Origin of the sequence: Salinispora fenicalii, from assembly GCF_000514815.1 — a bacterium.
Classification (GTDB): domain Bacteria; phylum Actinomycetota; class Actinomycetes; order Mycobacteriales; family Micromonosporaceae; genus Micromonospora; species Micromonospora fenicalii.
In genome coordinates this window covers 1-56,504 of sequence record NZ_AZWQ01000031.1, presented here as the reverse complement: position 1 = coordinate 56,504, position 56,504 = coordinate 1, and the positions used below count along the sequence as shown (strand labels likewise).

At 68.7% G+C, this 56,504-nt stretch carries 56 protein-coding genes, 1 tRNA gene and 3 pseudogenes (1 of these 60 running past the window's edge); 29 read left to right on the top strand and 31 right to left on the bottom strand.

Going from position 1 to position 56,504, the window contains the following annotated elements:
• The 6 genes from B116_RS0116050 to B116_RS25185 form a co-directional block, all read right to left on the bottom strand.
• Positions 1-1,576, bottom strand: the 5' portion of a protein-coding gene (locus B116_RS0116050; RefSeq protein ID WP_027660664.1) for a DUF5682 family protein. Its footprint begins 1,253 nt before the window's first position; only the first 1,576 of its 2,829 coding nucleotides appear in the window; its start codon is at positions 1,574-1,576; its stop codon lies beyond the left edge, outside the window.
• Positions 1,573-2,685 carry an ATP-binding protein gene (locus B116_RS0116045; protein WP_018720857.1) on the bottom strand — a complete coding sequence of 371 codons (1,113 nt, stop codon included), beginning with the start codon at positions 2,683-2,685 and terminating at the stop codon, positions 1,573-1,575. Before B116_RS0116045 ends, B116_RS0116050 begins: the two co-directional genes overlap by 4 nt.
• A 15-nt stretch (positions 2,686-2,700) precedes the next feature.
• Positions 2,701-4,044 (bottom strand): VWA domain-containing protein, encoded by a 1,344-nt coding sequence (locus B116_RS0116040; protein WP_027660663.1) that lies wholly within the window; start codon positions 4,042-4,044, stop codon positions 2,701-2,703.
• Positions 4,041-5,474: a hypothetical protein gene (locus tag B116_RS0116035; protein ID WP_027660662.1), complete on the bottom strand. Its 1,434-nt coding sequence runs from the start codon at positions 5,472-5,474 to the stop codon at positions 4,041-4,043. Before B116_RS0116035 ends, B116_RS0116040 begins: the two co-directional genes overlap by 4 nt.
• Complete coding sequence (locus tag B116_RS0116030) at positions 5,474-5,941, bottom strand: hypothetical protein (RefSeq protein WP_027660661.1); 468 nt, start codon at positions 5,939-5,941, stop codon at positions 5,474-5,476. The genes B116_RS0116035 and B116_RS0116030 overlap by 1 nt, the downstream gene beginning before the upstream one ends.
• A gap of 277 nt (positions 5,942-6,218) precedes the next feature.
• Positions 6,219-7,484, bottom strand: a complete 1,266-nt coding sequence (locus B116_RS25185) for an MFS transporter (protein ID WP_050591876.1) — start codon at positions 7,482-7,484, stop codon at positions 6,219-6,221.
• Between the two features lie 387 nt (positions 7,485-7,871).
• Here B116_RS25185 and B116_RS0116020 point away from each other — a divergent pair, with 387 nt between their 5' ends.
• The 4 genes and pseudogenes from B116_RS0116020 to B116_RS0116005 all read left to right on the top strand — a co-directional run bounded on the left by B116_RS0116020 (position 7,872) and on the right by B116_RS0116005 (position 10,497).
• Positions 7,872-8,759, top strand: a complete 888-nt coding sequence (locus tag B116_RS0116020) for a fructosamine kinase family protein (protein ID WP_033667663.1) — start codon at positions 7,872-7,874, stop codon at positions 8,757-8,759.
• 127 nt (positions 8,760-8,886) lie between these two features.
• Entirely contained in the window at positions 8,887-9,426 is a 540-nt protein-coding gene (locus tag B116_RS0116015) for a hypothetical protein (RefSeq protein WP_027660659.1), read from the top strand.
• Positions 9,427-9,523: 97 nt separating this feature from the next.
• A pseudogene (locus tag B116_RS28790) lies at positions 9,524-9,974 on the top strand (hypothetical protein).
• Positions 9,975-10,128: 154 nt separating this feature from the next.
• Positions 10,129-10,497: a VOC family protein gene (locus tag B116_RS0116005; RefSeq protein ID WP_033667662.1), complete on the top strand. Its 369-nt coding sequence runs from the start codon at positions 10,129-10,131 to the stop codon at positions 10,495-10,497.
• 234 nt (positions 10,498-10,731) lie between these two features.
• Here B116_RS0116005 and B116_RS0116000 read toward each other — a convergent pair whose 3' ends face one another.
• Positions 10,732-12,390 carry a hypothetical protein gene (locus tag B116_RS0116000; RefSeq protein WP_027660657.1) on the bottom strand — a complete coding sequence of 553 codons (1,659 nt, stop codon included), beginning with the start codon at positions 12,388-12,390 and terminating at the stop codon, positions 10,732-10,734.
• A gap of 339 nt (positions 12,391-12,729) precedes the next feature.
• On the opposite strand from B116_RS0116000, the gene B116_RS0115995 reads away from it, so the two are divergent.
• Positions 12,730-13,113, top strand: a complete 384-nt coding sequence (locus tag B116_RS0115995) for a VOC family protein (protein WP_027660656.1) — start codon at positions 12,730-12,732, stop codon at positions 13,111-13,113.
• A 111-nt stretch (positions 13,114-13,224) separates the two neighbouring features.
• Entirely contained in the window at positions 13,225-13,788 is a 564-nt protein-coding gene (locus tag B116_RS0115990; protein ID WP_018720869.1) for a type 1 glutamine amidotransferase domain-containing protein, read from the top strand.
• 186 nt (positions 13,789-13,974) lie between these two features.
• On the opposite strand, the gene rsgA is transcribed toward B116_RS0115990, so the two are convergent.
• Entirely contained in the window at positions 13,975-14,967 is a 993-nt protein-coding gene (gene rsgA / locus B116_RS0115985) for a ribosome small subunit-dependent GTPase A (RefSeq protein WP_027660655.1), read from the bottom strand.
• A 589-nt stretch (positions 14,968-15,556) separates the two neighbouring features.
• On the opposite strand from rsgA, the gene B116_RS0115980 reads away from it, so the two are divergent.
• From B116_RS0115980 to B116_RS0115965, 3 genes and pseudogenes are all read left to right on the top strand, one after another.
• Positions 15,557-16,396 carry an SAM-dependent methyltransferase gene (locus tag B116_RS0115980; RefSeq protein ID WP_027660654.1) on the top strand — a complete coding sequence of 280 codons (840 nt, stop codon included), beginning with the start codon at positions 15,557-15,559 and terminating at the stop codon, positions 16,394-16,396.
• 303 nt (positions 16,397-16,699) lie between these two features.
• A pseudogene (locus B116_RS29020) lies at positions 16,700-17,032 on the top strand (DUF6545 domain-containing protein); the annotation flags it as partial.
• Positions 17,029-17,763 (top strand): oxygenase MpaB family protein, encoded by a 735-nt coding sequence (locus tag B116_RS0115965; protein WP_027660653.1) that lies wholly within the window; start codon positions 17,029-17,031, stop codon positions 17,761-17,763. The pseudogene B116_RS29020 and the gene B116_RS0115965, both read left to right, overlap by 4 nt.
• 9 nt (positions 17,764-17,772) lie before the next feature.
• Here the strand turns inward: B116_RS0115965 and B116_RS0115960 are convergent, their stop codons facing one another.
• On the bottom strand, positions 17,773-19,176 hold the full coding sequence (locus B116_RS0115960; protein ID WP_027660652.1) for a DEAD/DEAH box helicase: 1,404 nt from the start codon (positions 19,174-19,176) through the stop codon (positions 17,773-17,775).
• Positions 19,177-19,422: 246 nt separating this feature from the next.
• Between B116_RS0115960 and B116_RS0115955 the strand changes: the two genes are divergently transcribed.
• The 3 genes from B116_RS0115955 to B116_RS0115945 all read left to right on the top strand — a co-directional run bounded on the left by B116_RS0115955 (position 19,423) and on the right by B116_RS0115945 (position 22,060).
• Positions 19,423-20,271 (top strand): hypothetical protein, encoded by an 849-nt coding sequence (locus B116_RS0115955; RefSeq protein WP_027660651.1) that lies wholly within the window; start codon positions 19,423-19,425, stop codon positions 20,269-20,271.
• 299 nt (positions 20,272-20,570) lie between these two features.
• Complete coding sequence (locus B116_RS0115950) at positions 20,571-21,401, top strand: DUF4397 domain-containing protein (protein WP_027660650.1); 831 nt, start codon at positions 20,571-20,573, stop codon at positions 21,399-21,401.
• A complete protein-coding gene (locus B116_RS0115945) occupies positions 21,398-22,060 on the top strand; it encodes a class F sortase (RefSeq protein ID WP_027660649.1) in 663 nt (220 codons plus the stop codon). The genes B116_RS0115950 and B116_RS0115945 overlap by 4 nt, the downstream gene beginning before the upstream one ends.
• Here B116_RS0115945 and B116_RS0115940 read toward each other — a convergent pair.
• The 5 genes from B116_RS0115940 to B116_RS0115920 form a co-directional block, all read right to left on the bottom strand.
• Positions 22,041-22,598 carry a NifU family protein gene (locus B116_RS0115940; RefSeq protein ID WP_018720878.1) on the bottom strand — a complete coding sequence of 186 codons (558 nt, stop codon included), beginning with the start codon at positions 22,596-22,598 and terminating at the stop codon, positions 22,041-22,043. The two genes, B116_RS0115945 and B116_RS0115940, sit on opposite strands and share 20 nt — an antisense overlap.
• 5 nt (positions 22,599-22,603) lie before the next feature.
• Complete coding sequence (gene feoB / locus B116_RS0115935; protein ID WP_027660648.1) at positions 22,604-24,547, bottom strand: ferrous iron transporter B; 1,944 nt, start codon at positions 24,545-24,547, stop codon at positions 22,604-22,606.
• The gene (locus tag B116_RS0115930; protein ID WP_018720880.1) at positions 24,544-24,846 is read right to left on the bottom strand and encodes a FeoA family protein; all 303 of its coding nucleotides are present in this window, start codon (positions 24,844-24,846) and stop codon (positions 24,544-24,546) included. Before B116_RS0115930 ends, feoB begins: the two co-directional genes overlap by 4 nt.
• A 328-nt stretch (positions 24,847-25,174) precedes the next feature.
• Positions 25,175-25,363: a hypothetical protein gene (locus tag B116_RS0115925; RefSeq protein WP_027660647.1), complete on the bottom strand. Its 189-nt coding sequence runs from the start codon at positions 25,361-25,363 to the stop codon at positions 25,175-25,177.
• Positions 25,360-25,959: a biotin transporter BioY gene (locus B116_RS0115920; protein WP_018720882.1), complete on the bottom strand. Its 600-nt coding sequence runs from the start codon at positions 25,957-25,959 to the stop codon at positions 25,360-25,362. Before B116_RS0115920 ends, B116_RS0115925 begins: the two co-directional genes overlap by 4 nt.
• A 286-nt stretch (positions 25,960-26,245) precedes the next feature.
• Between B116_RS0115920 and B116_RS0115915 the strand changes: the two genes are divergently transcribed.
• Positions 26,246-26,626, top strand: a complete 381-nt coding sequence (locus B116_RS0115915) for a GNAT family N-acetyltransferase (protein ID WP_027660646.1) — start codon at positions 26,246-26,248, stop codon at positions 26,624-26,626.
• 36 nt (positions 26,627-26,662) lie between these two features.
• Here the strand turns inward: B116_RS0115915 and B116_RS0115910 are convergent, their stop codons facing one another.
• Positions 26,663-26,920 (bottom strand): DUF5999 family protein, encoded by a 258-nt coding sequence (locus B116_RS0115910; protein WP_018720884.1) that lies wholly within the window; start codon positions 26,918-26,920, stop codon positions 26,663-26,665.
• Positions 26,921-27,140: 220 nt separating this feature from the next.
• Entirely contained in the window at positions 27,141-28,148 is a 1,008-nt protein-coding gene (locus tag B116_RS0115905) for an ADP-ribosylglycohydrolase family protein (RefSeq protein ID WP_027660645.1), read from the bottom strand.
• Between the two features lie 85 nt (positions 28,149-28,233).
• On the opposite strand from B116_RS0115905, the gene B116_RS0115900 reads away from it, so the two are divergent.
• Positions 28,234-28,641, top strand: a complete 408-nt coding sequence (locus tag B116_RS0115900) for a nitroreductase family deazaflavin-dependent oxidoreductase (protein WP_018720886.1) — start codon at positions 28,234-28,236, stop codon at positions 28,639-28,641.
• 56 nt (positions 28,642-28,697) lie between these two features.
• A complete protein-coding gene (locus B116_RS0115895; protein WP_018720887.1) occupies positions 28,698-29,354 on the top strand; it encodes an MOSC domain-containing protein in 657 nt (218 codons plus the stop codon).
• A gap of 245 nt (positions 29,355-29,599) precedes the next feature.
• Here B116_RS0115895 and B116_RS0115890 read toward each other — a convergent pair whose 3' ends face one another.
• The 5 genes from B116_RS0115890 to B116_RS0115870 all read right to left on the bottom strand — a co-directional run bounded on the left by B116_RS0115890 (position 29,600) and on the right by B116_RS0115870 (position 33,084).
• A complete protein-coding gene (locus tag B116_RS0115890) occupies positions 29,600-29,902 on the bottom strand; it encodes a hypothetical protein (protein ID WP_018720888.1) in 303 nt (100 codons plus the stop codon).
• 35 nt (positions 29,903-29,937) lie between these two features.
• Positions 29,938-31,065 (bottom strand): MAB_1171c family putative transporter, encoded by a 1,128-nt coding sequence (locus B116_RS0115885; protein WP_033667657.1) that lies wholly within the window; start codon positions 31,063-31,065, stop codon positions 29,938-29,940.
• The gene (locus tag B116_RS0115880) at positions 31,065-31,589 is read right to left on the bottom strand and encodes an ImmA/IrrE family metallo-endopeptidase (RefSeq protein ID WP_026321457.1); all 525 of its coding nucleotides are present in this window, start codon (positions 31,587-31,589) and stop codon (positions 31,065-31,067) included. The genes B116_RS0115885 and B116_RS0115880 overlap by 1 nt, the downstream gene beginning before the upstream one ends.
• A gap of 201 nt (positions 31,590-31,790) precedes the next feature.
• On the bottom strand, positions 31,791-32,354 hold the full coding sequence (locus tag B116_RS0115875; protein WP_027660643.1) for a GNAT family N-acetyltransferase: 564 nt from the start codon (positions 32,352-32,354) through the stop codon (positions 31,791-31,793).
• A 37-nt stretch (positions 32,355-32,391) separates the two neighbouring features.
• Entirely contained in the window at positions 32,392-33,084 is a 693-nt protein-coding gene (locus B116_RS0115870; RefSeq protein ID WP_027660642.1) for an HAD family hydrolase, read from the bottom strand.
• Between the two features lie 158 nt (positions 33,085-33,242).
• On the opposite strand from B116_RS0115870, the gene B116_RS0115865 reads away from it, so the two are divergent.
• Positions 33,243-34,235 carry a calcium/sodium antiporter gene (locus B116_RS0115865; RefSeq protein WP_027660641.1) on the top strand — a complete coding sequence of 331 codons (993 nt, stop codon included), beginning with the start codon at positions 33,243-33,245 and terminating at the stop codon, positions 34,233-34,235.
• Positions 34,236-34,293: 58 nt separating this feature from the next.
• Here the strand turns inward: B116_RS0115865 and B116_RS0115860 are convergent, their stop codons facing one another.
• A complete protein-coding gene (locus tag B116_RS0115860) occupies positions 34,294-35,460 on the bottom strand; it encodes an RNA polymerase sigma factor (RefSeq protein ID WP_027660640.1) in 1,167 nt (388 codons plus the stop codon).
• Positions 35,461-35,543: 83 nt separating this feature from the next.
• The gene (locus B116_RS0115855) at positions 35,544-35,900 is read right to left on the bottom strand and encodes a YciI family protein (protein ID WP_027660639.1); all 357 of its coding nucleotides are present in this window, start codon (positions 35,898-35,900) and stop codon (positions 35,544-35,546) included.
• Between the two features lie 427 nt (positions 35,901-36,327).
• Between B116_RS0115855 and B116_RS0115850 the strand changes: the two genes are divergently transcribed.
• A complete protein-coding gene (locus B116_RS0115850; RefSeq protein WP_027660638.1) occupies positions 36,328-37,956 on the top strand; it encodes an RCC1 domain-containing protein in 1,629 nt (542 codons plus the stop codon).
• Between the two features lie 380 nt (positions 37,957-38,336).
• Here B116_RS0115850 and B116_RS0115845 read toward each other — a convergent pair.
• Positions 38,337-38,413: transfer RNA gene (locus B116_RS0115845), tRNA-Thr, on the bottom strand.
• A gap of 306 nt (positions 38,414-38,719) precedes the next feature.
• Between B116_RS0115845 and B116_RS0115840 the strand changes: the two genes are divergently transcribed.
• Positions 38,720-39,817 (top strand): ABC transporter ATP-binding protein, encoded by a 1,098-nt coding sequence (locus B116_RS0115840; protein WP_018720923.1) that lies wholly within the window; start codon positions 38,720-38,722, stop codon positions 39,815-39,817.
• Between the two features lie 74 nt (positions 39,818-39,891).
• On the opposite strand, the gene rlmB is transcribed toward B116_RS0115840, so the two are convergent.
• Complete coding sequence (gene rlmB, locus B116_RS0115835) at positions 39,892-41,037, bottom strand: 23S rRNA (guanosine(2251)-2'-O)-methyltransferase RlmB (RefSeq protein WP_027660637.1); 1,146 nt, start codon at positions 41,035-41,037, stop codon at positions 39,892-39,894.
• Positions 41,037-42,452, bottom strand: coding sequence for a cysteine--tRNA ligase (cysS, locus tag B116_RS0115830; RefSeq protein WP_018720925.1), 1,416 nt, complete (start codon positions 42,450-42,452; stop codon positions 41,037-41,039). Before cysS ends, rlmB begins: the two co-directional genes overlap by 1 nt.
• A 62-nt stretch (positions 42,453-42,514) precedes the next feature.
• On the opposite strand from cysS, the gene B116_RS0115825 reads away from it, so the two are divergent.
• The gene (locus B116_RS0115825) at positions 42,515-43,186 is read left to right on the top strand and encodes an IclR family transcriptional regulator (protein WP_026321466.1); all 672 of its coding nucleotides are present in this window, start codon (positions 42,515-42,517) and stop codon (positions 43,184-43,186) included.
• Between the two features lie 99 nt (positions 43,187-43,285).
• Here B116_RS0115825 and B116_RS0115820 read toward each other — a convergent pair whose 3' ends face one another.
• From B116_RS0115820 to B116_RS0115815, 4 genes and pseudogenes are all read right to left on the bottom strand, one after another.
• On the bottom strand, positions 43,286-45,004 hold the full coding sequence (locus B116_RS0115820) for a S8 family serine peptidase (protein ID WP_027660636.1): 1,719 nt from the start codon (positions 45,002-45,004) through the stop codon (positions 43,286-43,288).
• Positions 45,005-45,060: 56 nt separating this feature from the next.
• Positions 45,061-45,250, bottom strand: a pseudogene (locus B116_RS26760) (HAD family hydrolase); the annotation flags it as partial.
• Complete coding sequence (locus B116_RS27855; RefSeq protein WP_188116036.1) at positions 45,195-45,350, bottom strand: hypothetical protein; 156 nt, start codon at positions 45,348-45,350, stop codon at positions 45,195-45,197. The gene B116_RS27855 and the pseudogene B116_RS26760, both read right to left, overlap by 56 nt.
• Before the next feature lie 19 nt (positions 45,351-45,369).
• A complete protein-coding gene (locus B116_RS0115815) occupies positions 45,370-46,332 on the bottom strand; it encodes an EamA family transporter (RefSeq protein ID WP_027660635.1) in 963 nt (320 codons plus the stop codon).
• An 86-nt stretch (positions 46,333-46,418) separates the two neighbouring features.
• Between B116_RS0115815 and B116_RS0115810 the strand changes: the two genes are divergently transcribed.
• From B116_RS0115810 to B116_RS0115765, 10 genes are all read left to right on the top strand, one after another.
• A complete protein-coding gene (locus tag B116_RS0115810; protein WP_026321467.1) occupies positions 46,419-46,964 on the top strand; it encodes a CGNR zinc finger domain-containing protein in 546 nt (181 codons plus the stop codon).
• Between the two features lie 131 nt (positions 46,965-47,095).
• On the top strand, positions 47,096-48,544 hold the full coding sequence (locus tag B116_RS0115805; RefSeq protein ID WP_027660634.1) for a dihydrolipoyl dehydrogenase family protein: 1,449 nt from the start codon (positions 47,096-47,098) through the stop codon (positions 48,542-48,544).
• Positions 48,541-49,260: a TVP38/TMEM64 family protein gene (locus B116_RS0115800; protein WP_018720932.1), complete on the top strand. Its 720-nt coding sequence runs from the start codon at positions 48,541-48,543 to the stop codon at positions 49,258-49,260. The genes B116_RS0115805 and B116_RS0115800 overlap by 4 nt, the downstream gene beginning before the upstream one ends.
• Entirely contained in the window at positions 49,260-49,883 is a 624-nt protein-coding gene (locus B116_RS0115795; protein ID WP_018720933.1) for a CDP-alcohol phosphatidyltransferase family protein, read from the top strand. Before B116_RS0115800 ends, B116_RS0115795 begins: the two co-directional genes overlap by 1 nt.
• Positions 49,884-49,900: 17 nt before the next feature.
• Positions 49,901-51,112 carry an ABC transporter substrate-binding protein gene (locus B116_RS0115790; RefSeq protein WP_027660633.1) on the top strand — a complete coding sequence of 404 codons (1,212 nt, stop codon included), beginning with the start codon at positions 49,901-49,903 and terminating at the stop codon, positions 51,110-51,112.
• The gene (locus B116_RS0115785) at positions 51,109-51,966 is read left to right on the top strand and encodes an ABC transporter permease subunit (protein WP_027660632.1); all 858 of its coding nucleotides are present in this window, start codon (positions 51,109-51,111) and stop codon (positions 51,964-51,966) included. The genes B116_RS0115790 and B116_RS0115785 overlap by 4 nt, the downstream gene beginning before the upstream one ends.
• A 62-nt stretch (positions 51,967-52,028) precedes the next feature.
• Positions 52,029-52,901 carry an ABC transporter permease gene (locus B116_RS0115780; protein ID WP_397540772.1) on the top strand — a complete coding sequence of 291 codons (873 nt, stop codon included), beginning with the start codon at positions 52,029-52,031 and terminating at the stop codon, positions 52,899-52,901.
• Positions 52,898-53,935, top strand: a complete 1,038-nt coding sequence (locus tag B116_RS0115775) for an ABC transporter ATP-binding protein (RefSeq protein ID WP_018720937.1) — start codon at positions 52,898-52,900, stop codon at positions 53,933-53,935. The genes B116_RS0115780 and B116_RS0115775 overlap by 4 nt, the downstream gene beginning before the upstream one ends.
• Before the next feature lie 195 nt (positions 53,936-54,130).
• Positions 54,131-54,862 carry a DUF7873 family protein gene (locus tag B116_RS0115770; RefSeq protein ID WP_018720938.1) on the top strand — a complete coding sequence of 244 codons (732 nt, stop codon included), beginning with the start codon at positions 54,131-54,133 and terminating at the stop codon, positions 54,860-54,862.
• A 627-nt stretch (positions 54,863-55,489) separates the two neighbouring features.
• Positions 55,490-56,032, top strand: a complete 543-nt coding sequence (locus B116_RS0115765; protein WP_263404923.1) for a dihydrofolate reductase family protein — start codon at positions 55,490-55,492, stop codon at positions 56,030-56,032.
• Positions 56,033-56,106: 74 nt separating this feature from the next.
• Here the strand turns inward: B116_RS0115765 and B116_RS0115760 are convergent.
• Positions 56,107-56,504 (bottom strand): RidA family protein (locus B116_RS0115760; RefSeq protein ID WP_027660630.1); only part of this gene is annotated, 398 nt, incomplete at its 5' end.

Genomic DNA, 56,504 nt, shown 5'->3' with positions numbered 1-56,504 from the left:
CCCGCTGGACAGTCCGCTTCTCCAAGTCCAGGCCGAGTGGGCGGAGACGTTCGAGGACATCGCGGGCCAGCGGCGGAAGGGCCTCGTAGCCGACCCGGCCAACTCGGTCACCGCCGAGCAGGATCTCGCAGAGTCGTCGCACGTCCCGCCGGCCGGGGACGGCGTCCTTCTCAATGCAGGTGACCGCGGCGTCGGCAAAGTCGTACGGGGTGGGGCGGGTCCGGTTGCGTAGACCGGCGAGGAGAATGGAAGTCTCGTAGACGGCGATCGCGTCGGCGGTGCTGGCAAGGTAGCCGTTGCGTCGGGCGAGCCGGACGATCTCAACGCACCAGCCGCGGAGCTCAGCCTCGTCGAGGCCGTTGAACTCGGGTGCTGCGGCGAGAAATCCGGAGAGCCGGTCGGTGGGACCGGTGGCGGCTCCGGCGGCGCTTCGCCCGCGCCGGCCGCGAGTACGGGAACCGCGCTGCCCGTTCAGCCGGTATGGGGTGAGACCCGAGTGTTTCAACGCCTTCGTCCAGGTTGCCGCGGCGATGGAGACCGAGCCGGGGGCCAGGCCGAACTGCGCCTCAATGGCGGAATGGCTGGATGGGATCAGCCCGTACCGCCAGCGGGTGTCGGTGCGGGGGCTGATTTCGTAGCCGGGGGCATCGGGGGTGAGGCCGAACTGCTCGACCTGACTTACGGCGTGGAAGGCACCGCAAATGTAGAGGCAGTGGTCGGGATCAACACCGGAGGCGGCGATGTGTTCCCGCATCCGCGTCCACATGTACCGCTCACGGTCTTCGTCGCGGTCCAGCCGCTCGGAGCGATCCGGGCGTAGCCGGCGGAACAGGCTGCCGATGAGGAGCATCACCTGCTGGTAGGTTTCGTGGTCGGCGTCGGCGAGGGGCTGTTCGACGTACTGGTCCCACCACTCCGACCAGTGCCGCACCTTGCCGTGGTGCAGCAGGTACGCCTCCAGCTCAGCGAAGCCGGGGCGCAGGTCACCGATCTCCACCCCCACCGCGTCGCCGTGCAGGGCAGCGTCGTCACCGGGCCCGCCACCCCCCTCGCCCACCTGGAAGGCACCCTCCGACTGGACCTGCGGGGTGCGGGGCAACCACTGAAAAACATGGTCAGTGGAGCGGTCCACCAGCACCAGTTCGACCCCGGGGGTTTCGAGGGCATAGCAGATGGCCTGGTATTCAGCAGAGGCCTCAGTGATCGGTGCGACGACGCTGAGCGGACCCCACTCGTTCGGATGGCCGTCCAGCTCAGAGGCGAACGCCTGCACCGCCACCGGGAGCCGGCAGTTGCCCAGTTCGGCCAGCAGCGGTTGCAGATCCTCGCAGAGTTCCAGATAGATCACCCGGGGCTGCTTTTCGCGCAGCCGGCGTACCACGGCCAGCGCGGAGGCCGGCGAGTGGTGGCACACCGGGAAGATCTCCAGCGGCACGGCGAGGGCCCGGTCGACATCGTCAACCATGCCCTTGAGCATGTCGGCGAGTGCGTCCGGAGAGTCGGCGAAGGCAGCGGCGGCGGCGGTGAGCTGTTCGCGAAGACCAGTAAACGGGCCACCGGTAGTGGGCGCGGTCACGACAGAGCAGCGATCGCTTGACGGCCGCCGTCGAGGAAGCCCTCCCACCCGCCGCCGTCCTGCTTGGCCCGAGGCTCCACTACCCCGTGCAGGTACTTGTTCAGAATCGCCAGGTCCTCCGGGCTTCGCCGGGCCAACGACCCCATCAGCGACCTGGCCAGGGTTTCGGCATGCAGCGCCCGGTCGCCGAAGAACTGGCTGTGCAGGATGGCATCCTCCAACACACCGATCTGCTCTGCCGTGGACAGCGCCGACTCGAGCTTCTCGTCGTCACTGGTCGCCCCCGCAGCAGCCGTACGCAGGTCGGCGAAGCTCTGCAGCAGGATGTCCAGCAGGGTGGGCGGAACCTCGACCTCAATGCGGTGTCGGCGCAGCAGTTCCTCGGTGCGGAACCGGACGATCTCTGCCTCGCTGCGTTTGTTGGTCACCACCGGGATCCGGACGAAATTGAACCGTCGCTTCAGCGCGGAGGACAGATCGTTGACCCCGCGGTCGCGACTGTTCGCGGTCGCGATGATGGAGAAGCCGGGCTTGGCAAAGACGATGTTGTCGTTGTCCAGCTCCGGAATCGATACATACTTCTCCGACAGGATGGAGATGAGCGCGTCCTGTACGTCGCTGGTGGAGCGGGTCAGCTCCTCGAAACGGCCGATGACACCCTGCTCCATCGCGGTCATGATCGGTGACGGGATCATCGACTCCCGGGACTGCCCCCGGCCGATGACCATGGACACATTCCACGAGTACTTGATGTGGTCCTCGGTGGTGCCGGCGGTGCCCTGCACCACCAGCGTGGAGTTGCGGCAGATCGCGGCGGCCAACAGCTCGGCCAGCCAGCTCTTGCCGGTGCCGGGGTCACCGATGAGCAGCAGACCCCGGTCGGAGGCCAGGGTGACGATGCTGCGTTCGACGAAGCTGCGGTCGCCGAACCACTTCTGCGGGATCACCCGGTCCAGGCCGTCGGCGCGTTCGGAGCCGAGGACGAACAGCCGGACCATGCGGGGGCTGAGCCGCCAGGAAAACGGCTTCGGGTCGGTGTCGACCGACGCCAGGTAGTCGAGTTCGTCGGCGTACTTGACCTCAACGGGGGCACGCAACATCTCAGACATGAGGGGGTTGGACTCCTAGGTGAGAAAGCTCTTGAGCTCGAAGACGAGTTTGCGGAGGTGACCCGAGATCACCGGAGTGCCCAGGTCCTTGAAGCGCTGCCGAAACCAGGGATTGACGCTCTGCTGGCCGGAGCTGTTGACTGAGCCGACGGGGATGAATCGCACGCCGGAGCGGTGTACGGCCTCGATGCCGTCGAACAGGGGCTGCGACCGGTCGAACTCGTAGAAATCTGAAATCCACACCAGGACGGTGTTCCGCGGTTCGGCGATCTTGGGACGGGCCATCGCCATGGCGACCGGACCGTCGTTGCCGCCGCCCAGCTTGGTGCGCAGCAGCACCTCGAACGGATCGTGCACCCACGGGGTCAGGTCCAGCGCCTGCGTGTCGTACGCGATCAGATGCACGTCCACCTTGGGTAGCCCAGCGAAGATAGACGCCAGGATCGTGCAGTTGACCATCGAGTCGACCATCGAGCCGGACTGGTCCACCACCACGATCAGCCGAGCCGGCGTCGTACGGCGGGCGGTGTGCCGGTAGTAGAGGCGATCGACGTAGAGCCGCTGATCCTCGGGGCTCCAGTTGGTCAGGTTCTGCCAGATGGTGCGGTCCAGATCGAGGTTACGGAACACCCGCTTCGGCGGCACCGACCGGTCGATGGTTCCCACGCTGGTCTGCTCCACCTGCGTGCGCAGCACCTCGGCGACCTCGTCGACGAACCGGCGGATCAGTGCCTTGGCATTGGCCAGAGCTACCCCGGACAGGTTCGCCTTGTCCCGCAACAGCTGCTCGATCAGCGACATGCTCGGCGTGAGCCGGCTGGCCAGCACCGGATCGGCGAGCACCTCGCGCAGGTGCATTCGGCGTACCAAGTCGGCTTCCAGCCCGGCGAGAGTGCCACCCAGCCCCGTCCCGCCCTCCCGGCGTAGCTCGCCCGGCTCGGCGCCGAGCGCCTGCTCGAACCAACCGGCGTCGGACTGCCACCGGGCCAGCTCGCTGGCGTTGACCGGCCCGGTACCGGCGGCGAACACGTTGAGCAGCACCTTCGACACCAGCGCGGCCCGCCGCACTTCGGCTGGACCGGGTTCCGGTGTGGCGGCGTCGTCGGCCGCTGGTGCCTGCTCGGCAGCGGTGAGCAGGCCGCGCAGCTCCGCGGCGAGCGATGGGTAACGCTGGACCACAGAGTCCACCGAGACGGCCGGGTCCAGCAGCGCGGCGGGTAGCCCCAGGTCCTCGACCACGGCCAGGCTCGCCGTTTCCAGCGTGGGCTGCTCGTTCGGGTCGAAAAGCCTGGCCAGTAGCCGCCAGTAGAGCACCTGCCGCCGATTTTTGTCGGCGCGATCGTGATGGGGAAGGGTCATCGGCGCAGCAACCGTCCCGCCCGTTCCCGCAACACCAGCACGGCGTCGCCCGCCTTCGCATCGGCCTTCGCGGCCTTCGCGTCGGTGACCCCGCACGCCCAGTCGCCGGTGTGCACGGCGACGATCTTGCGCTTGACGGTGGCCTGCACCGCCACCGGCTGCAGCAGCCACTGGCCGGCATCCCAGCGCAGCAGCCCGAGACATGCCGTCGACGCGGCGACCAACTCCGGGGTGAGCGGACCGCAGGAGGGCAATCGGTCTACCGCCACAGCGAGCCGGTGGCCGTCCAGCTCCACCGTGAGCCCACCCTCCTGGGCACTGACGGCGTACCCCTCGATCAGGACAGGCTCGGCGATCCCGGCCGGGTGCCGGTCCACCGGATGCGGTGCTGCCGCCAAGGCCCCCGGCAGCAGGACCCGTGCCGCGGCGAACGGATCGACCGGCTCATCGAGCCGCGCCCGGTCGTCCTGCCAATACACATCCGCACCTCGGATCGGCACGTCAGACACCAGCACACCGCGCCGCTGCGCCAGCGCCGCCAGCAGGACGGACTGCGCCGGCAGCAGCCGCCACAGCGCCGGACCAACGATGCTGTCCACCTTCGCCGCGCCCACCGCCGTACGGACGAGCCGGGGCGGCCCGCCACCGGCCGGCTCGAGAAGCGCATGCACCTGGAACTGCACTGCGGTGTCGTGTTCGTGCACGTCCACCGCCAGCGGCAGCAGCCGCCCCGACACCCGTTCGGCGACGCTGAGGGCCGTATCCCCAGCGGCGGTCTCCTGGGCGAGCAGCACACCACGGGACCACAGGTCGGCCCAGCGGCGCTGCGGCAGCTGCGGCATCCTGGCAACCGGCACGCAGGCACGCAGCTCAGCGGCGAGACCGTCGAGCAGCACCGCGAGCCGCCGCAGTTCAGGTACGGCCAGCGCCGCCTCAACCGCCGACCCGGCCCCGGCCACCAACTCGTGGTTGACGCCACGCCACCCGGTCACCGCCACCTCGGACAACCAAGCGCGCGCCCCGGCCAGGGCCGGCGACATCTCGCCAGGTGCGGCGGGTGACACCTCGTCAGGTGCGGCGGGCGGGACCGGCGCCCACGGCGCACGGCTGCGCTCGAAGGCGACGTCGACCTGCCCGAGCAGGGCATCGTGCACCGCTCCGAACACCGCCGACCGTGCTCCAGCGAGCGCAGCGACATACTCGTGGGCTCCCGAACCAGCAATGATCTTGTCGACCGCCTCGGCGACCAGGTTCGCCAACGGGGTGGTCGCCAGCGCCCCGGCCAGGCCGGCCAGCGCCGCAGCGTCCTCGTCGCCGACCCGGGCCAGGCCTCGGGTCAGGGCGGCATCAAGGCCTTCCACCAGGTTGAGGGCGTCGGTTAGCCCGGCCGGATGGCCAGCGGTGAGGGCGGCGATCTGCGTTCCGCGCATCAGCTAGCCACCCTGGTTGACGGGAACCAGTGCAGCTCAGGCAGGGGCGTGGTGCTGCCCGGCACCTCCAGGTAGGACAGGTAACGCAGAAACCGACTGAATACCACCGCTGCCGAGCTCGGCTCGTGCCGGGCGTTCAGGCCGTGCAGCAGCTCGGCGCCCGTGTTCGTCGAAGCGTCGGGTTCGACTCGCAGGTAGCGGGCCACCCGCTCGAGCCCGTACTGCAGCACCGCCTCATTGGCCAGAGTCTGCAGATGCTTGCACGGAGCGCCGCCGAGGCCACCGCACGGCCGGTTGTTGTTGGTGCTGCAGTGGTAGGCGTGGGTGTTGGCCGTGATCGACGAAACGTACACCCTCCCGACATCCGACCCGCTGGACACCACGCCCTGCAGCCGCCCCTCGGCCAGCTCCACGAACGGCACCTTGGCCAGCTTGCGGGGCCGGGCAGGGGCTACCACCCTCGCCATACTTCGCCCCGCCCAACCAGCATCGTCCACATCCGCCACCCTTCGACCTCCCCGCCCACCGAACATTCCCATGGCCATGCCGACGCCAGAGTCAGCCGGCGCCGCAGCATGTCACGGCAGGGATCATGGACTGCGGGTACGACAGATCGAGCGCGAGCCCCGTGAAGAGGTGTCACCTGACGCTCGAGTACCGACGGGGTGCTTCATAGGGTGTACTCGTGAACACCTTCCGCAGTGGTGGCGAGGACCGTCAGGAGGCTGCCGCTGTAGGCGCCCCCTAGTTTTGGGGAGGTGGTGCTTCGTCGGGGACACGGAGCATCGTGGTCAACAGCAGCGCGGCGAGGCTGGTACCGGCCGCGGCGAGGATCAGCGGGATGGTTACTCCCCAACGCTCCAGCAGCGCACCGCCAACTGCGTACCCCGCCGGGCCGGCGAGTAGGTTCGCGGTCATCACGAAGGCGATCACTTTGGCCCGGATGCGGTCCGGGGAACGCGTGAGGATGATCGTGATCACCGGGGCATTGAGCATGGGGGTAGAGACGCCGGCCACAGCCAGAATGAGGACGCTCTGCCACGCCGTAAGAGGCAAGGGCAGCAGCCACAGCGGCGCGGCTACGGCCACGGCCGCCAGTGCACCCAGCTTTAGTGGCGGAATGCGTGACGCTAGCCGCATGACTACGAAGACGCCGATCAGGGCGCCGGCACCCCAGCCCCCGATCAACGCGCCAGCCACGGCCGAGTTGGCCTGAAAGCGTTCCACGGTCAGGACCGGCAGGGTCGCGATCAGGATCGGGAAGAAGGTGCCGAACGCGAGAGCAGCCGCCGCAACCCGTCGTAGCAGCGGGTGAGCGAGCACGAACCGGGCGCCTTCGAAAACGCCGCCTTGTGGCGCTGCTGCGGTAGCAGCGAGTGGTCTCCTGGATCGGGGAAGGGCGAGCATCAGGATGGCGATCGACAGTGCGTAGGTCGCCGCGTCAAACCAGAGAACGTTGATCTCGCCGATCTGAGTGATCAGCAGACCGGCGATGGCGGGGCCCAGAAGCTGTGCCGTTCGGGTACCACCCTCGATCAACGCGTTGCCCTTGGTCATCAGGGCTTGGTCGTCGCCGAAGGTCTCGGGCAGGATCAGACGCTGCGCCGAAAGGTACGGCGCGGTGCAGGAGCCGAGCGCGAAGACGACCGCCAACAGCACCGGAAACGACAGGAGCCCAAGCAGGTGCAGGATTGGGATGAGCAGGACCAATGTTCCTCGTACGGCGTCCGCCAGGAGCATCGTGGCGCGTACCCCGATGCGCTGCACCACCAGGGCTGACGGCATGCCCAGCAGGGCGATCGGGAGAAGTTCGACCGCGAAAACGAGGCCCATCCGCGACGCCGACCCGGTGGTCGAGAGCACGAACCACGGAACGGCCAGGAACGTCATCTGGGTACCGAACGCGGAGATGGTCTCCGAGGCCACGATTCCCAACATCGTCTTGTTGAGTAGCCGCTTCGGGGTGCCGTCGGATGTGGTGACCGTGTTGACGGCTTCGGCTTCGGTCACCTCTGGTCCCCCTCGTCGCTACACGGGCTGACAGCATAGGCCGGCTGCTATAGCCCTAGATCGCGGCTACCTGGCAGACATAGCGCGAAGTAGCGGGAGCATAGATGCCCTCCAACCCGAACACAAGGTAGTGGCGATGTCAGTAAATGACCAGGGTGAATTGGAGCTAGCAGAATTCCAACTCCACCCCAAGTGGGACAACATTGCGAATTATTGACATAGCTTTGCCCTGCCGGTGACGGCGGAGCAGGCGGGCCCAGGTCCAGACCGGAGCGCTACGCGCGTAGCGACTCGTACGCGGTGTGACTCCGTTCGCTAACCCTGCTACCGACCGATAGCCAGCAGGTTAGATAGTGCATCCTGCAGGTAGTTCCGCGGGAGGAGTTGATCGTGGGTTCAGGTCAGATAAGCGCGGCCGACACGCGTACCGGGACGGTCACTTCGGTACTGGACGGTGCCACCGACTGGGAACCCCTCTCCGGCGGGGTCGCCCACCACGTGCAGCGAGTCCGGCTCGCCGATGGCCGGCCGGCCGTGGTCAAGCGGACCCCGGCGTCCTCGCAAAGCCCGCCCGGCATGTTCGCTCTGGAAGCCGCGGGGCTGCGCACCCTCAGCGAGCTCGGTGGCGTCCGAACCCCCGAGGTCTACGAGGTGACCGAACACCATCTCGTCCTCGCCGCACTAGCTCCCCGCCCCGACACCGACCAGTACTGGGAAGAGGCCGGCCGTGCTATCGCCCGGCTGCACTCCGTTGTGGGCAGCACCTTCGGCTGGCCCGAGGACGGCTGGCTCGGCCTGCTCCCCCAACACAACAAGCAGACCAGCAACGGCCACGAGTTCTTCGCTACCCACCGGCTGCTGCGCTACGTGACCGAGCCGAAGGTCCAACAGGTCCTGGACCCTACCGACCTGACCCGGCTGGAACGCATCTGCGAACGGCTACCCGAACTGCTGCCATCCGCCCCCGCCGTGCTCACCCACGGCGACCTCTGGCGCAACAACCTCATCGCCACCGACGAGGGCAGCCCCGTGCTCATCGACCCTGCGGTGCACTGGAACTGGGCCGAAGCCGACCTCAGCATGATCTACAGCGTTCACCGCCCGCCGGAACCCTTCTTCGCCGCCTACGAGGAAGCCGCCGCCCCCCAAGCCGGTTGGCGTGACCGGATGGACCTACTCAACCTCCGCGAACAGCTCAGCGTCCTCGCCCACTTCGGCTCCGACCTTCCGGACTGGATCCGCGACACCAAAACCGTGCTGCGTAAATACAGCTGAACGACGGGCCGGCCTACACCGGGCACCACAGCGGACAGCCGGAACTACCTGGCACCTTCTCCGGCACCTGAGGCTGGAGGAGTCCCCCAAACTGCCGTAGCTTGTCCTCATCCGGCAGGGAGGCGCCATGTTTGCCGAGCACGTGCGTGACCCGGCAGCAACTGCCGTGATCTTCGGCTTCTTTGCTTCGAGCTGGTTCGGCTGGGCGCAAGAGGCGCCTCCTGGCAGATGGCGTGGGCTCCTCGCCGCCGGCGCGGTGACCAGCCTACTCACCGCAATCGCCGGTGGGCTGCTGACCTGGCGGCTCTGGCACAACGACACCGCCTTCGACGAGGCCATCAGCCGCGCGTTCGGCGTCGTGGTCGCCATCGAGTTCGGGGCGGCCGCCCTCGGGTCGGTCCTACTCACGATCCGCGGCCGACGGGACCTGATCTCGATGTGGGTCGCCTTCGTCGTCGGTGTCCACCTCTTCCCGGTCGCCGCGCTGATCGACTACCCCATGATCCATATGGCGGCCGCGCTCATCACGGTCGTCTCGGTCGCCGCGATCCCGGTCGCCCGGGCCCGGAAGCTGTCGGTGAGCGCCGTCGTCGGTGCGCCAACCGGACTGATCCTGCTCGCCGCTGCGCTCTTCTCTGTTGTCTCCGCAGCCATCCGCGGTTTCTGAATCCCCAACGGCGCAGCCGGGCACGGGAGAGCTGTACCGCTGGAGGCGGCGTAATCTCGCTTGCCACAGTCATCCGGTTGTCCGTTACGTTGCCCACGTGACTATCGAAGTCCCGTACCGCCCGCTTCCCCTCAACCAGTCGAATGTCCGATACGCCCATGGCCCGGATTCGGGCAGACAGCAGGGTGTACCCATAGGCGAAACGATCGAGTTCGACTGGCGCGAAAGCCTTGCCTACCCCGGGACATCTCGCAAGTTCTGGGTTCATCTTCCGGCGCAGTACAATCCCACAAAACCAGCAGCCCTGATCGTATTTCAGGATGGAAAACTATATCTGGACCCGGAGGGGGAAGTCCGGGGCGGAACCGTTCTGGGACGAACCCGAGCAGAACTGGCTGGCCAACAACCTCCGGGTCGCGGCCGCCCTGGCGGAGGCGGGCTATGACTTCCGTCTTGTGCTGGGCGATGGGGGCCACAGTCCGAATCACGGCGGCACCCTAATCCCGGACGCTCTGCGGTGGCTGTGGCGACCGGCCGCTAGACCGTGAGCGACGCGACTTCACCTTCTGCCGGATCGCCGGGTTCTCGCCATACCCTCGGAGAACAGAATTCCGACGGAACAGCGGCCAGCGTATACATTTTAGACCCGTTGCTACGACGAGTGGGGGTAGATCGGTGAGCGACCAGCGGCAGCAGGGCAACATGTTGAACGGGCTGCACCACACGCAGTTGGCCATCCCGCCGGAGTCGGAGCCGGCCGTGCGAGCGTTCTACGGTGGCGTGCTCGGCATGACCGAGATAGACAAACCGCCAGTCCTCGCCACGCGCGGTGGTTGCTGGTTTCGCTCCAACGGGCTCGAAATCCACCTGGGCGTAGAGCAGGACTTCCGGCCGGCCCGCAAGGCGCACCCGGGGATCCTGGTGAACGACATCGACACCTTGGCCAAGCACCTCGGCGAGCACGGGATCGAGGTCGACTGGGACGACAACTTCCCCGGGCATCGCCGGTTCTACGTCCACGACCCGCTGGGCAACCGGCTGGAGTTCCTGGCGCCGACGCCGCCCGCCTAGCCGGGGGCCGAAGCCGCCGGCCCAACGTGATCCGCCGACACGTGCGTGCCCGGCCGGTGATGAGCGTGAACCACGCCCGCTACCCGCTCCACCCATCAGCTCGGCGGCCCCGTCCATGCGGTAGATCGGCGCCCCGACGTCGTTGCTGGCTCCGGCCGTGAAGCTATTCAGGATGAGGGGCGAAAGGGGACACCGCCGGAGCTCCGGCGGTGTCCCCTTTCGCAAACGTTGGTGCTACTCAGTGACGATACGGCGCCGGCGCGCGAAGTGGATCAGCGCAGCGCCGATGACCACGATGCCACCACCGATGCCGCCGAGGAGGGCCGTGTTGGCTCCGGTGACCGGCAGGCCGCCACCACCACCGCCGCCGTCACCGCCGCCGTCACCGCCGCCGTCACCGCCGCCGTCACCGCCGCCGTCACCGCTGCCGTCACCGCTGCCGCCGACGGTGACGACCAGCTTGACCTCGTCATTGGCCGGGTTGGACTCAGCGGACTCAGGATACGGCCGGACCCGTAGCGTGCCGTCATCACCGGGCGTTGAGACGATCCGGAGCTTCATCGTTTCCTTGACGCCCGTGTACCCGGATGCGGCCGCCGGCCACTCGGACTCGGTGCTGCAGGTGACCTCCGGAAGTTCCTCGACCGGATTTCCGTCCTTATCAAAGAAGTAGCACCACGGCGGTGAGTTGTGATCTTCGTCGGCGACCAGCACCGTGCCGGTCGGCGCCTTAAACGTCCAGCCGGCGCCACCATCCGACGGTCCATTGTTGACCACCGTGTACGGGATCTCGACGATGTCGCCGATGGAGCCGCTCACCGGCTCCGCGGTCACCGTAAAGTCGAACATGTTCGGCTTGGTCCAGAACGAGAAGACGGCCCAGTTATTCTCGATGTTGTCTTCGCCCAAGATGCCGGCCCGCGCGGTGGGCTTCAGGTCGGCGAGAGCAGCCGCGAACGTTTTCTCCGCCGACCCATCGCGGGTCAACGACTTCGGTGACCGCGAGCCTTGCAGGTTATCGATGAGCCCGACCTCAACGGATCCGCTGTTTTCAACAGGGCCGCGTAGGTTCTTACCGAATACGGCGTGGAAGAGAGAGGTGCCCTCGGCGTCGATGAACTCGATGCCTTCGCCGGCACCAAGTGGCTCCAGCTCCGGCGGTGCCGGGCAGGTGACGGAGTTCGGTCCGTAGACGTAGCCGTCCGGGTGCTCGCCCGGCCACGAGTCCCCATACTCACAGTCCGAGTACTGCTCGACGATGCCGGCGCCGGTCGGCAACGAGATCCGGACGTACCACTCGCCGGTCGGGGTGTCGCCGTCGTTGTAGATCCCGGCGGTGATCGGACGGACGTCGCCACTACCGACCGGGTCATCCTCACCGGAGATGTCGGCGGTCGACGCGACCAGGTCGGGGCCGCTTTCCACGATCACGACATCGAGGTCACCGCCGCCGGTGTACTCGGCGCCGTCGGGGCCAAAGGCATGAATCGTGCCCTTGAGGGTGCCGGCCGGGCCGGTTTTGGCCTGCTTTCTGCTGCTCAGTTCGAACACTCTCACCAGTTCGGTGTGCTCTGCCGCGAGACCGGCGAGTTTGCAGGTCACAACCGGACCGTTCGCGTCACATTCGTCGATCCAGTCAGGCACCCTGATGTCGACATCACGTAGGTCACTGGCGTCGAACGTCATGGTCACGTCGCTGGCCGCCTGGTCGCCCCAGTTGTAGGCGTAGGCCCCGACGAGCCCGCCACTGTTATCGACCTCCCCGAGGGTGCTGTAGGAGATGTGCAGCTCAGGTCCCGCAGCCAGGGCGGGAGGGGATATCAGCGCGCCGACGGACGCGGCGACGGTAAGAGCAGCCGCGCTCGCCGCCAGGCGGAGCTTGAGATTGGACATGACCAAGCAGACTACATCACTTTCTTTCACCCGGACGCCCCGAGCTATACATTATGGCCGATGTCATCAGCATGGCGACAAGAACCCGCGCAATGCCACAAATCGTCGCAAACAAAACTATAATTGGGACCTAGCGCGCTGTGGACAGACAATCGAGAGCGAACACCGACTGTGGAGCGTGGGTGCCGAGGCGCCCCAACGACGCTGCGTCCGCTAAAACGTACTCCGACGGTCTGCGTGCCGGCCAGCCGCTTGGTCCCACCACAGATCAACTTCATTCATTACCATGTCGATAATCAAGCCCCCGGAAGGGCGTAAAGAGAAAGGACCGAACACACGATGAGCCAGAACAAGGCAGGCATGATCGCGGGCTTCGACCTGACCGTCCCGAACGCGAACGGAATCCGCGACTTCTATGCCGACGTGGTCGGCTGGAAGCCGAAGCCGCTCAGTATGGGCGACTACGACGACTACATGATGCTCGCACAGGACGGTAGCCCGGCCGCTGGTATCTGCCACGCGAGGAGCGGCAACGCCGACCTGCCGCCGCAGTGGATTACCTACATCACGGTCAATGACCTTTCCGCAAGCCTGGCGCGGGTGACCGAAAAAAGAGGCGAGGTCTTGCGGCAACCCAACGGCACCGGTCCGGGCGGCTTCGCGCTGATCAAGGACCCGGCAGGCGCGGTAGTCGCGCTGATGCAGAACCCACATCCAAGCTGAGCGGTACGGCCCAGCAGTGGGTTTCGCTGATCCGAAGAGCGGGTATCCGAGCTGCGGGGACCTGGTCCCGCCCCGGCTAGCCGGCAGCACTGAAAAGGGGGAGACAAAGCGATGGCGGCGAAGCTCGACGGCAAGCGGGTAGCGATTCTGGCGACCGACGGGGTGGAAGAGGCGGAGTACATCAAGCCCCGCGCAGCTGTGGAGGCCGCCGGCGGCAGCGTCGAACTGATCTCGTTGGGCGAGGAGCCGATTCAGTCAGTCGATCACTTGGACAAGTCCAGGACGTACGAGGTAGACGGGGTCGTCGCCGACGCAGACCCCGCCGACTACGACGCCTTGGTGCTGCCCGGCGGTGTCGCCAACCCGGACTTCCTGCGGGCCGACCCCAACGCGGTGCGCTTCGTACGGACTTTCGTTGAATCCGGCAAGCCGGTAGCCGCCATTTGTCACGGCCTTTGGACGTTGGTCGAGGCGAACGTGGTGCGGGGCCGCACCCTCACCTCCTGGCCAAGTCTGCGCACCGACTTGGCCAACGCCGGCGCTACCTGGGTTGACGAGGAGGTGTATGTCGACAACGGCCTGATCACTAGCCGCCGACCCGGTGATCTGCCGGCGTTCTGCGCCACGTTGGTCGACGAAGTCGCCGCGGGTGGGTATGCCGGTTCGGCCAGGTGACACCGGCACCACGGACCTCCCCTGCTGAAGTGCGAGTCGCGGCGTATCTCTCTAGGCACAGCGCTGATCGCGCCCGGCCCGATGACACATCGAGCCGGGCGCGGTCAGCTACGACCTGGACCGAGTACGGGGTCGCCGCCCGATCACGTAGCCCGGTCCGCCGGGGACCAGCAGCGCACCTTCGAGTCAGCGCCGCTTTGCCCGCTGGGCGTCTTTGATGACCCGGGCGAGTCGCCGGCCGGCCCGTCGCTGGGCCGCAGGATCCGCGCGAAGCTCAGCCCACGCGGCCTCACGGCACAGCTGATTCCAGGCCCGCAGTCGTTGCTCGCTCAGCCTCCCGTCGCCGACGGCCGCGAGCACCGCGCAGCCGGGCTCGTTGGCGTGACCGCAGTCGCCGAATCGACAGCCAGCCGACAACTCCGCAATGTCGTCGAAACCCGCGTCAACGGTGGCAACATCGGCATGGACGCCGACCTCGCGCATGCCGGGGGTGTCGATCAGGCAGCAGCCGCCCTCCAGCGCGAAGAGCTGCCGGGCGGTGGTGGTGTGCCGGCCCTTCGCGTCCGAGCTGCGGACCTTTCCGGTGGCCCCCAACTCCCGACCCGCGAGAGCGTTCAGGAGCGTCGACTTACCTGCTCCGGATTCGCCGACGAGCACCAGCGTGCGCTGCGCGCACCGGTCGAGGAGAGCGGATATCCCGGTGGCTGTCGCCGCGGCGACGGAGATGATATCGACGCCGGGATGCTGCTGGAGCAGACCATTTTCGATCTGCGCGGTGGAGCTCACGAGGTCGGCTTTGGAGAGGATCACCAACGGTGCCGCTCCGGCGTCCCAGGCGAGCGAGGTGAAGCGTTGTAGCCGGCCGTGGACGACCGGCCGGTCCAGGCCACAGACAATGCCCACCACGTCCACGTTCGCGGCGATGAGCTGGCTCCCTCCGGTGGAGGGGTCGCGACGACGCAGCAGTGAAGCCCGCGGCAACAGGTCGAGGACGCGGCTGTCGTCAACGACGACCCAGTCACCGACTGCGAGCGCGTGCGCCGAGGGCCGTACGGGGAAGTGTTGGGTGTCGCCTTCGGTGCTGATCAGAACGGCTGAGCCGTCGTGGCGGACGACGCGCCCCGGACGGCCAGCATCGTGCGCGGCAAGCGCCGCCTGCCATCGATTCGACCAGCCCAAGGCGGCAAGAGACAAGGATGATGTTTCTGGGGTCTCCGACGGACCCCTACGGGGAGAAGACAACTGAGGAACCCTCTGCGTGAAGGAGTGAAATCCGATCGGGTGAACCGATCGTCACCTGATGTCGCTCAGGCGCACGAAGCGTGGCGGTTTTCAGCAGTCACATGCATGAAAACGCCACCTCCTCCTTCAGATTCCCGCAGCCTCACTGCGAGGCCCGATGACACACTACGCCATCCATCACCACGTGTCATGAATGACGGGCTACCCTCCCCTGGAATCGAGAGGCCGCGGGTCAACGGTCGCCGCAGAGTTTGCGGCCCGAATCAGGCGGCTCCGTCGGTGGCGGAAGTTCGACGACGGGGAAGCACCCGGCCAACGGGTCGTCGTAGTGACGATCTTGGCCAGACGTAGCCGGGCCGGAGGCAGAGCCGGCGAGCAGGTTTCCCCCGATGTAGTGCGGCTTCACCTGCACACAAACGGTGAAACCTGACCTCATTCATCCACAATGGATGCTCAGTGGAACCTTTCGGCTCCCCTGCTACCGTGTGGGAGAAGTCACCCGCCGCGAGTCGAGAAGAGATTCCCAGTGACAGACACCCCTGCGGAAACCATGCCCTCGGCCGCCGAACGGAACGGGTCACTCTCCTCGGAGATCGACACTACGATCGCGCACCCGGCCCGGGTCTGGAACTACTGGCTGGGCGGCAAGGACAACTTCGAGGTAGATCGCGAGGTCGGCGACCACACGATCGCCGCCTACCCACACATCATCGAACTGGCCCGCAACCAGCGATCCTTCCTGGTACGCGCGGTCACCCATCTGGCCAAAGAGACCGGCGTTCGACAGTTCCTGGACATCGGCACCGGCCTGCCCACAGCCAACAACACCCACGAGGTCGCTCAGTCGATCGCTCCCGAGTCGCGCATCGTCTACGCCGATAACGACCCGCTGGTCCTGGTCCATGCGCGGGCACTTCTGACCAGCCACCCCAAGGGCACGACCGACTACATAGACGCCGACCTACGAGACCCGGACAAGATTCTCGCTGCGGCGGCCAAGACACTCGACTTCACCAAGCCGATCGCCATCACCATGCTCGGCATCGTGATCTTCCTGGCCGACGACGACGAGGCCTACGGAGCAGTCGACCGCCTGGTTGAGGCGCTCCCATCGGGGAGCTACCTGGCGATGACACATACCACCAATGCCGTTCACGGCGCTGCGACCGACGAGGCAGTCCGGATCTGGAACGAGGGCGGCTCCGACCCGATGGTGGTGCGTAGCCTCGACGGCATCGGCCGATTCTTCCGCGGCCTTGAGCTGGTCGAGCCGGGCATCGTCTCACTGACCCGGTGGCGACCCGACGCCGACACCGCTGCCGGGCCCGAGGTGGACGAGTTCTGCGGAGTGGGCTACAGGCCCTGATCGGCAGGAAGGGCCGTAGGCATCATAGATTACGGTCACGTGTCGACACCTGCCGTGCCGGGCATCGGCGACGTGACACTGCTGTGGATCGGTCACGGGGAGGGTACGAACCAATGGTTGCGGAGCACCAAGGCCGGCCGGAACTACCACCCTTCGACACACTCACCGCCCGCTTGGAGTATCTGCTTCTACGAGCAGGACACCTCGCCGATACACCAAATGCTGATCATCGGGCACGAGCTGGGTCACCTGCTCGCTGGGCACCGACCCGCCGCCGTACTGGATCCCGATGTGTCCAAGCTGCTTCTGCCAGACCTCGACGCCCGGGTCGCCCAGACCGCTGACGGCCTCGCCGAGCAGGCGGGCCTCGCCGACGACGACCGGCTTGCCACCATCGAGGCCGCCCAGCTGGCCTTCGGCCTGCGGGCGCACCGCGCCGGCGTCCCCGCCACCCAGCCGCAGCCAGCCGATACCCCACCCCGACCGGCTGACGGCTACGCCGGCGAGGTCACCTGGCTCACCCGCGTCGCGATCGCGTACCACCAGTCCCCGGTGGTGGCCGCCACCCTCGACGCCACCGGGCACCTCACCGCCACCGACACCCGGTCGCAGCCCATCGGAGACCCACGCCAGTGAGAGACCGCCTCGTTCACCTGCACCGGATCCGCTCGCTCGACCCCGACGACGACCACCTGACGATCTACCAGATCATGCTGCGGTACGAGTTCCCGTGGGACATGAAGCTCGGACTCAACCTCGCCTTCAACCGCTCGTTCTCGATCCCGGAGATCGCCGCGGTGCACGCCGCCACCGGCGAACTCACTAAACGCACCCAGCAGCGGATCGACGACACCGGCCTACTCATGTATGAGATCGTGCTCAACGGCTTCGAGCAGCCCCGCGGGCGCGATGCCCTCCGGCGGTTCTACCTGGAGTTAGGCCGTCGGATGGGGATCACCGACATCCCCGACTCTTACCAGGCGGTCGAGGCCTGGTTCGACGGGTACGACCGGGCCCAGCTGCGCCCCAACGATGATGCGGCCGCGATCGAGCGGGCCACCCGGATGCTGATGCTGAACCGGCTACCCGCCGCCCTCGCCCCGATGGGCAACGCACTGGTCAGCGCCATCTACGACCCACCCTTACGCGCTGCGACCCGGGTGGCGAATCCACCCTGGCCGGCGCGCGTCGGACTGCACCTGGCCCTCCGCGCCCGCGCACACACGCAACGCTGGCTTGGGCGACCACCAGCGGTCCCCCTGTTCGCCGACGGCATCAAGACCAAGACCTACCCCAATGGGTACGACATCACCCAGCTCGGACCCAGCCCACCCGCCGCGGCCGGCGACACCCCGGCCCCGGACTGAGCCCGGCGGCTAGCGTCCGCTGCGGCGAGTGCCCGGACGGGACCGGCTGGAGAAGGCGGCCGCCCCGGATCGGGTCGATGCGGACCGGGTCGAAGTCGACGCCGGTTTGCCGCCGCGCTGCCTCCGGCCACCGTGGGCGGGCCGCACCTCCGGCTGTGGGCCACCAGAGGGTGGTACGGGCTGGGGTACCAGCCGCCGTTCGCCCGGGGCGATTTCGCGGAGCAGTTCGTCCCCGGGGCGCAGTCGGCTCGTGGTCGCGGTGATGCCCGCCTTGCGGGTCAAGGCCCGCACCTCGGTCACCTGCGCGTCAGTCATCAGGGTCACGACGGTCCCGTCCGCACCAGCCCGAGCGGTACGGCCCGAGCGGTGCAGGTACGCCTTGTGCTCCACCGGCGGGTCGGCGTGTACGACCAGCGCCACGTCGTCGATGTGGATGCCCCGGGCGGCGATGTCGGTGGCGACCAGCGTGTGCGCCTCCCCGGTGGCGAAGGCCCGCAGATTCCGGGTGCGGGCGCCCTGGGCCAGGTTGCCATGTAGTTCGACCGCGCTAACCCCCGCTGCGGCGAGCCGTCGAGCCAGGGTTTTCGCACCCCGTTTGGTACGGGTGAACACGACCGTACGGTTTGCCGTGGCGGTCAACTCGACCAGCACGGCGAACCGGTCCTCGGCGTGGACGTGCAGCACGTGGTGGGTCATCGCGGCGACCGGTGACAGCGTTGAGTCAACGCTGTGTACAACTGGTTTGGTGAGGAACCGCCGCACCAGGACATCGACGCCGGAGTCCAGGGTCGCGGAGAAGAGCAGCCGCTGCCCGCCGCGCGGGGTCCGTTCCAACAGCCGCCGTACGCTGGGCAGGAAGCCGAGATCCGCCATGTGGTCGGCCTCGTCGAGGACGGTGATCTCGACGGCGTCCAGGTGTGCGTGTCCGGCCTCGACGTGGTCGGTCAGCCGTCCCGGACAGGCCACCAGAACATCGACCCCGGCCTGGAGCCCGGCGATCTGGGGTCGGGCAGCGACGCCGCCGAAGACGGCCATCGTACGAAGCGACAGCGCCTGGGCCAGCGGCGCCATCACGCGGTCGATCTGGGTGGCCAACTCGCGAGTCGGCGCGAGGATCAACGCCCGGGGGCGGCCAGGGCGACGTCGCGTGGTGTTCGCGGCCAGGCGGGTCAGCACCGCCAGCACGAAGGCATAGGTCTTCCCCGAACCGGTTCGGCCTCGGCCGAGCACGTCCCGTCCGGCGAGCGCGTCCGGCAGGGTCGCGGCCTGGATCGGAAACGGCCGTTCCACCCCGGCCGCGGCCAGTTGCCGGTTGAGCAGGTCGGGGACGCCGAGGTCAGTGAAGGTCAGCGAGTCAGGCAAGGTGTGCTGGGAGTCAGGCAAGGTGTTCTGGCGCGGGCGGCTTGCCGCCATGAAGGCTCCGAAGGTTGAAGGGGGGCCGTCCCGCCCGGCGCTGACCGTTTCGGTCGCGGCGTGTGACGTGGGCATCGAACCCGGTCGTCCTGCTGGAGGGCCGCGCGCCAAGTCTAGCCGAAGCCGATTCCGGAACGCGTCGCCACCGTGTTCTGCCGCGCATCACCATCCGCACACTTCCAGCAAAGTGAATGTGCTACTGAACGGGTCTGCGGGGTTTCGATAGACGCTGATAACGTGCCGCACGTGACTGATCGCCCCGCCCCCGGACGGGAATACCGGCCCAACGGTGAGCATGCGCCTCACTCCGGCGGCCATGACCAGTACGGTCTGAGCACAGAGCCGGTATCGGGCGGTTTCGCTGCACCACCTCTTTCCGGTGACTTCGCCGCGCCGGCACCGCAGCGCCGGATCGTGCCGTCGCCACCCCCACAACGAGGGAAGCTGCTGCTCGGCGTGATAGTCGGGGTGCTCGCTGGCGCGTTGGTGGCCGGAGTCGGCGCGTTCGTCCTCGGCCGAGCGACTGCCCCCGACAGCACCCCAGTCGCTGCCCCGCCGTCGGACGCACCCGCCGAAGAACCGGCTGCGGCACCGCCCGAAGAGCCAGCCGAGGAACCCACCGACGTCTTCGCCGCCGCCAACCGCGCGGCGTTCCCGGGTGACCTGATCCCGTTGGCGGAGCCGTGGCTTGCCGACATGAGTAGCTGCGTCGCGAACACCGATGACGGCGGCCCGGCCCTCGGGCCCGGCGAGCGCGCCCACGTGCTGTGCCGGGATGGCGGCATGTATCTCCACTTTGTCGCGTATCAGTCGGCCGAGGGGCGAGCTGCCGACCTGAGTTTCCGGCAGCGGATCGCCCGCAGTTCGGCGAGCGACCGCCCCGATGCGGAGGAGCCCGGCGACAAGCTGGGGGGCGTCACCGGGACTCCGGGCTTGTATGTCGAGTACACCACCCCGACCGGCGAAATCCCGGCTCTCTGCGGCATCTGGTGGAACCCGGACGGCACTGATACCGCTGTCTTTGTGGACGTACTCTGCGACAGCCTCGGTGGCAACTGGGACTCGCTGCGAGCCGTCTGGCAACGACACAGTTAATCGCAGCCCAGTTCACCGTCGACAACCGGTGCGACAAGCCTGCGGGGGCAACCGGCGACCGGATCTCCGCGACGATGCCACCCATCTGCCTTTCAGGCGCTGCGTGTCACGCCGGATGTGACTCCCTATCGTGCCGAATAGCTGCCTTTCGACAGGGTCGCTCATCGGCCGAGGTCCGCGTGAATGCGGCGACGTCGAAAGACAAAGATATTTTCGGCCGCATCCAGCTTGTATGGAGCGAGCGTAATGCTCTTCACCAGTTAGCCTGACCAATCAGGACTAATCACCAGGAGGCAGGCATGCAGCTCTCGTACTCCCGCCAGGTGGCCGCAGGTGGCGTGCTCGCCGCGCTGACGTTCGCTGGAGTCGGTGCGCTCACCGCGACCCCGGCATACGCGGCCACAGCCGAGGTCTCTGCGATCCATGGCATCCCGGGCATCCCGGTTGACGTGTACCTCAATGGGGAGAAGACGCTGGACAACTTCGCGCCCGGCGAGGTGGCAGGCCCGCTGAGCCTGGCGGCGGGCGTATTCGACATCGCGCTGACCAAGTCGGGCGAGCCGGTGGCCGACGCGTTCCTCACGGTTGACGACGCGGAGGTGCTGGGCGGAACCAACATCAGCATGGCCGCCCACCTGGACGCGAGCGGCGAGCCGAAGATCACCTCATTTGTCAACGACATCTCGAAGGTGGAGGCCGGCAAGTCCCGGCTGATCGCCCGGCACATCGCTGCCGCTCCGGCGATGGACGTACGGGCCGGCGGCACTTCGGTCTTCACCAACCTGACCAACTCGAACGAGGCCAAGGCCGATATGGAAGCCGGAACGATACAGGCGGATGCTGTGCTCGCCGGCACGGAGACCGTCACGATCGGCCCCGCCGAACTGGAACTGAGCGAGGGTACCGCGACGATCGTCTACGCGTTCGGCTCGGCCGATGCCGGCACCCTCGAGGTCGTGGCACAGACCATCACCGGCCTGCACTCGCCCCCGGCCGGGGTGCCCAGCGGCGACGGCGGCCAGGCCGGCACCACGGCGAACACCTGGTTGTACCTCCTGGCCGGTGCCGGCGCCCTCCTGCTGGTCGGTGGAAGAGCCCGGGTCGCCACCGCCCGGAGGAGCAACCGGTGACGGTGCGCAAACGCGGGGCGCTGGCGGCGATGGCCGCCGGCGCCGCCGCCCTCACCGTCGCGGCCTTGGCCACCGTTGCCTCTCGGCCCACGGCGGATGTCGGCGCGGACGAGGTGACCGCCCTCGCCGGCACCACCCCCTCCGCCGCAGGAAGCCGATCGCCGGCGCCGATGCCGGTGCGCAAGGGGGAACTGCCGACCGGCGCCGAGGTTGTTCCGCCGGTCGGCCTACGAATCCCGGCAATCGGAGTGACCGCCACGGTGAACGCTGTCGGCATCAACCCGCAGACCGGTGAGTTCGAGGTACCACCCAGGGTGGACCAGGTCGGCTGGTACCGATACGGCCCGGGGCTGACGGCGCCGGCGGGCTCAGTGGTGATCTCCGGCCACGTGGACAGCTCCACTCAGGGCAAAGGCGCGTTCTTCCGGCTCCGGGAGTTGGAGCAGGGCGACAGACTGGCCGTGACCGGCAGCGACGGCCAGGAACGCGCCTACCGCGTGATCGCCCGGGAGGAGTACCAGAAGACAAGAATTCCGCTGGACCGCTACTTCGCCCGCGATGGCGGCCAACGCTTGACCCTCATAACCTGCGGCGGGCCCTTCGACGCCGACACCCGCCGGTATCGTGACAACCTCGTGGTCACCGCGGTGCCGGCCTGATCAACCGGGGTGAGTGGTCGACGACCGCGCGCAGTGCCGGATAGCGCTGCCGGAGGCGGCGTTCCAGCTGGCCGTGCAGAGTGCTGCGGGCGGCCGGGCAGCCGTTGCACGCACCGGCGAGCCGGACGGTGACCACGCCGTCCCGCACGTCCACCAGGTCGATCCGGCCGCCATGCGCGGCGGCGAACTGCCCGACCGGCCCGTCGAGGAGCTGCTGGGTCAGCGTACGCAGCTCAGTGTCCCCGACCCGCTCACCGGAGTCGGGTACGACGTGCCAGCCGCCGGGTTCCCCGAGCGCGGCGTGCAGCGCGCCGCGTACCCGTGGCCCCTGGTCTCCCCAGCTATGTCGCGGACCGAGACGGGTGAGCACGGCGGCGGGCTCCAGCCGGAGCTCAGCGAGCGTCCCGTCGGCGAGCAGCCCCGCCAGCGGTGGCGGGGCCGCGGCGACGACGCCGACCGATTCGAGCAGGTCGGCGGGGATGACCCAGCGCAGCAGATCCGGTTCGTCGGCGCAGCGCTGCGGGTGCAGGGGAACCATCCGAGTCAGCCAACGAAGAAGGCGGTCACGGTCCGGGCAAGGTAAGCCATCAGCCAGGCCGTCACGGTGAGGTAGCCGAAGGCCACCAACGGCCATCGCCAGGTGCCGGTCTCCCGCCGGATGACCCCGACGGTCGCCATACATTGAAGGGCGAAGGCGAAGTACACCAGCAGCGCGGCGATCGTCGGTGCGGTGAAAACCGGCTCCCCGGCGCGCGGGCCGTCCGAGTAGGTCATGGCCCGCAGCGCGTCGCCCGGGTCTTCGGGGTCTTCGGCCGCCGCGACCTGCCCGAGGGTGGCGACGAAGGTCTCCCGGGCCGACTGGGCGGACAGCACGCCGACATTGATCCGCCAGTCGAAGCCCAGGGGGTCGAAGACCGGGGCCACCAGCCGGCCGACCTCGGCGGCGTAGCTGTGGTCAACGACGTAGGCCGACACTGCCGCCGAATCAGCGGTGTCGACACCCGTCGCCTGCATCTGCTCGGTCGAGTGCAGCGGCAGGTTCAGCAGCAGCCACAGCACCATTGTGGTGGCCACAATGATGGTCGAGCACTTGCGGAGGAACGAACTCGCCGCGCCCCACACCGCCAGCAGGATCGCCCGGGGCGAGGGCAGCCGGTACGGCGGCATCTCCAGATAGAACGGTGTCGGCTGGCTACGGCGGTCACCGAACTTCTTGAACGCCCACGCGGCCAGCATCGCCGAGACCGCCCCGAGCAGGTACAGCCCGAACATGACCAGTCCCTGCAGACCGAACGGGCCAAACGTGGCGGCCGGGTCGACCAGCAGACCGATCAGGACCACGTAGACGGGAAGCCGCGCCGCGCAGGTCACCAGTGGCGCCGCCATCATCGTGGCGATCCGGTCCTTGGCCGAGGGCAGGGTGCGGGTGGCCATGATGCCGGGGATCGCGCAGGCGAACGACGACAGCAGCGCCACGAAGGCGCGTCCTTCCAGCCCGGCGCGGCCCATCACGCGGTCCATCAGGAACGCCGCGCGGGACATGTAGCCGACCCCCTCGAGGAGGGAGATCAGCAGGAACAGCAGCATGATCTGCGGCAGGAAGACCAGGACACCGCCGACCCCGCCGATCAGGGCGTCGCCGAGCAGGCCCGACAGCCACGGGTTGGTGACGTGCGCCGCCACCCATTCCGACAGTACGCCGAAGAACGCCTCGACGCCTCCCTGGAGCGGAGCGGCCAGGGCGAAGACTGTCTGGAAGAAGAGCACCATCACGGCGAAAAAGACCACGGTGCCCAGCAGCGGGTGCAGCAGCACCGCATCGAGCCGTCGGGTGAGGCCGTGCGGCTGGGCCACGCGGTACCCGGCGTACGACAGGACGGACTCCACCCAGGCGTCCCGCTCGCCCGGGTCCACCGGTGGTGGTATTACCGGAGTCGGCCAGTCTCTCCAGTCGAGCAGCTGTTCGCGCAGTTCAGCGATGCCGTGACCACGGTGACCGACCACCGCGACCACGGGCACTCCCAGGGCCTGGCTCAGCGCGTCGACGTCCACCGCGCCCTGGCGGCGAAGTAGCTCGTCGGTGAAGCTCAACACCACGCAGCTGGGAAGACCACGGGCCAGCACCTGCGCGACGAATCCCAACGAGCGCCGCAGGGTCGTCGCGTCAACCACGATCAGCAATGCGTCCGGCGCCCGCATGCCGTCGCCGTCCAGGACGTCGACCAGAACCTGCTCGTCCAGACTGACCGGGTCCAGCCCGTACGAACCGGGTAGATCTTCGACAGCGAACTTACGGTCGCCGGCTCGGCAGGTCCCGGCGAAGCGGGACACGGTCACCCCGGGATAGTTTCCGGTCTTGGCCTTCAAGCCGGTCAGGGCGTTGAACACGCTCGTCTTGCCCGCGTTGGGGGCACCGACCAGGGCCACCTGCGGCAGCTGGGTCAGCTGGGCCGCCGGTTGGCCACTCTCGTGGCAGGAGTTGCTCACCGGTCAACCTCGACCACGTTCACGCACGACGCCTGCGCCCGGCGTAGGCAGATCTCGTAGTCTTTCACCTGGTAGATCAGGGGGTCGCGCAGCGGTGCCCGACGTAGTACCCGGACCACCGTGCCCGGTGTGAATCCGAGGTCGGCCAGGCGCCGCGCGACAGCCGGTGAACCGGGCACCGAGACGCTCACGACCTGAGCCGTGGCGGTCGGCATCAGGTCGGCCAGCGTCCTCTGGTCGTACCGGGCCTCGGCCCGGGGCCGACCGTCGGTCCCCTGTTCGAACGTCCTGCTCGTCATGCACGCCCCCAGCCAGACTCACCGTGAATTAGGTAAGGCTAACCTCAGTAATATCCTCCAGGACGTGACCTTCGGCCCCTGTTCTCGGGACAATCGCCGGCTAGAACGACGGCCGCCGCGCTCGCTGCGCTAGCGCGCGCCGCGTGGACCAGATGGTCGGCCGGCGACGGGCATACCCCGCCAGCGACCAAGATCAGCCCGGTCGGGCTCCAGCTTCCGGAACAGGCTGTCCGCCTCTCCAACGGACCAGCCGCTGGAGAGGCGGACAGTGCGCAGCCGTGGTGCAGCCACACCGCGGCCACTGTCGTCTTCGTTCCTGTCAGGAGGGCTATCCGACAGCACCGGAGGCACCGGCGGCGGCACCGGCGATGATTGATCCCATCGAACCCTCCCCCTCCCTTGCCTGATCCGCTGCCGCCTCCGCCGCGGCGGCCCGCTGCGCCCTGGCTTCGTCGTGGGCGACGCGCTCCGGCTCGGCGGCCTGGACCGCACATCCGGGGTCCACGAGCTCGCTCACGCGCTGCCGGACAGTCGGCGTACCAGACGCCACGAGCCCGGTAGCAGGCCCGCGGCGAGCAAGGCCTTGAGCAGGTCACCCGGCAGGAACGCGACGAGGCCCAGCAGAAGCGCGGTCGGCAGATCCATCCCGGTGGCGATCGTCAACCAGGGAACACCAACCGCATAGATCACCACGTTCCCGAAAGCCATCAGCCCGAACATGCGCCATGGCCGCCGGTCCGCCCCGGCCGAGGCCAGCCGGCCGACAACGGCCGCGGCCAACACGAAGCCCAGCAGATAGCCCGCGGTCGCGGACGGCCAGCCGTGCGCGCCGTCGGCAAACCACGGCACCCCCAACACCCCCGCCACCAGATAGAGCAGCATGCTCGCCACCCCACGGGCCGACCCAAGCGCGGTCCCGGCCAGGAGCACCGCGAAGGTCTGCCCGGTGACGGGGACCGGAGACCCCGGAATCGTCACCGACACCTGCGCGGCGGCACCGACGACAGCGGCCCCACCGACAACCAAGGCGACCTCCCGCGCCAGAGAACCACCCCACGCGTCGGCCAACACGCCGATGCGTGGGCCGGAGGCCAGCACCATTCCGTCTGCCATCTCATCCTCCTGTTGTCGCCACCGACGCCGGTGGCGTCCCTACAGATTCATGTGGATCCTCCCAGCCCTGCCGCCGGCCCGGGCGTCCACCCACGGGGGGGTAAGACCACATCGGAGCACACGAGTAGTCGGGCTCTGGCCGAACGTGACGGGGCCTACGAGTAGCCCGACCGCGGCGGTACTCGGGGGTTCCGGCCAGGTCAGCGACGTGCCCCTCGCCGCCCGCCTCCCACACCACGCCCGAATATTGGTGCGCCGAAGCGGCCGATTCGATACTGATATCGCTATGCCCGAGTTGAGCCGGCCCACCGTGCGGGTGCATCAATCGTTCATTGCCGCCATGGCCGAGTTCCATGCCGAGGGACGTGGCAGCGCGGAAGACAGCAGCATGATCGGGTCTGAGCTGCGCGAATTCACGCGCCACTGGTCGACTCCCGCGGGGTTCGCCGACTACGTCGACTGGTTGCGGAACCAGAGCCTCGAGGACTCCCCGCGCCCGGACGGGCACGTACCGTCGCTACCCATGGCGTACCACCTGGACATCACGTCTGCCCTGGTGACGTGCGACGTGGACAACATCGCATCCCGTAAGGTGATCGAACGCAACGGCGGAGTCTTCGCAGACCAACGCAGCGGGAAGCTCCGGTTTTGGGTTCCGACGGACTGACCCGGCCATAAGGGTGGCGGATCAGCGGCATTCGGGTCACGCTCCGCGGTAGCTCTCCCAGTGCCGAGCCGGACCGCGGTGCGGGGCGACCGGGCTGTTGTCGGGCATCAATTCACCGGTGTCATCGAAGACAATCACGCCGTTGCAGCGCAGACTCCAACCCTGCTCGGGGTGAGACGCGATGATGCGGGCCGCCTCGTGGTCGACCGCGCTCGCGGCGGGACACGTCGGCTGGTGGTTGCACGGGGTGTTGGCGTTGGGCCGGGCTCGGAGGGCGAGGTCGACGGTGTGCATGCCGGTTCTTCCTCTCAATTGGACGACTCAGCCGCGCTGGCGCTCGGAAGGGGGGAGGTAGCTGCGACTCCCACCAATTTGCTACGTCATCGCTGATATAGGTGAGGCGGCCTACCCCCGAGCTGATACACAAACGGCAGAATACTGACGCACACATTGATAGATCATCGAAGACAGGGTACGTGGGTAACGCAAAATGAACCTGATCACGAGCTGAAAATCAGTCCCAGGCCGCACTCATCGCGGCGAGCTCACCCGCGTACTCGATTTGATCACGCCAGGACTCCGGCCACGCGGCCATACCGAAGGCGGCACCGAGGAACGCGCCGGTCAGACAGGCGATGGAGTCGGAGTCGCCGGAGGTAGTGGCGGCGCGGGCAAGGGCGGACACCGGATCATCAGCATGCCGTATCGCACAGAACAGCGCGGTGGCCAGGGCCTCCTCGGCGATCCAACCGGCGCCGGTCACCCGGCAGGCATCCGCGCCGTCGTCGGCCGAAGCGAGCGCGAAATCGAGCCGTTCCAGTATGTGCCGGCACTCGTCCCAACCTCGGGCGAGGTAGTCGGCGGGATTGACAACGCCGGGCTGCTGCCACAGCACACCCAGCCACTCGTGGCGGTACACGGTGCGCTGGTCGTTGGCACGGGCTCGCAGCAGCGTGGGCAGGGATGGCAGCTCCGCGCCGTCGCGCAGCAACCGCACGGCGTACGCGGTCAGCTCACTGGCCGCGAGCGCGGTGGGGTGCCCATGGGTCATCGCGGCCTGCAGCTGCGCCACCCCGGCGAGGGTGTCCAGGTCGTAGTCGGCGACGAGCCCGACCGGCGCGACCCGCATGTTCGCGCCACAGCCCTTGGAGCTGGTCATCGTGGCTTGGGTCCACGGCTGGCCGAGGGCCAGGTTCCCGCAGGCACGCAGGCAGGTCATTCCCGGCGCGCGGTTGTTGTCGGGGCTGGCCGCCCACTGCACGAACCGCTCCCGAAGCAGCGGTTCCAGCACCTCGGCCGTCGGCGTGGGCGCACTCAACAGCGCCCACCCGACCGCCAGGGTCAGTTGGGTGTCGTCAGTGACCGGTGCGGGATGGCCCGCCAACTCGCGCGGGCCACCGGGCCCATAGCGGGCATGGATATCGGGGACCGTCATGAACTCGGTCGGTCCACCCAAGGCGTCGCCGTAGGCCAGTCCGAACAGGCACCCCGACGCCGCGTTCGACGCAGTCGGCTCTCGCATATCGAGTGGATGGTAGCCCAACGGATGGCACTGCGGGGTTGCCAGATTGACGATAATGGGCCCGGCACACGAGCGAGGAGAGATCATGGACGACTGGAACGCCAAGATCATAAAAGAGTTTCGCGAGAACGACGGGCAGGTCGGTGGCCAGTTCGCAGGCGCGCCACTCCTGCTGTTGCACACCGTGGGCGCCAAAAGTGGGCAGCCTCGTTTGAACCCGATGATGTACCAGAAGTTGGATCGCGGCTACGCCGTGTTCGCCTCCAAGGCCGGCGCCCCCAGCCACCCCGACTGGTACCACAACCTGCGAGCCCACCCGCAGGTCAAGGCGGAGATCGGCACAAACACGTTCGACCTGGTGGCCAGGGTCGCCACTGGGGACGAGCGGGAGCGCATCTGGAGCGCGCAGAAGGACGCCTTCCCCGGCTTCGCCGAATACGAAGCCAAGACCACCCGTGAAATCCCCGTCGTCGTGCTGGAAGCCGCGTCGTAGACCGCCCCCAGAAGCCCCCTTCGCTCCACGCCAGGTTCACCGTTAGGTTGCTGCCTATGGGCAGCATCCTCTCGGTCAACCTGGCGGTCCCGGAACTCAGCACCGCGAAGCGAGTCGGGCTCACCGGCATCAACAAGCAGCCCGTTGACAGACCCGTGCCGGTCCGTGCCCCCGGGCCGAAGACCACCGGCCTACACAGCGGCCTGGTCGGCGACCAGATCTTCGACATCGAGCACCACGGCGGCGACGACCAGGCCGTGTACGCGTACGCTCGGGAGGACTACGACTGGTGGGAATCCCAACTTGGCCGGGTACTGCCGGGCGGGATCTTCGGCGAGAACTTGACCACGGTCGGTGTTGACGTCAACGGTGCGGTGATCGGCGAGATCTGGCGCATCGGTGACCACCTCGAACTTCAGCCGACCTTTGGCCGCATCCCGTGCGCCACCTTCCAGGCAAAGATGGCGGAGCCGCAGTGGGTGAAGCGGTTCACCCGGGAAGATCGGCCGGGTGCCTACCTTCGGGTTGTCAAGCCGGGAGAGGTCCAAGCCGGAGATTCAGTTTCTGTGCTCCACCGGCCGACCCATGGGGTAACAATCGCGGCGGCCTTCCACGCCTACCTGAACGAGCCGAAGTTGCTGCCCGCACTGGCAGAGGTCGAAGGCCTCCCCGACGAACTACGGCAAATGCTACGGAAACGTGCGGGCAGCTGAGGCAGCCAGCAGTAACCGGCGCGCGTCCAACTGGAACGCCGGCTCGATTCGCCCTGGCAAGTTCAGCGGGCGTTGGATCCGGCTGTGCAGCCGGTCAGAGCCAGGGTGCCAACCACAGCCAGTGGAGTCAGAACCAGGGGCGCTGTAGCTCCCCTGTTAGTTAACGCGACCATGCCGGTTGAGCCGACTAGGTAGGCCGTAGAAGGGGCGCGGTGGGCGGGCGACACGCCCGCCCACCGCGGTGCTCATAATTGCCATGGCTCGTCTCGGATGACATCGAGATTGATAAAGCGTGGGCCGTCGGTGCACAGTGGCACGAACGCCTCATGGGTCGCGTTGGTTACGGCCAACTCGGAGTTCACCATCGCATCGTCGTACGAGTCGAATTCAAGGATCTCCATGTAGTGGGTCGGGTCATCACGGTCACGGCAGACCCGCGTACGGGTGGCGGTACGCAGACCGGCACTCCCGTTGATCCACTCGGTGAGGAGCTGGTCCACCGCCTCGGGGCACTCGGTCCGGTAGTCGATTATCTGGATGAATCCCACCCAGGTCTCCCTTCTCGATTTGCGGGATGAACTATCTACTGGGCCGTGGTGACCGGCGGCAGTCCGGCCCGATAGCGGTCAACCAGCGGTGAGCGGTACCACTGCGCGATCTCCAGCAACTGCCGGACCTCCTCGTCGAGGTCGTCACCGGGGGCGCTCGTCAGGTCCTCCTGCTGCACCATCGGCGCGTCGCCTCGGGACTTCGCCGCCACGGCTGCCGCCAGCCAGCAGGCGATAGCCGCAGCTTCCCGTCGCTGCTCGTCGAGCACCTCGGCGGCAACATGTTCCTGCGCCGCGCGCAGCTCTGCAGGAGTGACATGTTCACGCAGCGCCAACATCGCGTCTCGGAGCTCCACGACCCGTCGATACAGCCGCAGCCGTAGCTGACGCACACCGAGCCCGGGCCGAACCGCTTCGAACACGATGTCGGGTACCACCGAGGTGAGCTCTCGCCATAGTGCCTCCAGTTGACGCAAGGCGCGGTAGTGCCGTACCACCCGATGCGCCGTCGCCACCAGCGGCAACGCGGCACCGAACGCGAAGAAGAGACCGGTCACCGCATCGATCGGACCGATCGGATCGAGCCAGGCGGTGTCATCGGTGAGGAGCCAGCCGAGGTTGAACGCCCACGGCAGGCATGCCAACAGCAGCCCGCCGGTCAATGCCCGCAGGCTGATACGCATCGCTCTCGGCGCGACAAGTCGGCTGGCATGCCAGCACAGCCCAACCGCCAACAGATGCGCGACCGTGTGGAACACCGACAAAATGTGCCAGTAGCTCAACGGGATCTCGGGCGGGATGTCGACTGTGGCTGGCTCTGGCCGAGCCGACGCGTAGATCGCGATCATCGTGGCGGAGACCGCCAGCCCCGCTATCGCAACCGGTAGCCGATAGCGGGGGCGCTGCACCAGCATGAGCAGCAGGTACAGCACGCCGATCCCCTTGCCGACGCTCACCAGATGCACGGCCACGAAGACGATGTGCCCGTTGATGACGTCGTAGATCGGGGCCTGCACCTCCGGCCGGTACAGGGTCAGCTCAATCGCGAAAAGCAGGAGCACCGCCCACAGCATGCGGCGCTTGGCATCGTGCAAGGCCTGCGGAAGCAGCAGGGCCGCCACCACCCACATCGACCCCAACCCCACGACCTGCAGCACCGCCATCACGACCGGACTCCCGTCAACTTCCGAAACCCAAGCAGCGCCTCGGCCTCGGCGAGTAGGCCGCTGAAGCGGCTCGGACCCGGCACTTCGCCGATCGCCTCCAACAGGAGCGTCGCCGTCATCTCCGCCTCCTCTTCCTCCGGCTCCGAGTAGTGGACGCGGCCCATGAGGTGCCGGGCCGACTGTGGGTCAAGATTCGGGAAACCACCGTCCGGTAGCACGTTGTCCGACAGCCTTCGCTCGTTATGCCTGAAGATCATGTGCCCCACTTCATGCAAAATGATGTGCCGCTGGTGTAGTGGACTGGTCCGATCGTTGTAAAGAATGTAATCAGTAGTGTCGGTCGCAACCCATATCCCGCTGGCGAATCCCGGCTCTGCCAACACCGGCAGCGGGGTAACGTTAAGTACACGCCCCCGCTGCTCGGCCAAACCCTGCCGAAATTCATCCAGGTCAAACGGAGCGGGAATCCTGAGCTCGCTAATCACTCGCCGACACCGGCGAATCAGGCGCGCCCGTTGCACCCATGCCCCCTCGGTCGCCCCTTGCAGTTGCACTACTGGCCGTGACCGCTTACCCGACAGTCCACACCCCACTGACACGCACAGCGGGATGATCATTACTGGGGAGTATAGAAGCGGACCAACCGGAGGACTAGCCCGCTTTCACCCTGCCACCGTCAGCTCAGACCGGCACCCCAGACCCGCCATCAGCTCAGACCACCGTCAGCTCAGACCACCGGCACCGCCCGGGCCGCCGGCACCTGCACGCCCGCCGGACCAGTTACCAACCTCGATCCGGTAGCGAACATGGGGCACCCCAGCCCGGTCCTGGCCGGGCCCGGCCAGGACCCCACCGAGCTTCTCCACCGCCCGCCGAGAACGAAGATTCGCCGTACCGACGAGAAAGACGACGGTATCGACGAACCGAAAAGCATGGCGCAGCATGAGCTGCTTGAGTTCCTTGTTGTAAAGCCCACCCCAGTGGGAACGCGCAAGGAAGGTCCACCCAATTTCGACCTCGCGCTGATCCGCGTCGTAGCCGTGGTATCGAGATGAACCGACAAGACGGGACTCTCTGGCGTCGACCACCGCCAACGCGCCGCCGGAGGCGAGGGCATCCTGGAAGAAGGCGTGAAAAATGTCCTTCCGGTACCGGTCCGACTGCGGATGCTGTTCCCACAACAGCGGGTCAGCAGCGACAGCAAACAGCTCATCGTAATCTGCCGACTGAAGCGGCCTTACGCTGAGCAGGTCGCTGGTCAGGACGGGCTGGAGTTCGAACGGCATCGCGGGGCTCCGAATCATAGGCGGGACAACCGTGGCCTCATCCACCCAGCGTGGCAAGCAGCCGGGGGAGGCCAGCGAGGTCCGAGATCCGGTGCACACCCGCCGGTACCGGGACAATCGTCGTCCCCGTCGCCCGTGCACGATCAAGCCAGATTCCGACCAGGCCCGCGTCACGAGCAGCCACCGCATCCGTGTCCAACTGATCGCCCACGTAGGCGACAGCATCCGGAGGCAACCCGAGTGCCCGGCAGCCAGCCAGGAACGCCGAGGGGTCCGGCTTCGCCCGGGCCAGCCGGTCCGCGCAGAGCAGCACCTCGAAGTGGTGGCGCAGCCCCAGGGCGGTCAGTCTGCGCTCCTGATGCACGGTGCTGGAGTTGGAGAGGATCCCGTGCCGGTACGGCAGCGCCGCGAGGGTAGCCGTGACGTCCGGGAATGCCGTCCATGCGCGTTCGAACAGCGCCGTGTAGCGCCGGAGCCACGCGTCCGCCTCCACGTCGTCCAGCGTCCGCCCCAGGAACCCGTTTACCCGCTGCCGTTGACACTGCTCGTACGTGAGCTCCCCAGCAGCCAACCGACCGTAGGCGATCTCGGTCGCCTGCTGCCAACGCTCAACCGACGCCGCTGACGCGGGTAGACCCTCCGCCTGGAAGTGCCGCGACAACGCCCGCCGATCCGAGCCTGAGAAGTCGAAAAGGGTGTCGTCAACGTCCCACAACACCGCCTCGATCACAGCTTGAGGCTAGTGCCCTCCGCAACCCACCGGTACTGGTCGCGTCGCCGCCGTACGCGCCCAGCCCCACCCGAGTCCCCCAGGCAGTAGGTTGGGCTCCGGTAGCCCGGGCGCCGGGTCAACGGGATAGCGAGGACAACGCCGTACATGAGCCCATCATGATCTTCCGAACTCTCCTCGCGGTAGCCGGTCTGTTGCTGCTGACCGTGGCTGCCGACCACCTCGTGCTCGGCGCCTCCCGGCTCGCCCACCGGCTACGGATCAGACCCGTCATCGTCGGTGTCGTGGTGATCGGTCTCGGCACCTCGGCACCGGAGCTGCTGGTCTCCGGAGTGGCTGCGGCCCGCGGCGACACCAGCATCGCCCTGGGTAACATTGCGGGCTCCAACATTCTCAACCTGACCATGGTTCTCGGCATCGCCGCACTGGTCGCCAAGGTCACCGTGAAGTCGACGGTGATCTACCGCGAGGCGCGACTCGCGGTCGGGGCAGTGCTGCTCTTCGGGCTCCTGGCCTGGACCGGCCTAACGGTCGTCACCGGTGCGGTGCTGCTGGTCGCCGCCGCCGGCGCGCTGTGGCTGCTGGTCCGGTGGGCGGGCGAGGGCGAAGCGACCCCGCTGGCCCAGGACGTGGTGGAGCACGTGGAGAACGAGAACATCGCCGCGGTCGCCCCGGCTGGTCAAGACGAGCCGGCGCAGCGGCAACCGCTGGCCTGGTGGGATCCGGTCCGCACCGTACTCGGCCTCGTCGGGGTCCTGGCCGGGGCGCAGCTGCTGGTCGTCAACGCCGCCGCCATCGCCACCGACCTCGGTGTCCCCCAACTGGTCATCGGGATCACCCTGGTCGCGGTGGGCACCTCCCTGCCGGAGCTGGTCACCACGATTCAAGCCCAGCGACAGGGTGAGTCGGACCTGCTCGTGGGCAACCTGTTCGGCTCCAACCTGTTCAACAGTCTCGTCGGCGGCGCCGTGATCGCCTTGGCCGCCCCGAGCAGTGTCCCCGGCACCAATGTCGCGCTCGTCCTGGTGATGGGCCTGGCCGCGGTGGCGGCCTGGATGCTGCTCCGCCGGAGCTATTCACTCACCCGCCCGGAAGGCTCGGTGCTGCTCGCGGCGTATGTGCTGACGATACCGCTGCTGCTGTCCACGTAGCCGGCAAGACCGCCACCGCAGGAGAGCGCAGGCCACCCAGCCGGCGTTGGACGGTTTCCTACGAGGTGGGTGCCGACACCTCGCGCAGGCGTCGGCGTAGGTACCGGTGCTCGGCGTCGGTCCCGCACAGCTCGAGCGCCCGACGGTAGGCGACCGCCGCCTCGGAGTGTCGCCCCAGCCGGCGCAGCAGGTCGGCCCGGGTCGCCGGCAGCAGATAGTAGTCATTGAGCTCTCCGGTGGCGGCCAGGCGATCCACCAACGCCAGTCCGGCTCCGGGCCCGTCGGCCATCGCCACCGCCACCGCCCGGTTGAGCTCGACGACCGGGGTGGGTGCCAGGCGGGCGAGTTGCGCGTACAGGCCGACGATCTGTGGCCAGTCGGTCGCCGCCGTGTCGGGCGCCTCGGCGTGGACCGCGGCGATCGCCGCCTGCACCTGGTAGGTGCCGGGGCGGCGCTGGGCCAGTGCCTCTTCGAGCAGGGCGACTGCTTCGGCGATCTGGGTACGGTCCCAGGCCGAACGGTCCTGTTCGGCCAGGATGACCAGGTCGCCGTGCTGGTCGATCCGGGACGAGCGACGGGCGTCGTGCAGCAACATGAGCGCGAGCAGTCCACGGGCTTCGGGCTCAGCCGGCATCAGAGTGGTGAGGAGGCGGGCCAGCCGGATCGCCTCTCCGGAGAGACCTGCGGTCACGAGGTTCGTCCCGGCGGTCGCCGCGTACCCCTCGTTGAACAACAGATAGAGGACTGCGAGTACGGCCGACAGCCGCTCCGGTAGCAGCTGAGCCGGCGGGATCCGGAACGGGATTCGAGCATGGCGGATCCTGCTTTTCGCACGGAACAGCCGTTGCCCCATGGTGTGCTCCGACACCAGGAAAGCTCGGGCGATCTCCGCTGTCCGGAGCCCGGCGAGGTAGCGCAGCATGAGCGCGACCTGCGCCTCCTTGGTGAGCGCCGGATGCACGCAGGTGAACATCAGCTCGAGGCGTTCGTCGGGGAAGTAGCCGACCGGAGTCGGCTCCCCCAGCCGGGACAGGTCCCGCAGCTTTCCGGCCTCCACGGCGGAGCGACGAAGCCGGTCCACCGCGCGATTGCGGGCCGTGGTGGCGAGCCATCCCCCAGGACGGTCCGGTATCCCCTCCGTCGGCCAGCGCGCGAGCGCCGCGGCGAACGCGTCCTGGGCGCACTCCTCCGCCAGCTCCCAGTCCCCAGCGAGCCGGATCAGCATGGCGACGATCCGCCCCCAGTCGTCGGTGTAGGCGGTGGCGACCACCGCGCTGACCCGGCCCGCCTCGATGTCGGTGCTGCGTCCTACTCCCAGAACGGCCTCAGTTCGACCACATTGCTACGCGCCATCGGATGCTTCGACGCAACCTCTACCGCCTCGTCGAGGTCGGCGCAGTCGAGTACGTCGAAGCCGGCGATCACGTCCTTCGTCTCGGCGTACGGGCCGTCGGTGAGCAGGACCTTGCCATCGCGTACGCGAACCGTCGTCGAATCGCTTTCCGGACGGATCGCCTCGCCCAGCAGCCGTACGCCCCGGCCGTCCATCTCCTCGACCCAGGAGTCAACGTCGATCTCGTCTGGTGCGGCACCGACCGGGCGGCCGAGGTCGCCTGCCCCCTCATCGGCCGACCGGTTGACACACACCAGCATCAGGTACTTCATCTACCTACCTTCTTCGCCTCGTCAGCCACCCGCGCCGGGTGGCTGACCCTACGACGAACGGCCTGCCCTGATTTCTACCCGCATCGCCAACCTATTTCAGCCCGGGAAGTCGGCGATGTTGCCACAGGTGTCGCAACATCGCTAGACCGCTTCCAGTCGAATGCGTACTCGATGCCAGGCCCGATGCGCTCAGAGGTACGGAGGTCGTCCGGCAGTGGGACGGCTGAGCGGACCCCTCACCCGCCGTTCCTTGTCGGTTTCGACCGGCGCTGTCAACTGCACTTCCTCTAAAGGGCGTTTCTCCGCATCTATCTGCGTTAGCTCGTCGACACTAGCTTCTGTCCTATTGGCGATGCTTGCCTGCGTGGAGGTAGGAGTAATGCGAAGATTTTGCCAGCGACTAGGCCACAGTGCCGGCGTGGGCCGGGTGGGTCGGGCCATCGTCGGCTGGTTCTTTCTGGCGTTGGCGGTGACAGTCACGCAGGCAGTCGCTGGCGTGTGGCCTGCGGCCGCGCGGAACACGCCGGCACCGTCCAGTGCCGCGTCGGACACCCTCCTGGCCTGGGGGGAAAACGATGACGGCGAGTTGGGCGACGGAACCACCACCGACAGAAACGCACCCGTCGACGTCAACCTGCCCGCGGGCACAGAGGTCACTGCCATCGCCGCCACCGGCGACCACAGTCTGGCGCTGACGTCCACCGGCACCGTCCTCGCCTGGGGCAAAAACGACGACGGTCAGTTGGGCGACGGAACCAACACCAGCAGAAGCACACCCGTAAACGTCGACCTGCCCGCAGGCGTCACCATCACGGCCATCGCCGCTGGCGACGACCACAGTCTGGCGCTGACCTCCACCGGCACCGTCCTCGCCTGGGGAGATAACGACGAAGGTCAGTTGGGCGACGGAACCAACACCAACCGCAGCACACCCGTCAACGTCGACCTGCCACCGGGAACCACCATCACGGCCATCGCTGGCGGCGACGACCACAGTCTGGCGCTTACGTCCACCGGCACCGTCCTCGCCTGGGGCGAAAACGACGACGGTGAGTTGGGCGACGGAACCACTACCGACAAACTCACACCCGTCAACGTCGACCTGCCCGCAGGCGTCACCATCACGGCCATCGCCGCCCACGGCGATTTCAGTCTGGCGCTGACGTCCACTGATGCCGCCCTCGCCTGGGGCAGAAATTTCTACGGTCAGTTGGGCGACGGAACCACTACCGACAAACTCACACCCGTCAACGTCAGCCTGCCCGCAGGCGTCACCATCACGGCCATCGCCGCCGGCGACCAATACAGTCTGGCATTGACTCCCACCGGCACCGTCCTCGCCTGGGGCGCCAACTTCTTCGGTCAGTTGGGCGACGGAACCAACACCAACAGACTCACACCCGTCAACGTCAGCCTGCCCGCAGGCATCACCATCACGGCCATCACCGGCGGCGACCTCCACAGTCTGGCGATCACCTCCACCGGCACCGTCCTCGCCTGGGGCGCCAACCTCTTCGGTCAGTTAGGCGACGGAACCGACACCGACAGCAGCACACCCATCAACGTCAACCTGCCGCCAGCAACCATCATCACGGCCATCGCCGCCGGCGATTTCCACAGCCTGGCCCTAACCGCACCACCAACCTCCACCACCACCCTGCACGTCACCCCCACCAACCCGGCAGCAGATCAGGACACCACCCTCACCGCCACCGTCACCTGCAACATCGACACCCCCACCGGAACCATCACCTTCCACACCAACACCACCACCCTCGCCACCGTCGCCCTGACCACCAACGCCACCGCCACCGCCACCACCACACTCCCACCCGGCACCCACACCCTCACCGCCCACTACACCAGCACCAACACCTGCCCCAACAGCCAATCCCCACCCACCACCGTCACCATCGCCGCACCACCCGACGAACCCGACCTACCCATCACCGGCCCCAACCTCACCACCACCACCGGCACCGCCGCCCTCTCCATCCTGGCCGGCGCCATCCTCAGCTACGCCGCACGCCGACGCCCACCACACCGGACCACGTAGAAACAAGGTGCCACCAGCCCACACCACCACCCTCCCGCCCGACACCTGCCGGAACCGATCGAGGCAGTTCGCCCTGGGCGACCGCCCCATCGCCCTGGCGGCCTGTGAGCCGGCGCGTGACACCGGTGATGACACGCATCTGAACGACAACGACGCCCCGCCATTGGCCTCCCGGCCGGGCGGGGCGTCGTTGACCGCGACAGGTCAGCAGTCGTCGGCGTGTGGGTCACGATCGCAAATTCGCCGGACGCGGCGTTCTCCTTCACCGCCTCAGGTTCTCGGCGAGTCCGACGGGCGGTGGTCTTGACCTCGTTGCTGTCAGCATGGCTGTCAGGCTGGCGATACACGACGGCATCCAGTCGTGGGATGCCTGGTGGAGTTGGAGCCCCCGGCCGGGATCGAACCGGCGACATCTCGCTTACAAGGCGAGTGCTCTGTCCAGCTGAGCTACAGGGGCGTGTTGCCGACGCCAGCATAGCGACTGACGTCCAGTTTTCCCGCGCGGCAGGCCCCGTCAGCACGACTAACGTCGGCAGCACGCCTCGACTGCCATCGTTTCGTGCCCGCCACTGCCTGCTTGACCGTTATGCGTATGGCCCCAGTCCCACCAGCTGCTCCCGTTCTTGGCACGCGGAGGAAACCGATCTACCGTTCAGGGACGCGGTCGACGCCCGTCGCCCGTGGGCCGGGTCGCAGCTGCGGACCGGTCGCTCTTTCACTCGGATCGTCCGGCACGTTCCTGCCGGTGAAAGGAAGCACCCCCATGGCCACGGTTACCTACGCCAAGGCGTCCCGGATCTACCCGGGCACTGAGCGGCCCGCCGTCAACCAGCTCGACCTGGAGATCGGCGATGGCGAATTTCTGGTCCTAGTCGGCCCCTCCGGTTGCGGTAAGTCCACCAGCCTGCGCATGCTCGCCGGCCTCGAGGACGTTGACCAGGGTTCGATCTCCATCGACGACCGGGATGTCACCCACCTGCCGCCGAAGGCCCGCGACATCGCGATGGTCTTCCAGAACTACGCCCTCTACCCGCACATGTCGGTGTACGAGAACATGGCGTTCGCCCTCAAGCTTCGCAAGACCCCGAAGGCGGAGATCGACCGGCGGGTCAAGGAGGCGGCGACACTGCTCCAGCTGGAGGAGTACCTCGGCCGCAAGCCAAAGGCGCTCTCCGGCGGTCAGCGCCAGCGGGTGGCGATGGGGCGGGCGATCGTCCGCGAGCCGCAGGTCTTCCTGATGGACGAGCCCCTGTCGAACCTCGACGCCAAGCTGCGGGTGCAGACCCGTACGCAGATCGCGTCGCTGCAATCCAAGCTCGGTGTGACCACGGTCTACGTCACCCACGACCAGGTCGAGGCGATGACGATGGGGCACCGGGTGGCGGTCCTGCTCGACGGCGAGCTCCAGCAGGTCGACACGCCGCGGGCGCTCTACGACACCCCGGCCAACGTCTTCGTCGCCGGCTTCATGGGCTCGCCGGCGATGAACATCAAGACCGTGCCGCTGACCGACAAGGGCGCCGAGTTCGCCGAGATGCACATCCCGCTGACCCGCGAGCAGGTCGAGGCGGCCCGCGCCGAGGGGGCCGGCGACAAGGTCGTGGTGGGCTTCCGTCCGGAGGACTGCGAGCTGGTCAGCCCGACCGAGGGTGGCCTGCCGGTCACGGTTGAGCTGGTTGAGGACCTTGGGTCGGACGCGAACATCTACGGTCACGCCGCGCTGGAGGGCACCAACGAGCGGTTCGTAGTCCGCACCGACCGGCGCACCATGCCGAACATGGGCGGCACCGTGTTCGTCCGGCCGCAGCCCGGACGCAGCCACCTCTTCAACTCGAAGACCGGCCTCCGGATCTCGTCCTGACCTACGAATCCTGAGCTACGAAAGGGGGGCGGTCCGCTGATGCGGACCGCCCCCCTTTCGTGTGCGGAGTTAGTTCAGGCCTCGGCGGCCCGGCGGCGAGCCACTTCGCCGAGCGTCACGGCCGCCGCGACGCTGGCGTTCAGCGACTCGACGTCGGAGACCATCGGGATCTGGACGGTTAGGTCACAGGTCTGGCCGACCAGCCGGGACAGGCCGCGCCCTTCGGAGCCCACCACCACAACGAGCGGACCAACAGCGGCTTCCAGATGGTAGAGGTCGGTCTCCCCGTCGGCGTCCAGGCCGACCACGACGAAGCCGGCCTCCTTGCATGCTTTCAGTGCCCGGGTCAGGTTGGTGACCTGGGCGACCGGAACCCGCGCGGCGGCACCGGCGCTGGTCCGCCAGGCGGTCGCGGTGATCCCGGCGGCCCGCCGTTCGGGGACGAAGACCCCCTGCGCGCCGAACGCGGCGGCCGACCGGATCACCGCGCCCAGGTTTCGTGGGTCGGTGACCCCGTCCAGCGCCACCAGCAGCGGGGCGGGCTGTTCCAGCGCCGCCGCCGTCAGGTCCTCGAACGGCTCGTACCGGAACGGCGGCACCTGGAGGCCGACGCCCTGGTGCAACACGCCGCCGGTCATCCGGTCCAGTTCGGCGCGGCTGACCTCCAGCATCGCGAGGCCCCGGTCCGCCGCGGTCCGGACGATCTCGCCGATCCGGTCGTCGGTGTTGATTCCCTGCGCCACGTAGAGGGCGGTGGCCGGCACGTTCGCGCGCAATGATTCGAGCACGGGGTTGCGGCCGACCAACAGTTCGGGAGCATCCTTCGCCGGGTTCGTCCGACGACCGGGGGCGACCCGCGGGCCACCGCTGCGGCTGTCTGGCCGGCCCCGGCCGCTCTTGCTGGGGACGCCCCGGCCGCTCTTGTTGGTGGGAACGCCCCGACCGCCACCCTTGCCCCAGGTGGTGTCCTTCGTGCCGGGTTTACCGATCTTCGGGGCGCGCCCCTCCTCGGCCGCGCTCCGCCGCTCCTTCTCCTGCTTCCAGGCGGTGCGCTGGGGCAGCTTCTCGGTGCCCGAGTACGCCTTGTGCCACGGCCGCTCGTCGGCGGGCAAGGTACGGCCCCGCCCCGCGAGGGCGTCCCGCCCCTTGCCGCCGGTGCCCTTCGGGGCACCCGCCTTCGGGGTCAGCCGTCGGCTACGGCGCTGCGAGTTGCCGGCCATCAGTCCTGCTCTCCAATAGTCCAACGGGGGCCGTTGGGGGTGTCCTCGACCACGACGCCGGCCAGCTTGAGCTGGTCGCGGATCGCATCGGCGGCGGACCAGTCCTTGCGGCTGCGCGCCTGCGCCCGCTGCTCCAGGGCTAGCTGCACCAGCGAGTCGACCACGGCGCACAGGTCGTCCGTGCCGCCGCCGGCGCTCCACGCCGGGTCGAGTGGATCGACCCCGAGGATATCCAGCATCGCCCGCACCTGGCCGAGCGCGGTGCGGACCGTCACATCGTCGCCGCCGGTCAGCGCGGTGTTGCCGTCCCGAACCGTCTCGTGCAGCACGGCGAGCGCCGCTGAGGTGTTCAGGTCGTCGTCCATGGCCGCGGCGAACGCTGCGGGCACCACCGCGGGTTGGCCGGCGCCGACCCGCTCGGCGGACCGCTGCACGAAGCCCTCGATCCGCCGGTACGCGACGGCCGCCTCGCGCAGCGCGTCCTCCGAGTAGTCGATCACCGACCGGTAGTGGGCGGCGGCGTAGTAGTAGCGCAGCTCCACCGGACGCACCCCGAGCGAGTCCACGTACGTCAGGTCGAGGGCGTTGCCGCAGGACTTGCCCATCTTCGTGCCGGCGATGTTGAGCAGGCCGTGATGCACCCAGTAACGGGCGAACGGCAGGCCGGCCGCCTGCGACTGGGCGAGTTCGTTCTCGTGGTGCGGGAAGGTCAGGTCCAGCCCGCCGCCGTGGATGTCGAACTCGCTGCCGAGGTAGCGCCAGCACATCGCCGAGCACTCGATGTGCCAGCCGGGCCGGCCCCGACCCCACGGCGACGGCCAGTACGCGTCGGCGGGCTCGCCGGGCTTGGCCCCCTTCCAGAGGGCGAAGTCGCGCGGGTCACGTTTGCACCGTTCGGGGGCGTCGCCGGCGGGCTGCATGTCGCTCGGGGCCTGGTTGGACAGCGCCCCGTACGCGGGCCAGGAGTGCACGTCGAAGTAGACATCGCCGGAGCCGTCGGAGGCCGGGTAGGCGTGGCCGGCGTCGATCAGCTTCGCGATCAGCTGCAGCATCTCCGGGATGTGCCCGGTGGCCCGTGGCTCGTAGGTCGGGGGCAGCACGTTCAACGCCCGGTACGCGGCGGTCAGCTTCAGCTCGTTGGCGTAGGCGATCGACCAATACGGCCGGTCCTGCTCCACCGCCTTGACCAGGATTTTGTCGTCGATATCGGTAAGATTACGAATGAAGCGGACCTCGAGCCCGCGTGCCAGCAGCCATCGGCGGAGCACGTCGTAGTTGATGCCGGAGCGAAGGTGACCGATGTGCGGCGGCGCCTGAAGGGTGAGACCACACAGGTAGATCCCCACCTTGCCGGCTTCCCGCGGGACGAAGTCCCGCACCGAACGGGTGGCGGTGTCATACAGGCGTAGGGTCACTAGACAAGGGTATCCGTCCCCGCTTCCTCGGGCCGCCGGGAGCCGGGTCGTACGCTGCTGGCGTGGACACGACCCCCCGACGCAGCAACCCGCCGACCCCGCGGGGCGGCGAGAGCGCACAGACGCTGGACCGGGGGTTGCGCCTGCTGCACCTGGTCGCCGACGCGCCCGGCGGGTTGACCGTCACCGAGCTGGCGGGCCAGCTGCGGATCGGGCGCGCCGCCGTGTACCGGCTGGTCGCGCCGTTGAACGCGCATGGCCTGCTGCGCCGCGACACCGACGGTCGACTCCGCCTCGGCGTAGGGGTGCTGAATCTGGCCCGGCGGGCCCAGCCGCTGCTGGCCGAGGGGGCGCTGCCGGCGCTGCGGCAACTCGCCGAGCAGACCGGGGCGACCGCGCACCTGACCGTGGTCGAGGGCGGTGAGGGCGTCGCGCTGGCGGTGGTCGAACCGAGTTGGACCGCCCTGCACGTGGCGTACCGGACTGGGGCGCGGCATCCGCTGGAGCGGGGGGCGGCCGGGCGGGCGATTCTCGCCGGCCGAGCCGGCGTGGCCGAGCCGGTGGACACGGCTGGGGAGTTGCAGTCCGGGGCGTACGGGGTGGCTGCGCCCGTGCTGGGCGTACCGGGGCTGGAGGCGAGCGTCGGTGTGGTCTCCCTGACGCCGCTGGACACCGAGACGATCGGCGGTCAGGTCCGCACGGCCGCCGGCACCGTCGCCGACGCGCTGCGCTGAAGCCGACGTGCCGCGCTGACCGGTTGGGGCCCACGCGGTGCGCTGAGCCGGAAGGCCCGGCCGACCTGTCGGGTCGGCCGGGCCAGTGCTCGGTCCGCCTTACGGCCGGCCGTGCGACTTGAGCGGGGTGGTTACCGCCTCGTACGCGTCGATGACGCCGTGCCCGTAGAAGCCGTTGAAGTTGCGCCCACCGTCGCAGTACGCGTCGTAGGTCTCGTCGCGGCCCTCGTCACGGTACTGCTGTAGCCGCGGGTTCGGGCAGGCCTGCTCGGTGGCGGTGCGGTAGAGGTGCTGCTCGACCAGGTCCGGGGCCAGACCGTAGCCGTTGCGGCCCTGCTTCTTCCCGTGCTTGCTGACGATCAGCGCGGCCACGCCCGAGGCGTGCGGCGACGCCATCGAGGTGCCCTGGAGGTAGCGGTAGTAGCCGCACTCACCGGTGCTCTTGCAGTCCTTGAAGATGAGCCCTTCGGCGCTCGGATCGATGTTGCCGTCCGCGTCCACCAGGCCGTCTTCCTTGAGCACCTTCTCCGGGTAGGTGGAGAGGATCAGGTTGGGGAAGGTGCGGAAGGTGTCCGTGCCGAAACCGTCGCGGAACCAGCCGCCGGGAGCGGCGATACCGATCCGCTCGGTGCCGTAGTTGGAGTAGGCGGCCTTCTTGCCCGAGGGGCCGACGGCGGAGACGCCGATCACGTGCGGCCCTTCGGTCGGCATGTTCCAGCAGCTGTCATTGTCGATCTCACGCGGGTACGGCGGGGTGTCACCGAAGTCCGGGCTGGACGTGTCGATCCGGGGGTCGCCCAGGTCCTCGTGGTTGTTGCCGAGGGAGCCGACCAGGGTGACGCCCTGTTCGTGGGCGAAGTTCAGGGCCCGCTTCATCGCCTTGATGATGGCCCGCTGCTCAGCCTGGTGTTCGGGCGAGTCGGCCGGGTTGGCGGTGCAGTTGTAGAGCCACGGGTCGACGTAGAAGGACATGTTCACCACGTCGAGCCCGGCCCGGCCGGCGTGCATCAACGACTGGACCACCGGCTCCAGGAAGAAGTAGCCGGAGTCCTGGCCGCCCTTCAGCTCCACCAGCGAGACGTTCGGCGCGACCCCGGAGAGGCCGAAGCCGTTGGCGGCGGCGCCGATGGTGCCTGCCACGTGGGTGCCGTGGCCGCCGTCATCGGTGCCGACCGGGTCGAGGCAGCTCGCCACCTCGCACTCACCGTCGACCTCGGGCATGTCCGGCGCGAAGTTGCGGGACAACGCCCAGTTGAAGTTCGGTGCGATGTCGGGGTGGCTGGCGTCGACACCGGTGTCCAGCACGCCGACGGTGACGCGCCGGTCGCCGGACTCCTTCTTCCGGGCCTTGTCGGCGCGGATCATGTCCAGGCCCCACAGCTTGTCGTCCAGCGGGTCCATCTTCTTGCCCTTGCCGGAGCCCTTGCCCTTGCCAGAGTCCTTGCCCTTGCCGGAGCCCTTGCTGTTGATGGTGGTCAGCAGCGCCTCCTGCTCGACCGGGTCCAGCTTGGGCTTACGGCCGATGGCCTTCTGCTCGACGGCACCGATCAGGTTGTCTGCCTCGGCAATCCGATCAGTAAAGTCGGCTTGGTCGCTGGTCACCTGGAACACGCCGACATCATCGATCCGGGTTACGACGGCGCCCCCGGCTGCTTGGATCTCCGCCAGGGCCGCCTCGGCGCTGACGCCGTCCTCCGCGACCACAGTGAAGGTTTCGCTGCTGCTCGGTGCGGCGCCGGCGGGGACACTCAGACCCGTGACCGTCAACGCCAGGCCCGTCACGGTAGCGACGGCGCCTGCGGTGAAGCGTCTACTCACATCGGATCCTCTCGTTGCGGGACGTGGCAGTCATCGAACAGCACTGTCGACGTTTGCACCAGAGGCCTTTCCGATTGCGCCCCGAAGATCGTCTTCGTCCGCAAGAGCAGCCAAGACGGCAGGAAGATCCGTCAAAGTAGACAGCTCCGCGTCTGGCCGCACCCCCGGTGGGCAGGATCGACCATCGCGGCTAAGCCAGACTCCACGCAGCCCGGCGTTCTGCGCCCCGACCACGTTCTGGACGATCCGCCGACTCCGCGAGCGCCGGCAGCGCATCGGGGAAGGGAGCCGCCGGGCGGAGGTCGAGCAGGGTTTCGTCCGCATCGAACACCGCCGTTCTCAGCATGGCGTCGAGCTTGCCAGGGTCAACCGCGGGTGGCGAGTGCCGGTTTCTGCCCCTGCTCCACCATTGGGGTCTCGCGTGGCTCGTCGAGGCGGACCAGGGCCACCCCGGCGACGATCAGAGCCCCACCGACGAGCTGCACCGCGGTGGGCAGTTCGGTCAGCACCAGCCAGGCGATGAGCACGGCGAACATCACCTCGGTCAGCCCGACGAAGGAGGCCAGCCGGGCACCGAGGAGACGGGTCGAGGCAACCCCGGTGAGGTACGCGAGCACGGCCGCGACCAGCACCAGCCCCGCCACCGGCACCAGCCAGCTGGTGCGCTGCCCGGCGAAGTCCACCGGGCCGGTGTACGTCCGCAGCGGCAACACCCCGACCAGCCCGAGAAGGAGCAGCACACCGGCGCCGACCGCCATCCCACCGGAGGCCAGCACCACCGACGGGAGGTTCGCGTCCATCCGGCCGGCGAGCACGAAGTAGCCGGCGAGCCCGACAGCCGCGCCGAGTCCCCAGAGCACACCCACCGGGTCGAGCCGCCCGGCCCCGGCGAGGTCGAGCACGAGGCCGAGCCCGGCCAGGGCGACGACCGACCCGGCGACGGTGAGCCGGCGGGGTCGTTGCCCGTGGGCCAGCCACATCCAGCCGACCACCACCACGACGGCCAGGTACTCCAACATCAGCGCGACGCCGACCGGCAGGTAGCGCACCGCGTTGAAGAAGCACACCTGGGCGAGGGCGACGCCGAGCAGCCCGAACGCACCGATCGAGGCGGCGTTGCGCCGGAGGATCGACCAGCGGCCGCGCAGCGCCAGCACCGCTGGCACCGTCAACACCAGGGCAGCGAGGCCGACCCGGACGACCACCGCCGCCTCGGCGGACCAGCCGGCGTCGATCAACGAGCGGGCGAACGTCCCGGAGGTCGCGAAGGTCAGTGCCGAGAGCACCGCCAGCAGGAGGCCGGCGCTGCCGCGCGGGGGTTGACGCATGGGTTTCTCCTTGGCAACAACACCATGTCATGAGCAAAATGAGGCAACGCTGATGACGCTAGGCTGCCGCCATGACAGGAGTCAAGTTGCTTTTTGCCCATGACACCGAACATTCATTGATCGCCGCCGCGGCCCTGGTGAACACCGACGGCAGAGCCGGCGACGACCTGCCCGACACGGCCGCGCTGAACAACTTCTTCATCGCGCACGCGTACAGCGGCCGACACGAGCACACCGACGACGAACTGCGGGCGGTACGCGAGCTGCGTCCCCGGCTGCGCCGGATCTGGCACAGCGACACCGACGAGATCGTGTCCATCGTCAACGGGCTGCTCCGGGAGAACTCCGCCCTACCCCAGCTCATCACGCACGACAACGAGCCGTACCACCTGCACGCGGTGCCCCGGGACGCGCCGCTCGCGACCCGGATGGCGGTGGAGTCCGCCATGGCGATGGTCGACCTCGTCCGCAGCGGCGAACTGGGCCGACTACGAAGCTGCGACCATCCCGAGTGCGGCAACGTCCTGGTCGACCTGTCGCGAAACCGATCCCGCCGCTTCTGCGACGCCGGCTGCGGCAACCGGGCCGCCGTCACCGCCTACCGCGCCCGCAAGACCACCAGCCGCTCCTGAGCCGGCCACCGCGCCGATCCGCCACAACTAGTTCTCACCGTTGCATTACCGGGTTCGGTGGCCGGGGCCCCAACCGGGCATCCTGAACAGGCACGGCCGCACGGGCGGCACAGCGAGGAAGGCTGGATTGGGTGGAAGAGTGGGATCTTGTGGTCCTCGGTGGCGGCACCGCGGGGCTCGTGGCAGCCAAGACCGCCGGCCGGTTCGGTGCCCGGGTGCTGCTGGTCGAATCCGAGCGCACCGGGGGTGACTGCCTCTGGACCGGATGCGTGCCCAGCAAATCGCTGATCGCCGCCGCGCACGCCGCGCACGCCGTCCGCACCGCCGACCGGTACGGGGTGCAGACCGGCCCGCCGAAGGTCGACGACGCCGCCGTGCTCGCCCACGTACGGGCATCGATCACCCGAATCGAGCCGGTGGACTCCCCCGCGGCGATCAGCGCCACGGGGGCGACGGTGGTGGCCGGCCGAGCGAAGTTCACCGGACCGGGGACGCTACAAATCACCGACGACGCGGGCACCCGACCAGCCCGGTTCCGCTGGGCACTGATCGCCACTGGTGCCGCGCCGGCCCTACCCACCGTGCCCGGCCTCGCCGAGGCCGACCCGCTGACCACCGACACGCTCTGGGACCTCACCGAGTTGCCCCGGCGGCTGGCGATCCTCGGCGGCGGCCCGATCGGCTGCGAGCTGGGCCAGGCCCTCGCCCGGCTCGGCGTCGAGGTCACCCTCATCGAGCTGGCCGACCGGCTACTGGGCAAGGAGGAGCCGGAGGTCGGCGCGCTGATCGCCGAACGGCTCCGCACCGAGGGCGTGACCGTGGTGACCGGGACCGGCGTCGACCGGGTCGCCGGCGGCACGCTCCACCTCAGCAACGGCCCAACGGTCGAGGTCGACCGGATCCTGGTCGCCACCGGACGTCGACCGCGCAGCACCGACCTGGGCCTGGCCGCCGCCGGAGTGCGCTGCGCCGAGCAGGGGCACGTCGTGATCGACGGCATGATGCGGACCAGCAACCGGCGGATCTTCGCCGCCGGTGACGTCACCGGCACCCTCCCGTTCACCCACGTCGCCGGGGTGCAGGGCGGATACGCCGCCACCAACGCGCTGCTCGGGCTGCGCCGCCGCATCGACTACGCCGCCGTACCGTGGGTGACCTTCACCGACCCGGAGGTGGCGCGCGTCGGGGCGACCCTCGCCCAGGCCCGCCAGCGGCACGGCACCCGAGCACGTGCGGAACGGCTCGCCCACGACCACGTCGACCGGGCGATCACCGACGGTCGTACCGACGGATTCACCCAGCTGGTGAGCGGGCCGGGCGGCCGGCTCCTCGGCGCCACCGTCGTCTCGCCCCGGGCCGGTGAGACGATCGCCGAGCTCGCCGCCGCGATCCGGCGCGGCGCGAAGGTACGCGACGTGGCCAGCACCGTGCACCCCTACCCGACGTACGGGGACGGGCCGTGGAACGCCAGTCTCGCCCAGCTCCGCGCCGACCTGACCGCGCCGCTGCCGACCCGGGCGATGACCGCGCTCCGCACCCTGCGCCGCGCCCTGCACCCGATCCGGGGTGGGAACCGATGACCGACGAATCAGCCCAGCCCGCGGCGACGTCACGGCTCGTCCGGATCGTCGGCTCACCGTGGCCGAGGCTGGCCTTCCTGGTGGTCCTGCTGGCCGGCGCGGCGACGCTGCTGGCCACCCAGGGCACCCCGGACGTGGAGACGCTGCAGGACCGCGTCGCCGCCGCCGGGCCGTGGGCACCGCTGCTCTACATCGTCGGGTACGCCCTGGGCACCGTGCTGCTGGTCCCCGGGGTGCTGCTCACCGCGGCTGCCGGGGCGCTGTTCGGGGTGGTCGGCGGATCAGTGGTGGTGCTGGTGGGGGCGACCCTGGGAGCGGTGGCGTCGTTCCTGCTCGGCCGGCTGCTGGGTCGCCCGGCCGTGGAGCGGCTCGTCGGCGGCCGGCTGCACCGCCTGGACCAGTTCCTGGCGCGGCGCGGGCTGATCGCGGTGATCGGGCTGCGACTCGTGCCGCTGGTCCCGTTCGCGCTGCTCAACTACGGCTCCGGGGTGACCGCCGTCCGGCTGCGCGACTACGCCCTGGGCTCGGCGATCGGTATGACGCCGGGAATTGTCGCCTACACCGCGGTCGGTGGCTCGCTGACCGATCCCACCTCGCCGCAGTTCCTCGCCGCCGTGGCCGGTCTGGCCGCGCTGACCCTGGCCGGTGCGGCGGCGGCCCGCCGGGTCCGGCGCCGGGACTCCCGCCCGGTGCCGGCCACCGAGGGCACCACCTGATGATCGACGCACGTCTGCGACCGGTCCTGGCCAAGACCCTGGACCGGTTCGCCGCCGCCGTGGACCGGCCGTGGGTGACGCCCGGCCGGTTGACCGCCGCCGGCCTGGCCCTGGGCCTGGCCGCGAGCGCCGCCGCGGCGGCCGGCTGGTGGTGGCCGGCGCTGGTGGCGTGGCTGGTGTCCCGGCTCGCCGACGGCCTCGACGGCCCCCTCGCCCGCCGCCGCGGCACCGCCTCCCCGTTGGGCGGGTTCCTCGACATCGTCGCGGACTTCACCGTGTACGGGGCGTTCGTCGCCGGAGTCGCCGTCGGCGCTGCCGGGCCCGCCACCCCGTTCCTGGTCCTGCTGGTGACCTACTACGTCAACGGGGCGACGCTGCTGGCGTACTCGTCGATCGCCGAACGGGTGGGCCGGCAACGCGGTGACGAGCGGTCGCTGCACTTCCTCGGCGGACTGGCCGAGGGCGCCGAGACCATCGCCGTACACGCCCTCTTCTGCCTGCTGCCCGGCTTCGCCGGCCAGCTCGCCTGGGGTTGGGCCGCCGTGGTCGCCATCACCGCCGGGCAACGCGTCGTGCACGCTGTCCGTACCCTGTCCGAGCCCGCCGGGAGGCCCACCCGATGAACCGACGATGGCGCGCGGTGGCGACGCTGACCGCCGCCGGCCTGCTCGCCGCCGGCTGCACCGCCGGCACCGGCGACGTCGACCCCGCCCCCCGCGACTTCGCCCAGGTGCTGCAGGAGGCCCGCGGGCAGACGGTCAACCTCTTCATGTACGGCGGCGACGACGGCGCCAACCGCTATGTCGACGAGGTCGTCGCCCCGGCCGCCCGCGAACGGCTCGACGTCCGGATCAACCGGGTACCGATCACCGACACCGCCCTGGCAGTCAACAAGGTCCTCGGCGAGAAGCAGGCCGGCCGCGGCTCAGGCGGATCGGTGGATCTGGTGTGGATCAACGGGGAGAACTTCCGCACCGGCAAGCAGGCCGGGCTGTGGCAGTGCGGGCTGGTCGAGCTGTTGCCGAACATGCGCTACGTCGACTGGTCCGAGCCGACGGTCGCCAACGACTTCGGCACCCCGGTCGAGGGGTGCGAGGTGCCGTGGAGCCGCGCCCAGTTCGCGTTCAGCTACGACTCCGCGCGGGTCAGCGACCCGCCGACCAGCGTCGCCGGGCTGCTGGACTGGATCCGCGCCCACCCAGGCCGGTTCACCTACCCCGCCCCGCCGGACTTCACCGGCTCGGTCTTCGTCCGGCATGCCCTCTACCACCAGGCCGGCGGGGTCGACCAGATCCCGGACGACTTCGACCAGGCCGCCTACGACCGGCTCACCCCGCCGCTGTGGCAGACCCTGCGCGAGCTGCGGCCCGCCCTGTGGCGTGCGGGTGAGACGTACCCGGCCAACGAGAAGGAGCTCAACGACCTGTACGCCAACGGGCAGGTCGACTTCACCATGACGTACGGGCCGGCGCAGGTCACCAGCCTGGTCGAACGGGGACAGTTCCCGGCCACCACCCGTACCCTGCTGCTGGACGAGGGCACCATCGGCAACACCAACTATCTCGCCGTACCGGCCAACGCCGCCAACCGCTCCGCCGCCCTCGCCCTGGCCGACCTGATGCTCTCCCCCGAGTTGCAGTACGAGAAGGCCCGCCCCGACGGGTGGGGCCAGTACCCGGCCGTGAACCTCGACAAGCTCGACGTCGAGTGGCGGGACCGCTTCGCCGCCCTGCCCACCTCGGCTCAGGTGCCAAGCTACGACCAGCTGTCGCGTAACAGCCAACCGGAGCTACGGGCGCAGTGGCTGCCGCCGTTGGAGGAGGGCTGGCGACGCGAGGTACTGCAACAGTGAACCACCGCCGCACCGGGCTCCTGCTGATCCTGCCGGCGCTGGCCACCGTGGTGCTGCTCTTCGGCGGCGGCCTCGGCTACGGGTTCGCCCAGAGCCTCGGCCTGGCCGGGTTCACCGACACGCCGGTCGGCCTGGCCGCCTACCAGCGGGTGACCGACGGTCCGGCGTTCACCGACGGACTGCTGCTGAGCCTCTGGATCTCCACCGTCGCCACCGGGCTCGCCGTCGCCCTCGGTGTCGCCGCCGCCCTGGCCCTGCGCCGCACAGCCGCGGGCCGACGCACGGCCACCTTCCTGGCCCAGCTCGGGCTGCCGGTGCCGCACCTGATCGGCGCGGTCGCGATCGGGCTGCTGCTGGCCGACTCCGGCCTGCTGGCCCGCGCCGCCCGTACCGTCGGCGTCGCGCTGCCCGCCCTGGTCGCCGACCCGCACGCGGTCGCCGTGATCGCCGAGTACGTGTGGAAGGAGGCGCCGTTCGTGCTGATCGTCGTCCTCGCCGCGCTCGGCGGTCCGGTAGCCGAGCACGAACGGGTCGCCGCCACCCTCGGCGCCCGCCCCCGGCAGGTGCTGCGGCACGTGACCCTGCCCCTGCTCGCCCCGTCGATCCTGGCCGTGGCGGTGCTGATCTTCGCCTTCACCCTCGGCGCGTACGAGGTGCCCGCCCTGCTCGGCCGCGCCTACCCGCAGCCGCTACCGGTCCTGGCCTACCAGCGGTTCACCGCCGCCGAACTCTCCGGCCGGGCCGAGGGCGTCGCCGTCGCCCTGCTGATCGCGGTCATCGCCGTCGCGGCGGCGCTCGCGTACACCGGGGCCAGCCGGCGTGCCGTCGGCCGGGTGACGGGAGCGCGGCGATGACGGAAGCGGGGCCGGCGACGGGATCCCGGCCAGTACGGGAAGCGCGACCGGGGCGGGGAGCGGTGCAGGAAGCGGGGCCGGTGGCGGGAGCGCAGCTGGTTCAGGGAGCGGGGCGGCCCCGGCGGCCGCTCGGCGCGGCGTTGGCCCGCCCCACGGTACTGATCCTCACCGGCCTCTGGGTGGCGGGGCCGCTGCTGCCGCTGGCAGTACAGGCCTTCACCGACCAATGGTTCTACCCCGACCTGTGGCCGGCTCGCTGGTCGCTGGTCGGCTGGGAGCAGGCGCTCGGCCCACAGTCCCGCCTCGCCGAGGCCGTCGCCACCTCCATCAGCATCGGTGCCGCCGTCGCCGCCCTCGCCACCGTCCTCGGGGCCGCCGCCGGGCGCGCGTTGGCCTGGCACCGGCTGCCGGGGAGACGGCTGATCGAGCTGGTTCTGCTCGCCCCGGTGCTGGTACCCCCGTTCGCCGTCGCCATGGGCGCGCAGATCGTCTACCTGCGCGCCGGGCTCGCCGACTCGCTCGCCGGCGTGGTCCTGGCCCAGCTACCCGCCGCCACCGCGTACGCCACACTGCTGATGTCCGGGGTGTGGGCCGGCGTCGACCCGGCTCTGGAACGGCAGGCCCGCACCCTCGGCGCCGGGGCGTGGCGGGCGTTCCGCGAGGTCAGCCTCCCCCAGCTGCGTGGCGGTCTGGTCGTCGCCGCCATGTTCGCCTTCCTCATCTCCTGGAGCGACTATCTGTTGACCCTGCTCATCGGTGGTGGCGTCGTCACCACGGTGCCGCTGCTGCTCTTCGCCACCGCCGCCGGCAGCGGCAACCAGGCCGCCACCGCCGCCATCGCGCTGGTCGCCGTCGCCCCGCCCCTGCTGCTGACCGCCCTCGCCGCCCGGCAACTCGCCGGCCGCGACACCGCCTTGCTCGGAGTCGGCCGATGACCACCGACATCACCATCGCCGACCTGGACCACACCTACCCCGGCGCGACCACGCCGACGCTGCGCCGGGTCAGCCTGGAGGTGCCGGCGGGCACCCGTACCGCCGTCCTCGGGCCCTCCGGCAGCGGCAAGTCCACCCTCCTGTCGATCGTCGCCGGGCTGAGCGCCCCCACCGGCGGCGACGTCCGGGTCGCCGGCCACAGTGTCCTGCGCCAGCCCCCGCACCGGCGCGACCTCGGCGTCGTCTTTCAACGCCCGCTGCTCTTCCCGCACCTCACCGTGGCCGAGAACGTCGCCTTCGGGCTGCGCATGCGCGGCACCGACCGCGCTGCCATCCGGCGGCGGGTCGCCGAGCTGCTCGACGCCGTCGCGCTACCGGGCTACGGCGAGCGGCGCAGCAGCGAACTCTCCGGCGGCCAGCAGCAACGCATCGCCCTCGCCCGCGCCCTGGCCGTCCGCCCCGGGGTCCTGCTGCTCGACGAGCCGTTCAGCGCCCTCGACCCGCAGCTACGCGGCGACATGCGGGCACTCCTCACCGAGCTGCACCGGCGGGAGGGCAGCACCACCCTCTTCGTCACCCACGACCGCGACGAGGCCACCGACGTGGCCGACACGGTCACCGTGCTTCTCGACGGCCGGGTCGCGCAGCACGCCCCACCCGCCGACCTGTTTCGCCGGCCCACGACCCTGGCTGTCGCCCGATTCCTGGGCGGCGCCGGCAATGCCATCCCCGGCACCGCTTCCCCCGGCCACTTCGACTGCCCCCTCGGCCGCCTCCGCCTCGACACCGACCACCGCGGAGCAGGCCTGCTCCTCATCCGCCCGGAAGCCATCGTGGTCGGGGACCAGCAGGGGGACAATGTGGTGCCGGCGACCATCACCGCCGTCACCGACCGGGGCACCCACCTCGACATCCAGGCCACCAGCGGCGGAGTCACCCTGCACCTCACCACCGGGCCGGCAGCACCGCTGCGCCCCGGCGACGGCACCTCCCTCTGGCTACCCCCGACCCACCTCAGCGTGGTCGCCCCTTAGTCACGGCAGGACCGCGTCGGGCTTACTCCTCGCCGACGTCACCGGCCATGATGGACCACCAGAGGTCCGGGCTGATAGTCAACCGTCTTCGGCCGGCCAGCGGGCGTCGCGAGGGGATTCCATCCGCCCGCGTCACGCTGATGTTTGCCACAGTGGGCAGGGGTGCTAACGTACCGCTGGTCGATAGGAGAAATTGTGCCGAGGCTTAACCAGATAATCGCGGTCGAAAAGGGCGTCAAGAGCAAGTCGTTCGCGGACTGGACTGAGGCACACCATGCCCTGCAGAAGACCGCTCCGTTGGCAGGCATCTCGCGCACCTACCAGCCCAAGGACGAGGAAGGCGAGCAACTGCCGGCCGAGTCGACGCGGGTGCAGATCAAGGCCGAGGACATCCTGCGGCAGGTCTCGACAACGCTCACACGCCTTCTTGACGTTACGGCCACCAAGGACTGGACCAACTGTGTGGCGCACGCCGACATCGTGGTCGACGGTCAGACCGTAGCCAGCGGCGTACCAGTCACATACTTGCTGTTTCTTGAGAAGCAGCTGGTCGACTTGCACACCTTCGTCAAGAAGCTGCCAGTCCTGGACGCTGCTGAGTCGTGGGTACGTGACGAGTCCACCGACAGTTGGCGGACCGAGTCGGTACGTACCATTCGGACTAAGAAAGTTCCGCGCAACCACGTGAAGGCCGAGGCCACGGAGAAGCACCCGGCCCAGGTTGAGGTCTACTACGAGGATGTGGCCGTCGGTTACTGGACGACGGTGAAATTCTCCGGAGCCCTGCCAGCCAAGCGGGTCAACGAAATCCTCGACCGCGTCGTGGCGCTGCAAGCAGCGGTCAAGTTCGCGCGGGAGGAGGCCAACAATACCGAGGCCGTTGAAAAGCGGGTAGGCGCAGCGGTCTTTGACTACCTGTTCGGGTAGCCGTCATAGGTTCCCCTGTGGGAGCGCAGGGGTGCGCCAAGGGCGCAAAGCTGAAGCTGAAGCTTAAACTGACGAACGCGGTCCAGTGCAGGTTCGATCCCTGCCCCCGGCACTTCTCGGGTCGGGGTAGCCCAACTGGCAGAGGCAGCCACGGTCAATCTCAGATTATCGCTCCAACTTCAGTATTCGCCACTGAACACCGGGTCGAACGAATGTGGACGCTGATCGTCGGATGCTGGTTCAAGTCCAGCTCGCCGCTCCAACATGCGGCGATAGTTTAACGGTAAAACCTGATGTCGTAACGAATGATCTGCATTCTTAAAAGTGTCGGTGTGCAAAAATCGGTGGCAAACCGAGGCCCGGGGATTGGACATATCCCCGGGCCTCACCATGGCGAGTTCAGGCAGTCCCGGTATTTGATCTTGGTAGATCAGTGGGGCGTGGTCCACGCCGATGCCCACGGTGGGGTACGCCGGTGAGTCGACGGGGCGCCGGAATGTCGGTGCGTGATGATGACATCGGCGGAGGCGAGCCGCTTGCGCTCATGACACCTCGGCACCCGGAGAGGTGGGCAGGGGCGCTATTCCCGGCTCGCGAAACAGGATGCCAGCAACCGGTGGGGGTGCCATGGGAAAAGTAGTGCTAGATATGACGATGTCGGTAAATGGCTGCATTGCCGGGCCGGACGGCGGGCCCGAAGGGCTGCATGACTGGTTCTTCGCCCCCTCGCCGGAGAGCCAGGCGATCGTCGAGGAGCTGCAGCGCAGCATGGGCGCGATGGTGATGGGGCGACGCACCTACGACCAGGGCGCCAGCCAGGACGGGTTCGTGGACAACCCGTTCCTGGTCGAGCACTTCGTCGTCTCGCACAGCACACCGGAGCAGGTGGCCAAAGGGGACACCGTCTTCCACTTCATCCCGGACGTGGCCGAGGCGGTGGGCCGCGCCCAGGTCGCCGCGGGAGAGCGCGAGGTCATCATCGGCGGCGGCGCCCAGCTCGCCCAGCAGTGCCTGGCTGCGGGGCTCGTCGACGAGATCCGGCTGGCGGTACGGCCCATGGTGATCGACGACGGGATCAAGCTGTTCGACGCCACCGCCCTGCGGTTGGAGAACATCGGTGCGATCGATACGCCCCAGGCGACCCACCTGCGATTTCGGATCCTGCGCTGAGCTGTGATGTTCCCTGGGCGGGCCAGGGCCACGCCCAGGGAACATCGACCCGCGCCACGCCGGCCTCGGCTAACTCAACGTGACACTGCGTCGAGGACCGCCGTGGCCTCGACCTCGACCAGCAGGTCGGGGCCGGCGAGCGCGCTGATGCCCAGGCCTGTCAACGGGGCGGCCAGGGTGACGCCCAGCTTCGCCGCCGCCCGCGCGATCCCCTCTCCCAGGAGCGCCATCTTGTCGGGCGTCCAGTCGACGACGTACACGGTCAACTTCGCCACATCATCGAAGGAGCCGCCGACCTCGGCCAGGGCGGTGGCGACGTTGAGGTAGCACTGCTCGACCTGGGCAGCGAGGTCGCCCACGCCAACCGTGTTCCCGTCGGCGTCGACGGCGACCTGGCCGGCGAGGAAGACCAGCCGCGACCCGGTGGCGACCGCCACCTGCGAGTAGAGGTCGACCTTCGGTAGCCCTTCGG

Bases quoted from the DNA above. Each gene is read 5' to 3' on its own strand.
- B116_RS0115895 (WP_018720887.1), top strand. From the start codon at position 28,698: ATGGGCAGCATCCTCTCGGTCAACCTGGCGGTCCCGGAACTCAGCACC.
- B116_RS0115930 (WP_018720880.1), bottom strand. From the start codon at position 24,846: ATGACGAGCAGGACGTTCGAACAGGGGACCGACGGTCGGCCCCGGGCC.
- B116_RS0115765 (WP_263404923.1), top strand. From the start codon at position 55,490: ATGGGAAAAGTAGTGCTAGATATGACGATGTCGGTAAATGGCTGCATT.
- B116_RS0115950 (WP_027660650.1), top strand. From the start codon at position 20,571: ATGCAGCTCTCGTACTCCCGCCAGGTGGCCGCAGGTGGCGTGCTCGCC.
- B116_RS0115865 (WP_027660641.1), top strand. From the start codon at position 33,243: ATGATCTTCCGAACTCTCCTCGCGGTAGCCGGTCTGTTGCTGCTGACC.
- B116_RS0116015 (WP_027660659.1), top strand. From the start codon at position 8,887: ATGTTTGCCGAGCACGTGCGTGACCCGGCAGCAACTGCCGTGATCTTC.
- B116_RS27855 (WP_188116036.1), bottom strand. From the start codon at position 45,350: ATGCTGAGAACGGCGGTGTTCGATGCGGACGAAACCCTGCTCGACCTC.
- B116_RS0115815 (WP_027660635.1), bottom strand. From the start codon at position 46,332: ATGCGTCAACCCCCGCGCGGCAGCGCCGGCCTCCTGCTGGCGGTGCTC.
- B116_RS0116000 (WP_027660657.1), bottom strand. From the start codon at position 12,390: ATGTCCAATCTCAAGCTCCGCCTGGCGGCGAGCGCGGCTGCTCTTACC.
- B116_RS0116040 (WP_027660663.1), bottom strand. From the start codon at position 4,044: ATGACCCTTCCCCATCACGATCGCGCCGACAAAAATCGGCGGCAGGTG.
- B116_RS0115990 (WP_018720869.1), top strand. From the start codon at position 13,225: ATGGCGGCGAAGCTCGACGGCAAGCGGGTAGCGATTCTGGCGACCGAC.
- B116_RS0115855 (WP_027660639.1), bottom strand. From the start codon at position 35,900: ATGAAGTACCTGATGCTGGTGTGTGTCAACCGGTCGGCCGATGAGGGG.
- B116_RS0115940 (WP_018720878.1), bottom strand. From the start codon at position 22,598: ATGGTTCCCCTGCACCCGCAGCGCTGCGCCGACGAACCGGATCTGCTG.
- B116_RS0115840 (WP_018720923.1), top strand. From the start codon at position 38,720: ATGGCCACGGTTACCTACGCCAAGGCGTCCCGGATCTACCCGGGCACT.
- B116_RS0115915 (WP_027660646.1), top strand. From the start codon at position 26,246: ATGCCCGAGTTGAGCCGGCCCACCGTGCGGGTGCATCAATCGTTCATT.
- B116_RS0115910 (WP_018720884.1), bottom strand. From the start codon at position 26,920: ATGCACACCGTCGACCTCGCCCTCCGAGCCCGGCCCAACGCCAACACC.
- B116_RS0115885 (WP_033667657.1), bottom strand. From the start codon at position 31,065: ATGGCGGTGCTGCAGGTCGTGGGGTTGGGGTCGATGTGGGTGGTGGCG.
- rlmB (WP_027660637.1), bottom strand. From the start codon at position 41,037: ATGGCCGGCAACTCGCAGCGCCGTAGCCGACGGCTGACCCCGAAGGCG.
- B116_RS0115875 (WP_027660643.1), bottom strand. From the start codon at position 32,354: ATGCCGTTCGAACTCCAGCCCGTCCTGACCAGCGACCTGCTCAGCGTA.
- B116_RS0115920 (WP_018720882.1), bottom strand. From the start codon at position 25,959: ATGGCAGACGGAATGGTGCTGGCCTCCGGCCCACGCATCGGCGTGTTG.
- B116_RS0115960 (WP_027660652.1), bottom strand. From the start codon at position 19,176: ATGGCGGCAAGCCGCCCGCGCCAGAACACCTTGCCTGACTCCCAGCAC.
- B116_RS0115860 (WP_027660640.1), bottom strand. From the start codon at position 35,460: ATGCTGATCCGGCTCGCTGGGGACTGGGAGCTGGCGGAGGAGTGCGCC.
- B116_RS0115775 (WP_018720937.1), top strand. From the start codon at position 52,898: ATGACCACCGACATCACCATCGCCGACCTGGACCACACCTACCCCGGC.
- B116_RS0115905 (WP_027660645.1), bottom strand. From the start codon at position 28,148: ATGCGAGAGCCGACTGCGTCGAACGCGGCGTCGGGGTGCCTGTTCGGA.
- B116_RS0115995 (WP_027660656.1), top strand. From the start codon at position 12,730: ATGAGCCAGAACAAGGCAGGCATGATCGCGGGCTTCGACCTGACCGTC.
- B116_RS0115800 (WP_018720932.1), top strand. From the start codon at position 48,541: ATGACCGACGAATCAGCCCAGCCCGCGGCGACGTCACGGCTCGTCCGG.
- B116_RS0116005 (WP_033667662.1), top strand. From the start codon at position 10,129: ATGTTGAACGGGCTGCACCACACGCAGTTGGCCATCCCGCCGGAGTCG.
- B116_RS0115900 (WP_018720886.1), top strand. From the start codon at position 28,234: ATGGACGACTGGAACGCCAAGATCATAAAAGAGTTTCGCGAGAACGAC.
- B116_RS0116030 (WP_027660661.1), bottom strand. From the start codon at position 5,941: ATGGCGAGGGTGGTAGCCCCTGCCCGGCCCCGCAAGCTGGCCAAGGTG.
- B116_RS0116045 (WP_018720857.1), bottom strand. From the start codon at position 2,685: ATGTCTGAGATGTTGCGTGCCCCCGTTGAGGTCAAGTACGCCGACGAA.
- B116_RS0116035 (WP_027660662.1), bottom strand. From the start codon at position 5,474: ATGCGCGGAACGCAGATCGCCGCCCTCACCGCTGGCCATCCGGCCGGG.
- B116_RS0115795 (WP_018720933.1), top strand. From the start codon at position 49,260: ATGATCGACGCACGTCTGCGACCGGTCCTGGCCAAGACCCTGGACCGG.